We start from the raw sequence: 57,671 nt of genomic DNA on the forward strand, positions 1-57,671 counted from the left end.
CCAACTGGGCGGGTATATTCAGGGAGTTATCGCTAAAGTTTAAGTTGAAGGCCCCTGCAAATTCAAATCCCGGTGGTAGTGGTAGGGACAAGTTTTGTTGGTTGACTGGGGCAATGCTGACGGTTGCATTCTGTTTGAGAGCGCCCGGAGGTATCATGAGTGCTAGGGTTCCGTCGCTTGAGTTGATGATGCCACCGTCGGTTCCCAAGGCTGCCCGGCCGATTTTCGGTGCTTCGACTCGAACTGGAATGGTGGCGGATGCGGTGCCGTGAATGGCTGTGACGGTGGCATCGCCGATGCCGACTGCTGTAATGGTGCCGTCGGAACTTACGTTGAGGATGTTGCTGTTGTTGCTAAAGTAGCGCGTACCTGTGCTGGCTGCGGTTAGGTTGGCTTCGGTGAAGTTGGAGTTTAAGCCGAGGGACAGTTTCCGCGTTGCACCGGGTGTCAGGGAGACGGCATCTGGGTAGGGGTCTAGTCCGTACATTTCGGCTAGTATCTGATGCAATTGAGCGTCTGTTGTGGGTGCTGGCATCGTCCCAATTCGGATTGGGGTGACTGCTTGCAGGTTGTTGCGACTAGCGCTCAAAACTGAAGTACCGTTGGTTAAACCTGTCACTTTCCCCGTTGGATCAATTGGTGCTACTTCTGGATTGAATGAAGTGTAAGTTAGATAAGAATCTGGGAGCACTACACCTTTTTGGTCGGCAAAATCTCCGAGCACAATCAATTCCGTATTTTCTCCTGCATTGAGTCGCGGATTGCGCTTCACAAAATCTAGATTTAGCAGGGGAACATCGCTGACATTGACTGTCACCCGCGCGGGCGTTGAACTCCCAAAAGCGTCGCTGGCAAGGAAATCAAAGCTGGCAATACCGGAGAAACCGGATGCTGGTTTAAACGATGCTTTGTTCGTTAAGGGATTGAAAATTACTGTGCCGTTTACTGGATTGAGGACGCTAATTGTCAGAGGGTCGCCCTCTGCATCTGTGGCAAGATTGTCTAATGAAATAGTTGTCTCTAATTCTGTATAAGTCCGAGCGCTTGTCGGCGAAACAACGGGCGGATTGTTGTCAGAATTCGGGGGATTGACTGCGGCGAGCAATTGTTGTCCTAAAGCTGTATTGCGCCATTCTTTGTCAGGGTTGATGACTGTATCTAGCAGCGGTGCGTTTCCGGTTGCGCCACTAATTTTAAAGATTAGGTCATTGTAATCTCTGTCTGAGTTAGCAGCCGACATATCTTCGAGGGCGAAGGTGTTGCCGGTGCCCGTAATGTCGGCTATTTGTAGCAGATGAGCGGTATCGCTGGGATTGGCTGTGGCGATACTGAATAAGGGGCGGTTTTCGGGGAACAAATCCCACAGCCAGGAGTATTGGAGGGATGATTGTACTGTACCGCTGGGTACGAACATGACAGCAAAGGTATCTCCAGGGGTCATGTTGAAAGTTTTGATACCCTGATATTCTCCTGAACCGAAGTCGTATTCTCCCGGCATGGAACCGGTGAATTTGGATCCTTCTGTACTGTCGCGGATTACAACGTTTCCTAATGTGGAATTAGTTAGGACTCTCCTAGCAGCTTCGGCGATGAATTCTGGAGTACCAGGTGTAAATGCTTCCATTCCTGAAAGACTAAAAATGCCGACTTCGCCAGTAAAGTAGCCGCCGTCAAATACATAGTCAAATTTGACTTGTCCTTGGTCATCTACAAGGAAAGTGCCGGGATTGGGTGAGTTGGCTGCTGCTGTTATTGAGAGATTTGTTGGGGAATTGGTATTGCTTTGAAAGTTGCCAGTACGCTGTGTTGAATTAGGTTTAGTGTCTGCAATATTGTCTGAAAGTTGAGCAGATTCTTCGGTTGCTGACAGTAGCAAACCGCTTGTCATCTCTGCGGATTTGGGCGCAATTTCAGGATCGGAATACGCGGGTAGGACGGCGACAGTTTCTGTGGGATTTGAATTGCTATTATGATTTTTTGAATTTGGTTCAGGTGGGGATTTAAGAGTTGAGGGTGAAGCGCTTGTTTCGACTTCTGCTATCTGTGTCGTAACTGCTGCTGTCTCTGATGGAGTTGAGAAGAGTGCTGGGCTTTTCTCAGTTTCTAATTCCGCTGCTGTTTCAGAAACAGTAATGTCCCGTTCGATTGTATCAGCAGTGAATTCTGCTGTCGATGGCGAATCGGTTTTTGTTGGCAATTCGCTTTCAATTTCTGATGTTATTTCAGGAAAAACGCTCTCATTTTCTACCGTAGCCGAATCGTTTTTTGTGAGAATAATTGACTCGGTTTTTGTTGGCAATTGTTCGGGTGCGGTAGAAACGTTGGAGTTGCTTTGTTTGGGTGATTGTTCGCCAACGTTAGAGACAAGCGACTCTGTTTTTGCAGGAGATTTTTCCGCAATTGGAGCGAAAATTGACTCTGTTTCTGCGGGAGGTTTAGAGATGCTGGAAGTTGCATCTTTGTCGGTTTTGATTAATTCAGCATCTGCTGATTGACTGACAATAGATTCTGTTTTAACTGGCTGTTTAATTTCCGAAACTGAGTCAGTATTGCTCGGAGTTTTTTCTGGGGTGTTAACTGCTGCTGTTGCTGTCGTCACCGTTACATTTTCACTGGCTGCTGTTTTTGGTATTGCAGCAGGTTCGATTTTTAATGAGTCAACTTTTCCTGTATCATTCTGTTTGTCAGTTAAAGATTGAGTAGCGGTTTGTACTGGCTTTTGTAAATCGGTTGATTTGACTTCTGCACTGATATTAGTGTCAGGTAAAACTGGGTTAGATGTGGCTGGAACTAATTGGGCTGTTGGGGGCTGTGTAGTCGGCGGCAGTTGAGAATCTGAAGGGGGTTTTTCTGTCGGTGTTGCATCGACTTTTGGGGATTTTTTGTCTGAGTCTATTTTGTCAGAAATTTCGGCAATTGGAAGCTGTTTGTCTGAGTTTTTTGTTTCTGAAGTTGAGGCAATTGGAGCTTTTTTATCGGAGTCTATTTTGTCAGAAATTTCGGCATTACGAGATTGTTCGCCTGAGTTGGCTTTCTCCACAATTGTGGAGTTTTGAGATTGCTTGTCTGAGTCTATCTTGTCGTCAGCTTTGGCAACTGGGGACTGTTTGTCTGTAGAGATTTTATCAGTTGAGGGAATATTTGGACTAGCTGTAATAGATTCGGTTGAATTTGTTACTGCAATTTTCTCGGATTTTTCTGATGAAGTTGTACTGCGATCTGGTATTATGGTTGATGCAGTTGCAGGTGATGTTTTGTTCGGCTCAGAGCGATCGGTTGATACAGTTGCAGGTGATGTTTTGTTCGGCTCTAAGTTATCAACCGTTGATACAGTTACAGGTGATGTTTTATTGGGTTCTGAATCACTTTTGAGTGTAGCCCCTGACGATAAGGGTATTTTGTTATGTTCGGGTTTTGAACTCGTTTCAGGGGTTGCGGGTAATGGTGTTTTGTCCGAAGCTTTTTCTAAGTTTGTGGATGTAGTTACAACGGGTAATGTTTTGTTATTTTCTTTTTCTGAGTTAGCCACTCCGGTTGGGAGTAATTGTGTTTTATTTTCAGGTAATTTATCACTCGCAGTGGTTGCAGCCGATGTGCTTTTATTAACTTGTGAGTTACTGACTAACGAGCTGATTGCAGGTGGGTGAGGAACGGGTTTATTAGAGTCAAAAGGCTCGCTATTTGAAGCGGTTGGATTCGGGTTTGTCAGGGGATCTCCTAAGTCCAAGTCGAGTTTGCCAATTAGAAGGTCAATTTCAGAAGTTGTTGAATCCCTGGAGTAGCTGTTAGTTTTGGTGGCACTGGTTTTAGCAGAAGGTATGCTGTTAATATCGGAGGCTTTGTTAGTAATAAAAGCATCGGTTTCGGCTCGACTGAATTCGGATTGTGGCGGCTTGGCGGTTTCTATTAAGTTAGGTTTTTCAGAGTTTGATGAAGATCCGGGAGTTTGATATAATAAGGTTTTGTTAGTCTGAATTCCCGGCAGTTGTGGGGCCAAAGTTGGGGCTAGTCCGGGAATTAAGGATTCCACTTTTGTTAAAGGTTCTCCAATCGGGTCGGTTAAAGGCACTCTGGACACTCCTTGACAAATGGTTAATTTCTTTTAAATCATTATTCAGCGGTTACCGATCATTATCGGGTAGACTCGATTACAAAGATATTCGGGAAAATACAGAATTTCAGAGTTTTTTTTGATGTTGCTAGTCTGTTATATTTGCCGTATATTTACTGATAGTTTTTAAATTTATGTTAAATCTTTATGAAGGTAAGTTTTTTTAGGCAGGAAAATACTTAAATAACCGATCGCACATCCGGTCTCTCTCTGTTAGCATCGGCTTCAATGATTATCAATCTGAGATGTTGCACCAATATCAATAAGGGGCTTTTTTGTGGGTGGGGCGGGTTTATTTAACCTGTCTGCACCCCTTAAAGCTTTTGGTGAACCCGCCCTTACAGGTTTTTGATTGCGGGTGCAATATCTGGGATCGATACTCACCCGTCAGGAAATCGAGCTTTTGTTTAACGGCGGTTTGCCCTGGATCGCGATCGCGCCCTCTACGGTTAATTGTCAGCCCTTTCCCCGATCGCAAACTTTCCTTCCCCGAACCCTTCCCCTTGCTCTCGGCTTCCTGTAAAGTAAATAATTGTAAAGAAATATGAGTTTTCTCTTATCCTCTGGTTAAGACCGCCAGCTAACATTCACAATTAAGACCCGGATTAGAATTTCCTATGTCACAGCTTTTCCCCCGCAAATTTCTAGCCTCTGCTGTCGCCTTTTTTCTGGCTGTGTCGGTGTGGACGATCGCACCTGCGGCCCATGCTTTCAACAATCCCGATTTGTTGCCTTCGACTCAAACGCCGATCATTGATTTAGCTAAAGCCCTTACGGATATTGAAGAAGAGGGTTTGGCCAAAAATTTAAACGCCTTTGAAGCTGAAACCGGTTGGAAGCTGCGAGTGCTGACTCAGTACGATCGCACGCCCGGTTTGGCTGTGAAAAGTTATTGGGGCTTAGACAATAAAAGTGTATTGCTAGTTGCTGACCCGCGCGGTGGCAATTTACTAAATTTTAATGTGGGGGATGCGCTGTATCCACTGCTGCCGCGCACTTTTTGGGTGGAATTGCAAACCCGCTACGGCAATCAGTTTTTTGTGCGGGACAATGGCGAAGATCGATCGATCATTGAATCTTTGGAGTCGATAGAAGGCTGTTTGCGTCAGGGCGGTTGTCGCGTAGTTCCCGGTTTGCCGAGGGAACAGTGGGTGCTGACATTAATTACGTCGGTGCTGGGCGGTGTGATCTGCGGGTTTGCGGCTCAGCCTCGGAAACCGGGAGACGGTGTGTCTTGGCAGTGGGCGCTGATTTTTTCGCCGCTGTGGGGGATTCTGTTTTTGGCCTTCGGAATTGGGCCTGTGGTGACTCGGACTTCTGATTGGTTACCTTTGGCCCGAAATGTGGCCGGTTTTGCGATCGGGGCTTTGGTAGCATTCTTGACTCCAGTATTGGGCAAGTCTCCTTCAGAAGAAAGTTAGTCATCAGTCATTAGTGCGAGCGTCCCCGCTCGCGAACGTTAGTCATTAGTCATTATATAATGTGCGGTTTGTAGTGCGGACTTCAGTCCGCAGCATAAAGCGGACTGAAGTCCGCACTACAAACGGTTGCAAGCAAGTTAACTCATGAAAAACCCGGTTTCTCGGCCCCGCGCGCAAGTCAGAAGAAACCGGGTTTTGTAGCTTTTTTTGCGATATGCAACCAAGTTAACTCCTGAAAAACCCGGTTTCTGCCCAATGTGGCAGTCGTGAGATGATTTGTCGGCCGCCAAAAGTACCCAAAAATCCCCTCCTGACAAATAACTAATCAGTGATGACTAATGACTAATCGCTAAAAGCTGGTAAGCTGATACCTGACAACACACAGGCGACAGCTATCCAACAAATGGAATGGCACGTAAGCGATGCCCAGAGTCTGGGATTAATCGATAACGAAATTGGCGACCACGGTTTTTCTGCGGCGGAGTACGAAATAGTCCGCCGTGTGATATATGCGACTGCTGATTTTGAGTACAAGTCTTTAATTAGTTTTTCCGATCAGGCTTTGCAAGCTGGGGCGGCTGCTTTGGCTGCACGAACTACGATCGTAGTAGATGTGCCGATGGTGCAGGTGGGGATTACGCCGCTGATCCAAAGTACCTTTGCGAATCCGGTTTACTGTTCGATGGAGGCTTTGACGCGTCCTCAAAAGGAAAAAACGCGGGCTGCTTGGGGGATTGAAACTTTGGCCAGACGCTATCCTGAGGGGATTTTTGTGGTTGGTCAGGCTCAAACTTCTTTGTCGGCGCTGGTGGATTTGATTGAGGCTGAGGAAATTCGACCGGCTTTGGTGATTGGGACTCCTTCGGGGTTTGTCGGGGTTGACGTGGCTAAGTCGAGGCTGCACGATTCGATGGTTCCTCATATTCGGATTGAGGGGCGCAAGGGTTCGGCGGTGGTGGCTGTGGCGATTGTTAACGGTTTGGTGGATTTGGCTTGGCAAGCCTATGGCCAAGAGGGGAACAGTCGATCGGGTTTATGAGAATTTAAAGCCGACTCGCAGAGGTTCCATTTGTTAAGATACGACTCTTGGCCATTGACGCTCTAACCTTCGGTTGTTTCTAGGCCGAATACTCGATCGAACACTTTTGTCACTTTATAGCCGGAATCTATGGATTCGAGCGGGTCTTTCCGCAATCGGTGGCGCAAACACAGAGTCATCACCTTGCGAATATCGTCCACTGTTACCTCTGTGCGGCATTCTAGGGCGGTGTAAGCTTTTGCGGCCCGATTTGTGACCAAATCGCCGCGCAGCCCGTCTACGTCCAATTCCGCGCAGACTTGGGAGATTTTTACTCGCAAATCGCGATCGAGATTTACGGATTTTAATCTTTCTTGGGCTTCCACCAATTTCTGCTGCATATCGTCTTGTTGGTGCTGATATTTTGCGAGAAACTCGGGTGGATCTTGATCGAAACTCGATCGCTGTTCGACAATTTCTACTCTCAGATTTGGGTCTTTTACGGTGCGAATTTCGGCGTGCATTCCAAATCTGTCAAGCAATTGCGGCCGCAATTCTCCTTCTTCTGGATTCCCGGAACCGATTAAAATAAACTTAGCTGGGTGGCGGATCGAAATGCCTTCTCTTTCAACAGTATTCCAACCGCTGGCGGCGGAGTCGAGCAAAACATCGACTAAGTGATCGTCGAGCAAATTGACTTCATCGACGTAAAGAATGCCGCGGTTAGCTTTAGCTAAAAGGCCTGGTTCAAAAGCTTTAACTCCTTCCGACAAAGCTTTCTCAATGTCGATCGTACCGCACACTCTGTCTTCGGTAGCGCCGAGCGGCAAGTCTACCATTTGTACTTTTTTGCGGGCGATCGGCATTGTACCGTGATGCAAAGTGCGATCGCGCACTTCATCGCTCATCAAATCGGGATCGGTGGGATGGCTGTTAAAAGGATCGTCAGCCACGACTTCAATTTCTGGCAGTAAATCAGTGAGGGCGCGGATTGTGGTAGATTTGCCTGTACCGCGATCGCCCATAATCATCACTCCGCCAATTTTGGGATCGATGACATTCAAAAGCAGCGCCAGTTTCATCTCCTCCTGGCCAACAATCGCAGTGAAGGGAAAAACAGCGCGGCGGGCTGGGGTAGCGGTAACGGTTGGCAGAGCGCCCGCATTTAGGTTATTGCTGACTTCGGCAGTAGGACTCACAGGATAACTCAAAATATAATAATTGCCTGTTTATTGTAAGGGATAAGGGATTTTAGATTTTAGATTTTAGATTTTGGATTTTGGATCGTGACGGGCTTCAGCGCTGAAGGGAAACGAAAAGGGCGATCGAGCCAATTGTAAACAAATGTAACAATTTTGCGCGATTCGCATAAAAACCTCGGCTGAGTCCAGATAAGTCATTGAGATCAAAGTCAAGCAACCATTTTTTTGAAGAGTGCAAATTTCTGAAACTAACATCGGTGCATTAACTGGCAGCAAAACCTACACAAGCACAGTTGACAGTAAAAATATTTTTGACCTTTACCAATCTAACATCAAAAATCCTGGAAGTTTGCAAGTTAAAGAAGACAAAATAGATTCCGGTTGGCTGGAGAAGGTTCAGGAGATCGATCGCATCTTCCCTGAGATTAATTATCGCATTTATCGATCGCTTGAAGTTACCCAAAACAGATGCAGACGGCGGTTGAAACCGCGCCTACACAAACAAAGTCTGCCTCCGCAGACTGAAGAAAATAACGTAATTTTAACCGCTAGGTCTTCTTATCTTTTTGTGCGTTTTTTCTTCCACAATAAACCCATTCCCGCCGCCACAAACGTACCAGCCACCGTCATCGGTTCCGGCACAGGTTCATACTCATAAATTGCACTAACTGTAGTATTAGCCGACACCAAACCTCCAAAATTACCTCTAACCGGATTTCCGGTAATTTTAGTCAAACCCGTAGTCATCAAACCTGCGATAAAAGTATCACCATCGCATCCACTTAAAGCACTCAGAGACTGCTGGGAATCATAACTTTTTGACACAGTACCGGAAGCCGAACCACTAACACTTCCCGTACCACCGCTAGCAATCCTCGTTTCCGGCGGACTTGCTAACACACTCAAAGTCAAATTAGGGTCAACTTTCAACAGCGGAATATTCACAGCAATACTTGCATTAGTTGTCGCCGTCCCCGTAAAATCTCCAGTCAAAGGAGTAATGCTGACACTATTATTAACAGTAGACTTGACCGTAACATAAGCCTTCAACAGAGTACCCAACAGCGAATTAAACTTCGGCAAAATCACATTTGTGCTGCTATTTAACGGCTGCGAACCCAGATCCACAGTATAAGTTTGAGTAAGAGTAGCAGCTTGTACTGACAAAGATTGACTAACAAGTACAAAACTCAAACTTCCGCCAACAATTCCCAACTTTTGACAAACATTCATTTCGATAAACTCCTAAAATAATAAAGTGGTATTTTGTGACACGGGCGTCCCGCCTGCGATCGATCTGCGGTTAAAAACTCGGAACATTTAGCAAAGCCCAGTTTCCCAGCAAGGACATTAAATAACTCAAAGCAAAAACAGTATAAATGATACTCAAAGGCGCATAAGCTGCCAAAACCAATCTATCACTTGATTCTGCCTCAATCTCGTCTCTCCGCAACAAATCCATATAAAAATCAAACGACTTTTGACGCAGATTGTTAATCCCAGTGGCTGCAACCAAAAAATAATAACCGTCAAATCGGTTGAGGGGATTCAAATTAATTGCTACAGTCAGCAAAGCCGCCACCATCAATAAATAACTAATTTGATGACAGACAGGATTCGACTGAGAAAACAGCCAAACCCAAACAGCAACCGCCCAAATTGTTACTTGAATCAAAACTCCCGCCGCCACGACTAAAACCCGCTGTTTTCGCTTGACTAAACTGTATTGGTCGCTAGTATCTGTATAACATCCAGGAATGAAACACATAAATAACAATCCAATTTCTTTAACAATGCCGCCGTAATGTTTGAGCGTGAAAGCGTGACCGAGTTCGTGCAAAGATATTACCAGGATTGTCAGCAAGACAAATGTGATAATAGTCTCAATTTTCCCGGCTGTCCACAACTGCTGGTGCGAGACAACAACTTCGGCCGAGGAACCAAACCATGCTGCTGCGGAAGATGCGATGAAAGCGCCCAGGAAAAACCCAAATTCCCACGTCCAAATCCAGCGCAATTTGTCGATGTGCTGCGACAGCCAGACATCGGGATTGACTAGGGGAATTGTGAAAGATAGGAGATTGAATTTGGCTTTCGGGGCTTTTGTGCCTTCTAGCATTCCCGTTTGTGCTAAGCTTCTCAAGAGATTTTGCACATCTTCTAAATCGATGTTGTATTCAGCGAGAGTGTTTGTTACGGGTTGTTTGCTTAGTTGCAAGATTAGGTGTTTGTCAAAGTCGTCAACTTCCATGAAAGTCATGTCTTCGGGATTGCGAAGAATCCAATGACCGTCTGGATGAGCTATCCACTGCACCGCTGATTTGAGTTCCATAGCATATTGTTACTTTGGCTGAGAAAGTTTCGATTTAATTGAATAGAAATTACTCGTTTTTAGGCGGAGATTGCGATCCCCCCTAGCCCCCCTTAATAAGGGGGGGACAAGAGTGTTCACCAAGTTCCCCAAAACATTCGGGAGAAGAAGAGAATTCACTCAAAGTCCCCCTTCTTAAGGGGGATTTAGGGGGATCTAGACTTTCGGATCGAGCAGAGAGACAGTGGGTTTTAGGCCGAAACTCCATCGCATCGCCCCTAGCCCCCTTAAGAAGAGGGGGACAAGAGTGTTCGCTCAAAGTGGGTGTTTTTATTGAATTGTCTTGAATCGATCGCCCTATTATATTTCTATGTTTTCTCCACTGTATTTTTGAGTATTTCGAGCCGCCCTAAATCTTGCTGAAAACGTAAAGTTTCCAAGTAAACATTGCCCCTGTTTCAAAGAAGCAGGGAAATGGGGGAGTAGTTTTTGAAGAAGCTTTGGTGATATTTGCTAGGGCTTCAGACCTCATTCCAAACTTCACCTCTCGGTTCATATTATCAGAAATCATAAAAAAAGCAAGGGCAAATTCTAACTATTTTTGGAATGTAGGGCTGGCGGCCGGAAACCGGGTTTTTTATCGATTTTAAAGGCTGCGATCGCATATTTTCGTAAAAACCAGGTTTTGGAGTCAGACCTAATTAAGTTTGTCAAAAAACTTTACACAAAATTTACAATAGAAAGAGGGTTTTTGGTGTAGGATAACCGTGAAGAAGCTAAAAAAATCGAAAAATTAAGCATTGACAAAGTGTTGGGCGATCGCCAACGAGACCGTTAGCAAAGCGCGGCAGATGTGAAGCGATCGCCAATACGTAAAATTTGTCAACCTTGCGTAGTTTTTCAAACAAAGAAAAATTTTCAGATTATTACTTACAGATTTTTGTCAAGTAACGATTTTGGTTGAATGCGGGAGGCATTCGATCGAGTTCGTGCGATCGAAATTCATATTAATCAAGGTGGAAAGATTATGGGTTGGCTAAATTTTGGTGGCAAAAAACGCAAAGAGGCTCAAGGTTTTGGGAATTCACCGAAACGCAAAGGCCGCAAAAAATCCCGCAGTCATGTATTGGAAAGAATTGTAACTCCGAGTGCAGGTGTTGGGGGATGGCTGGATGATTTGAATCCGCTGCATCAGTTATTCGGTTCTTTGTCGCTTCCTGATTTAGATTTACCTAATTTCTTGGCTGATAGCGGTGTTTGCCCGATCGCCCCTGATGCACCAACTAACAATCTACCGCCGCTGATTGATTTCGACCCGCTGGGTCTCTACCATGATGGGATTGCGACTCAAACTCCTTACAATCCGGGCGGTGCGTTTGAGACTTTGCCGGTTGCTGTAATTCCTGTCGATCCCCATTCGCCGAATCCTAACAATCCGAATGCCATCCGTCAATTGCTGAATTTTCCTTTAGCTTCTCAGCCTTTGGTGGGAAGTATTGATACTGGTGTGAGTGCGGATAGTCCTTATTTGAATTACGCGAATATTAAGAAGGGCCGCGATTATGTGGGCGGGGATGATAATCCGTTGCTGAAAGCTGGGGAAGGTAGCGAGCACGGTACTTTTATGTTGGGGATTGTTGATGCAATTAATAAGACTGCGCCAAAGTGGGTGGGAAGGGCGATCGATTCTGGGAGATGGGCGGATTCTTTGGTAGAGTTTGTGGATGCTGCGAAGGCTTCGGGACAGAAAAATGCGATCGCCAATCTCAGTTTGGATTTGACTCAGAAGAATGCTGACGGGATTGTGACAACGCGCTATGAGCTGACTCCGCCAGAAAGAAGTGCGATCGAATATGCGCGGCAAAATGGGGTAATGCTGGTAGTGGCGGCGGGTAACGACGGCGGTGTGATGTCGGTTTTGGGTCAAGCTTCTCAGGAGTTTGACAATATTTTTACGGTTGGGGCTGGGGATATTAACGGGCGATCGAACTATTCTAGTTATGGCCGCGGTTTGGATATTTTGGCAGATGGCGGCACGAATGAACACCCAAGTTTATCGACTGCGGGAAATGATTTGGGGACGATGGCGGGGACTTCGGTAGCGACTGCGAAAGTTGCGGGGGCGGCTTCTTTGGTTTGGGCGGCAAATCCTGCTTTGAACTATCGTCAAGTGATGGAGATTTTGAAGTCTACGGCGAGGGATTTGGGGCCGGTTGGATGGGATGATGAGACGGGTTTTGGGTTTTTGAATACGTTGGCTGCGGTTGATTTGGCGAAGAAGACTACGCCGGAAGTCTACGAAATTCCAGCAACAGTTGTTCCTGATACTTGGAGTGGTGAAGGGAAGGTTACGCCTAGTGAAAGAGCAGTTAATTTCAATGGAAGAATCAATAATGTTGGTGATGTCAAGGTGACTGGGTGGTTGAGAATACGTTCTCAGCCTAATACTAGCTCGGCGGAAGTTGCCAAAATAACTCCAGGTACTCAACTAGAATTTTTAGATCAGCCCGTTCAAGGTGGATTGGTTGCAGATACAAGCGGACTTGGCAAGAGCAGCACTTGGTATCGTCTCGCTAATGGTAGCGGGTATATGTCGGCTTTGTACATTCAGAATGTTGGCTCAATACCGACACCAACACCAACACCAGCTCCCAAACCAACACCAACTCCCACGCCTGCACCAGCTCCCAAACCAACACCAACTCCCACACCTGCACCGGCTCCCAAACCAACACCAACTCCCACACCTGCACCAGCTCCCACACCTGCACCAACTCCCAAACCAACTCCTCAAGTTCCGATTAACTCCAATTCACCAAATTATCGGAGTGGGCCAGTCAATCCCTTTGCGTACCGCTGGCAAGGGCAATGCACCTGGTATGCTTACGGACGGATGCTGGAAACAGGATTGTTACCCGCAGCTATCAAGAAAAATGCTTTGTTCCTGGGTAATGCTGGGCTGTGGAAAAACGATGCTTTGAAGGTAAGTTTGCCGGTTACTTCTACACCAACAGTTGGGGCGCGGGGTTTAGTGGTTTGGCCGCCTAATACTAAAGGCGCTGGAAGTGTGGGTCACGTTGCCTTTTTGGAAGAGGTTTATCCCGATGGAAGGGTTCGGATTACTGAGGCAAATTGGCCGACAGGTAGTGGAATTAAGGAACGAATTCTGACGCCGGCTCAATATGCTGGAGTGTCGTTTGTCCGACTGGAAAATGCTCAGACTAATTCCTATAATGCACCTCCGGCAAAGCCTGGACAGCAGCGTCAGTACATTGTGCGTAGTGGCGATACGTTATCGGCGATCGCTCTGCGAGAATTGGGGAATGCTAACCGTTGGACGGAAATTAAGAAACCAGGTGGCGGTACGTTTACGGAAGCGGAAGCACGCAATTTGCAGGTGGGACAGTCGGTTTATCTGCCTGTGACTTATCAAACTGGGCCGGGTAAGCCAGTTACGCCAACTCCTTCACCGGGAACGTCAGCATCGACAGTTAGCGAAGCTGGCTTGAGGTTTATTGCCCAACATGAGGGAACCAGACTTAAGTTATACAACGATCCTGCTGGTCATTGCACGATCGGAGTCGGTCATCTCGTACACCTCGGCAATTGTAATGGCAGCGAACCAGCAGAATTTCGCGGCGGCATCAGCGAACAGCGTGCGTATGAATTGCTCAGAGCGGATGTGAATACAGCAGTAAAAGCAGTAAAAAGCTTAGTTAAAGTGCCACTGAACCAGCAGCAATTCGATGCACTGGTGAGCTTTACCTTCAATCTTGGTGCAGGCTCTCTTCAACAGTCAGATTTACTGAAACGACTGAATGCTGGCGAGTACAGTGCAGTGCCAACTGAGCTGAATCGATGGGTGTATGGTGGCGGTGTTCAGTTGCCCGGTTTAGTACGACGGCGTAATGAAGAAGGCATTTTATTCAGAGGCAATCCACCAAGTTCTAGTCCAAATAATACAGGTAATGGATCGCAAGGATCTGTCAATATCATTGCACAACCCATTTCTGAAGATAAAATTCGTGAAGAGCGAAAAAATACACTGTTTCAAAAATTGCAGGAATTTTTTAACCAGATGAATGACTCCGCTCAGAAGTTTGGAGGCGGTATTGGAATTGGTCCGTTTATATCTGCTGCTGAAGAATTAATCGAAAATCCCCTGAAAGAATACTTTAAGCTTGGATCTGATCCTTGGAAACACATAGCGGGTTATAGTCAAATCAACGATATAACATTACGGATTGGCAACCAAGTTAAGCTATTGATTCCTAAGTTGGCTTCCCTATTGAAAACCGCTTTTAGTAAAGGAATCAACAAGATGTCCGACTGGGTAATCTCAATTGGTGCTGAGATTTATGTTAATTTATCGCCAAAGCAACGGGATCAATTTCTTTCTGCCATTGAAAAAATCATTCAATTTAATTCGTCTAGCTTGGTTCAAGGATTCAAAAATTTTGATATCAATAAAGCCTTTTCAGGGATTATTGATGCTTTGAATCAATGGGGATCGATTATTGGTAAAGCAGCTAACAAGATTTTACCGCCTAGTAGCAAAAAGGCTTTTAATCAATTGGCGAACGCGACTAAAAAAGCACCGGGTCCAGTTAAATTAGTAGGATACTTATTTGACGGTCTTCAAATTGGATTTGGGGATGATAAGCTCGAAGAAATTTTGAAGGTTATTGGTGCCTCAGTCGGATCAGGAATACTTGGGGCTGTTGTTCAACCTCCTGCTTCAGCGGTACCTGGATTAGGGAATGTTCTGCTTGGTGCTACCGCAGCATTTGCTGGTGCATGGCTAGGCGAATGGCTTGTAGGTGAATTGTATGATTTACTGAAACCCTTAGTTGAAGACTGGATATCTAGTGTGAGTAAATTTGTCAACGAACTTGTACAAAAAGCTAAGAACGTAGGATCTAGTTTTTGGGATATTATCAAGGGTATTTTTATAGGTATTCCTGTATATGCAGAACAGGAAAATGCCTATAATGCCGCAAAGATTTGGAAAAGCCAAATTGGTGTTGGTACTGCTTATGAAGCATATCTTTCTGAGGATGCAAAGAAATACTTATATGCTGTACCTTAATTCTTTATAACGATTTAGTTTTGATGGGCTATCGCTTTTGGGGAGGGCGATCGCCCTTAATTCCTCTTTCTCAAAAAAGGGCGATCTATCTCCTCAACTCAAGGTCAGCCCGATCGCCCTTTTGGTTGCGAATGTTTTTGCAGGGAAGCGCGATCGCCCTTCATCTATACCAGATGCCAAAAGAGCGATCGCCCTTTTGGAATAAGTCAAAAAGTGCGATCGCCTTTTTGGTATGGAAAGGGCGATCGGTCTTGTCGATGGAGAGGGGCGATCGAACTGTAGAATGAAAAAACTGCCCATTCTCCCACTGCTATGCCTGAATCCATCCAGCAAGAAGCCCAAGCCATACTAAATATTCTTGCATCCACTCCCTTTCAGGATTGTATTACCCTTTCCAAAGAATTTCGCGAACTTCCAATGAGGGCTGGTATCTACGCTGTCAAACATCGCACCCTTGGAATCCTCTACATTGGCAAAACTAGAACACTCCGCGATCGCTTTCGTGGTGGCCACAAAGCTTTACTTTGGGCATTCATTGAAGGATTGAAAGCCACAGACATCCGCATCGCCTTTTACCAGCTAGATTTTACTCAATGGATTCAGCTATCATCAGAGTTAGAAAGCCTCATCATTCAAGCTGTTAACCCACCCTATAACGTGAAAATTCCAGCGAGGGACTAATTCTATGCAAACTCAGCCTATTATCACCGAACATCTGTCACCGGAATTAGCACAAATCTTCCTAGAAGGATTACCCAAAACCATTCGTGAAGCACTATCCCTGCGCGCTAAAACAATGAACTATCCAGTTTGGGCAGTAATTGAAATGGCGATCGCCGGTTATCTCGATGAAGAGGCTTTATCCTTTGTCGATTGCAAGCCCAAGATTGACTAGCGATCGTACAGTGCGATCGCCCCGATCGCATCAATCAACCCATTCAACTCTCCTCCCCTCATGTCCCCCCCTTTTTAAGGGGGGCTAGGGGGGATCTGGCCTCAACAATCACCCTCAATCAAACCCAACAACTCCCCACAAACCCCCTCAAAACTCTGCAACACCTCAACATTCGTAAACCTGACAACCTTCAATCCATACCCCTCTAAAATCCCGGTTCTTTCTGCATCATATAGTTTCCCTTGTTCCGTAAAATGACTCTCCCCATCAATCTCAATTACTAACAGTAAAGCCGCACAATAAAAATCTACGATAAAATTGTCGATCGGGCGCTGTCTCAAAACTCGCAAAGGGAAATTTCTGAGAAAATTCTGCCACAGTTTTTTTTCGGATGGAGTTGGATTTTTTCGCAGTTGTTTGGCGATGGGGATGAGTTTTGGGTTGTATGGTAGGTGGAAGTTTGAGTCTTTTAATAAATGCATTATCTCACTGGTAATCCTTATTAAAGGGGGACTGGATGTTGGTTGAAATTGTTGGTTGGGTTGCTTAGTCTTGGGCTGATCCCCCCTAGCCCCCCTTAGGAAGGGGGGGACAAGATGTGCATTTAAATTGTGGGTGGAGGGGCGATATTTTTAGGGAATAGTTTTAGAATTAGTTTATCTCACATGATGTTTACTTGACAACTAGGGCGATCGCCCTTTTGGAATTAGTCGAAAAGTACGCGCGTGCGAAGCTATCCCGTAGGGAATCGCCCTTTATATTATTCTACATTCTCAAATTCATCCATTTGCAGTGTATACTGCAAAGCCACCTGTAATCTAGATACATAATCTGCTGAAAGAGAACCGATTTTTTTGATTAATCGCTCTCTATCGATCGCTACTATTTGATAGCAAAGCACGACTGAATCCTGTGTTAAACCACCTTCACCTGTTGGCAAAATAATTGTCCCCGGTATTTGAGCATCGCCGCAGATTACTTGTTACCGGAATTACTACCACCGTCGTAGTAAAGCGGTCTAATGTATCTCGTTGTACAATAATGACTGGTCTAATTCCTGCTTGTTCTGAACCTTTAGAAGGATTCAGATCGGCTAAATAAATATCTCCTAGCATCAAATTTCATCCTGTTGCTGAAGTTGGGGCAGATAATCACTTAAGACGACTTCTGCAAAAGCTAAATCTTCGGTGGCAAACTCAGCTTTTAGTACCGCAGCTTCCTCATCAGAAATGGCATCCCATTCTTGAAATAATTGCTTTTTATTAACAGATTTTTGAGTTTGTTTTTGTTTAGTAGCTTGCTGTTTCTGGACCAGATATTTCGCTATCGCACGTTCTAGTTCCTGTAACTCGACAAATTCCAGCATTTCAAGCTGATTAACAATTTGGTTGAGGATTGCCTGTGACATAGGTTTTCACTTTTTGCGCTTGCCTAGCTTGTCTATTATACAACTATTAGCTTCCAGTTGAGTGCGATCGTCGATCGCCCTTTTGGAATAAGTCAAAATGTGCGATCGCCCTTTACAACTTTTTCTCAACCAAGGGCGATCTCTACCAATTAATTACCGTTAAACTTGTTACCTTTCCAAACTCTCGATCGGCTGTCACCAAAGTTGCTGAATTTTGGATTGCCATTGCTGCAATAACCGCATCCGGTAATTTCAAGCGATGTTGCTGGCGAATTTAAATAATTTTCTCAATCAAAATAGCATCCATCGCCCCTAAACCAAGAACCTCCACTCGTTGCAGAAACTGCTCAAAAATCTGACGATCGTCTTGAGTCAGCCCAGGAAATACCAGAAACTCTATTTTGCTAATAACTGAAACTCCGATCCAATCAGCATCTTTAAGCAATTCAACCAGTTGAATATTCCCTTGAAGCAAAGCTACGATCGCATTCGTATCCAACACATAGCGATTACCACTCATCGCGTAGATTCCTCTGCATTGTTACTGCATCTCCCTGCCAGGTTAATCGCCCCACCAAATCAGAGAAATCATAGCTGGGTTTCTGGTTCCCATCTGACGAAACCGGATTCAAAACAACTAAAATTTCCCGTTCTTTTAGCAATCGTAACGCAGCCAGAATCACTTCAGAAGCAGATGAGTACCTACCGTTTTTGATTGTTGATTGAACAAATTTCTCTAGTTCAGGAGTTAAGGATATATTCATGATGTTGAGTCACCTATTTGAGTCAACTACTCTTCCCATAATAACAAAAATTATCCAATTTTGTTATTTAACATTTTTGGCTGCGGGAAGATGGCGCGATCGCCTTGCTTGTAAACGCAGATTAGGGAGATCCCTTTTGGAATAAGTCACAAAGGGCGATCGCCTTTTTGGTATGGAAAGGTCGATCGCACAACACAATCTAGTCAAACAGCATTTTGAGCAGAGGGAAAGCTTGACAATAGAGAATTACTGCTGAATAATTTTAACAATCTTAGCGATCGCCTCGTTTAACTTCTCAGTTTTAATCTGACCGGCTTTATAAAGTATAATTTCTCGATCTGCGGTAAACAAGCGATTAGGTCTAATGTTGCTAGTTTGGTTAAGTCCACCCTCACTAAAATCACTACTTTCAAGGGTAATAGCATAGCGATCGGCAATTCTCTGGCTAGTAATTTGACAAAGAATTAGATCGTCTCCTGCCAAAGTTGCGATAACCAAAGCCGGTCGGCGCTTGGCTTGTGTTAAATCATAAAATGGGAATGGAACAACTACTACATCACCTTTTACAAATTCTGCCATGCTTCATCCTCTTCTAACTTTAACCAGTCTTTTTCCAAAGATGATTCACTGAGCAGGCTTGCTTCTAACTTATCTTGATTGTATTTTAATTTGAGGAATTGCAGAAAATTCCAAACTTCTTCTAATATAGATTCTGGAATATTTTCTACTTCCTTAAGGAGTAATTCTTTTGTGTTCATCTTATTTACCTATAAAAATATACTAATTGAGGTAATGCGTAACTCCTATCTATTATAGCATCGTTGAGATTATCAGATCATCCCGCAGATTCCTCTGGTTTCTTCGGCTCAACATCACGAACTTTAGCCAATTGCAGGAACCTCTTCCTTGTAAGCGCAGATAAGCGATCGCCCCTTTGGCATCAATCAGTCAACAAGGGCGATCGCTCAGCACGTCGATCGTTATTACTCAACCAGCAACAAGACGAATAGATTCAATGTGTCGATCGATTTCCTCATCCGTGCAACCGACTCCATTCTGCCACAGTTCATATTCACAGTTATTTTAATGGTGGCAGTTTACTAAATTCTTGGCTATTCCACATATCCAGCAGTTCTTTCTGGTACAACGTAGCCCATTCTATTACCAGCTTTTGAGCCCGATTCGGTCAATCTCCTTCAATAATATCTAGAGATTCAATGCCGATCAAAGCATTGTACTCACCGTAAACTGCGTGAAAATGAGGAGGTGGACGATCTCCAAAGAAGATTTTGATAATTATTCCGTAAAATCGTGCAACTTCTGGCATAAAGCTCTGCTAAACGACGATATGAGGATTATTGTATATGAAGCAGGAACAAGAATAACTAATGACTACCACTGCGGCCGCAAAGCCATCAAAGCAGTAGCTTCATCGCTCGGTAATGGCTTAGCAAAAAAATAACCTTGACCGTATTCGCAGCCGATCGCCCTTAACTTAGCTAGTTGCGCCGCCGTCTCTACACCCTCGGCAATCACGTCCATCCCCAAGGCGTGGGCTAGGGTGACTATGGTTCGGACGATCGCCACATTTTCCCCCTCGCCCAATTCCATCAGCCCGACAAATGACTTATCCACCTTCAAAGTATCCGTCGGAAACCGACTCAAATAACTTAGCGACGAATAACCAGTGCCAAAATCATCAATTCCCAATTTGACATTTAACGCTTTCATTTGCTTTAAAACTTCGATCGCCGATTCGACATCATCCATCACCACACTTTCAGTAATCTCTAACTTTAAACTCTGGGCATTCAAACCGGTTTCTGCCAAAATAGCTTGAATGCGATCGACCAAATCCGGCTGAGCAAACTGCTTCCCAGATAAATTTACACTCATAATCAAAGGGCGATCGAAATTAAACATTTCCTCCCACAGCCGCAACTGCCGGCAAGCTTCCTCCAGTACCCACTCACCAAGCTGCACAATTGCCCCCGTTTCCTCAGCCACCGGAATAAACTTGAGCGGCGAAATCAATCCCCGCTGGGGGTGCTGCCACCGCACCAAAGCCTCAAACCCAATAATCTTCCCGCTAGCCAAACACACAAAAGGCTGGTAGTGCAGCAAAAACTCCCGACGCTTTAGGGCCATCCGCAAATCTGTTTCCAACCGCAACCTCTCCAAGGCCAAATCGTGCATCGAAGCATTAAACACCTGATACCTTCCCGTTCCCAAAGCCTTCGCCCGGTACATCGCCGTGTGGGCGTCTCGCAGCAAGTGTTCCGGCTGTTCCCGGGTGGTAGCAGCGGGTTCGCCTCCCACTGCAATTCCGATACTCGCCGTGACAAACACCTCCTGCCCTCTTACATCAAAAGGCACAATTAAAGCTTGGTGAATGCGATCGGCCAAATCGATCGCACTTCCGAGATCGACATTCCTCGCCAAAATTGCAAAATCGTCACCGCCCACCCGGGCCACAGTATCTGCGCGAGCAACACTTGCCCTCAGCCTCCGCACCACGGCGATCAAGAGTTCGTCCCCTACCAAATGACCTAGAGAATCATTAATTACCTTAAATCTGTCTAAATCAATAAATAGCACTGCAAACACATAGCTGTGCTGGCCTTTATTGTGGGCGATCGCCCGCCCCAAACATTCCACAAACAAATCCCGGTTGGGCAAACCCGTCAGACAGTCGTGAAAAGCATCGTAAAGCTTCCTGTAAGCGCTGACGCCCACACCAGTCACCACTAAACCCAAAGCCGGCGACACCAGCGGCACCCAGCCACCCTCAATAAACATCGCAAAACTAATTCCCAACAGCCCCACCAACAGCGCACCCCCAACTAATCCCGCCCTTGCCGGGTGGACAATACGCCAAGCCACAACCCCGCCAAGCACAGCCCAAGAACCGTTCCACAAAATTTCGGCCCATTGCGGCCAGATCCAAAATAGCGATCGCCCCTCCAAAACCGCACTCAATAGTTGGCTGAGCATTTGGGCGTGCAGAATCACCCCCGGCATTTTCGGAGTTTGTTTTTGAACCGGACTGTAGGGCGTCAGAAACACGTCTCTGGTACTAGGTGCAGTAGTTCCGATCAGCACAATTTTGTCCTCGATCCAGCTTGGGTCAATTTCCCCCTTCAATACCTGGGACATACTGACTTGTCTCGCTACATTATTCCCAGAACGGTATTTGAGCAGAATTTGGTAGCCTCTGGCATCAAGATTTGCATAGCCGCCACTGTCAGATTTTAAAGGTAAAAATTTTGCTTTGCCCCAGTTGATTTGGTTGCTATTAACAGAGCTCTTTTCCTCCTGCACCCTGTCTTTGAGATACAGTCGGGCAAGTTGCACAGAAAACGAAAAAACAGTAGTCTTATCTGGTTTCCAGACTGAGATCAAGTTGCGGCGGACAACCCCGTCGGCGTCGAGCACGAAGTCGTTAAAACCGACTCGATCGCGCGGTATTCCTGGAGGCGCCGGGACTCCCGGACTTTCTGCATCGCTCATTTTGGCGATCGCGACTATATTCGGTGCTTTTAGCTTGGCGAGCAATTCTTCGTGTCCCGGTGGTTGCGGCAAATCGCGGTACAAGTCCAAACCGATGACTTTTGGATGGTACTTTTGCAATTTTGTCAAGGTTTGGGCGATCGCACCGTCGGAAACCGGAAATCTCCCCAAAGCTTGAATATCGGCCTCAGTAATTCCCACGATCAGCAGCCTCGGATCGGGGCCCGCATCGGGCTGCAAACGTACTAACGAGTCAAAACTGCCCAATTCCCAGCTTTGGAGCCATCCGAACCGTTGAACTCCCAGATTCAGCAGCGTTACAGTAGCACCCGCAAGCATTGCAGGCAAAATTCTGACCCGGCGCCCTGGAGAACTTAGGTCGATACCAGTGGCGACAGACAGTACAGAACGAATATTTCGAGAGAATTTGGGAGTCACAGAAAAAATATATGGGTGCAAATTCGCTTCGCACAAGTCTGTTCCACAGAATTGAGCTTATTATGAGATTGAGTGTAATTTTTTCAGAAATTGTGCCGAAACCGAGTTTATTTAAGTTAATTACTCGATTGTGCCAAGTATTTCTGGAGGGGAAACCGGGTTGTTGAAGATTTGCCGACAAGTCCTGTTTTTTATTCCCCTGTTTCACCAAATTCCCACAAGCGTTAAAATTTAGTCGATCGAAGTTTCAGGATATTTTTGAGATTATGGCGAATCAACTTCCGATTCCGGTGATTGTTAACGGTGCTGGTGGCAAGATGGGCCGCGAAGTAATTAAGGCGATCGCAAATGCTGGTGACATGACTTTATTTGGGGCTGTAGACCGTTCTCCTGAGTGCCTCAACGCCGATGCGGGGGAATTAGCCGGATGCGGCCCGTTAGAAGTTCCGGTAACAGACGACTTGCAAGGAATGCTGGTATTAGCATCTCAGGAAAAGCAATTAGGCGTGATGGTAGATTTTACGCACCCTTCGTCTGTTTATGAAAATGTGCGATCGGCTATAGCTTATGGTATACGGCCAGTTGTTGGGACTACAGGATTGAGCAGCAAGCAAATTGATAACTTAGGTGAATTTGCTGACAAAGCCAGCATCGGCTGTTTGATTATACCCAATTTCTCGATCGGCATGGTTTTGCTGCAACAAGCTGCTGTCACGGCATCTCAGTATTTTGAACACGTAGAAATTATCGAGCTGCACCACAATCAAAAAGCCGACGCTCCCAGCGGCACGGCGATTCAAACTGCTCAAATGCTAGCAGAATTGGGAAAAACTTTCAATGCGCCCGAAGTTGAGGAAACTGAAAAAATAGCCGGAGCTCGCGGTTCGGTGGCGGATGAAGGGATTCGGATTCACAGCATCCGTTTGCCCGGTTTAATAGCTCATCAAGAGGTAATTTTTGGTGGCCCAGGACAAGTTTATACTTTACGACACGATACGAGCGATCGGGCTTGTTATATGCCCGGTGTTTTGTTATCGGTGCGGAAAGTCCTGGAATTGCGATCGCTCGTTTACGGATTGGAAAAAATCTTGTAGCCAGTTGATAGTTGACAGTTGACAGTTGTCAGTTGACATTTATTGTAGGGTGCGTCAGGGCTGAAAGCTGTAACAACAACAGACTAATAACTTTCCCTGACGCACCTAAGGTTAATTAGCTTCTTTCCTCTTACTTTTTGTTTTTTCCCTATTGCTTTTTCCCTATTGCTTTTTCCCTCTTCCCTCTTCCCTCTTCCCTCTTCCTTCTTCCCTCTTCCCTCTTCCTTCTTCCTTCTTCTTATGCTAATTCCCTTAACTCGTGAAACCTTTCAAGAACTAATTCCCGCCGTCGCCACGGGAGCACAATATAAATATATTTGGGGTAAACCGCCTGATTTTTTAAGGCGAATGTTAATTTCTGCGGTAGCTGTAGTTTTGTTGCTAGTAGTTTATAGTTTTGTCGGTTCCGATGTCGGTTCTATAGTTTTAATTGTCGGATTGATCGCTGGTTTGTACTGGCTGTGGGGGCCGATTTTCTGGGCGAGTTTGAGGAATGCAGAATGTCGTAAATATAAATACTGCGGTTTTTGGCAAGGGCGAGTATTGGATATTTATATCACCGATGAAGTCACAAGTCAAGAAGAAACAGTCAATCAAAAAGGACAACTGGTAATTGTTGACAACTTAGAACCGCGAATTAATTTAGAAGTTGGCGATAAAACGGGATTTACCACGACACTGCGAGCTCCTTTGCAGAAAAGTCATCAGGGAATTGTCCCGGGGCAAGCTGCTTTAATGTTAATCATGTCGAATCAAGAAGATTTGGGCAGAATTGCCAAAGTTTCGGATATTTACATTCCCAGCCGCGATGTGTGGGTGAGCGATTATCCTTATTTGCGTAAGGATTTGTTTGTGGAAATGAGCCAGCAGATTAAAAAAGGCAGACAAAAAAAAGGGCGAGATACTGATAATGAAAGTACAAGGGTGAAAAGGCGATCGTCCGCTGATTATTGAACAAAAAAAAGGTTCGTAGTGCGGACTTTAGTCCGCATCAGGTTCGTAGAGAGGACTTTAGTCCGCATCAGGTTCGTAGAGAGGACTTTAGTCTGCATCCAAATCAAATGAATTGAGACTGTGGCCTTGTCAATCGTGTTGTTCACAAAGGACAGGGTGCGTCAGGAAAAACCACCAGCAATGCCAAAAAAGTAACTTCCTGACGCACCCTACAAAAACCCAAAAATTTTAGAATTGCGATCGCACAAAACGTGCTTTCACGACATTACTGCGGCTTAGTTTCCGATGATTTTTGAAGGTTTTGGGCGGCGCGAGGATAAAGATCCTTGATAATCGCCTTAACTTTTGGCTTCTGTTCAGCAGTCAGATTAATTTCTGTCAAAGCTTTACGCATTTTTTCACCAGACTTCAGCTTAGCATTCAACTCTTTGTATTGCTCAACAGTGAGTACCTTTGCGAGTTTTTTACTAACTTCCTTGCGCTTCTGTGCCCTTTCGGCATTAGAAAGCTTCGGTTGCTGGGGATTTTGGGAATTTGCAGCCACAGTGTCAGATTGAGCATCTTTAGAAGCAGCAGCATCCGCTTTTGTTTCCGACACCGCGTCAGATTTAGCATCTTTGGAAGCAGCAGCATCTTTTTTTGTTTCCGACACTGCGTCAGATTTAGCATCTTTGGAAGCAGCAGTATCTTTTTTTGTTTCCGATGAACTAACTGGACTTACCGCAGTCGAATCGGGTTTAGCAGCATCGGAGGAAACAGCATCCGCCTTTGGTTTTTCTAAACTTACGGGCTCTTCCTTTGCAGGATTAGATTCCGAGGCTTCCGGGGTGTTGGGTGGTGCACAAGCAGACAAACCGCCAATTAACATGACACCGGCGAGAATAAATGCTGGTGCGATCGTACTTTTCATGATTTACTCCCTCAAATTAACCTTGTTTCACCAATGTTATAGCTTAAAATCGATAACCGTTCGATCGTTTCGATCGCCACTTTTGCGCGTGGGCGCGATCGCGATTCCCTACCCTTCGGGAACGCTTCGCTAACGGGATAGCTTCGCACGCGCGTACTTTTCGGCATCCAGAAGTGTTGTATTTCAACAGTGCGGCTGGGTAGAAAAGTAGAAAACTTTTATTTACCGCCCTCGAATTCAGCTTAATCTTACTACCGATTGAATCCAAATAGAAAGAGGCACGTAGTTGGGATGCGAACCCTCTTGAGACTACAGACAAAGATGGTTCTAGCCCAACTACGTACCTTTAACTTTCGATGCTTGGCATTATATCATGTCCGGTCGATTGACCGCTATCAAATTGGTTTGTAGTGCGGACTGAAGTCCGCACTACAAAATTTCATTGTTATGGTAATTGATCGGACATGATATTACTTCTCGGAATCGCCGCGATCGGACTTGTCAAAAAATGCCGTTAGCGAGTTCCAAGCAGATTTGGCAGTCTCTTTCAATCGAGCACCAATCGACTCAATTTCTCCCACAACCACGTGCCAATTCTTTTCAGTTTCCTTGTGAATGTGCTCGACAGCTTGATCGATGCGATCGCGTTCGACTAATTTATTTTGTTCCACCGCTTCTCGCGCTTGTCGAACCGCCTTCAAATAAGCTTCGCGACTGACTTCGCCGGCATCTTGCACCTGGGCTTGAGCTCGCGTTTTAATGGCATCCACCACCAGCCAATTTTTCTCGGATTCCTTTTTGAGCAGGCTGACAGCCTCAGTCATTCTGTCTTTGGCGATCGACTTATTTTGTTCGATCGCGCCTGAAGCCTTCTGGAGGGCTTTCAAATAAGCTTCCCGGGTGAGATCTCCGGCTGCTTGGACTTCGGCGGCGGCGCGTTTTTTAATTGCTTCAAACAAAGCGGCTGTTTCTGCGATCGCCTCCGGCGTAGCATCCGGCATCTCTTTTTTAACAATCGCCGTCGTTTCGGCAGTAGCCTCTACAACTGTTACTTCTACTTCAGTCAAATTTGGTTCAGTCATTGCGATGTCTCCTTTTGTATTCCGCCTTCGCGGATTTTGTATGTGTGGCGCCAGAATTAATTCTGGCCTTTAAGACTTTTTACCAGAAAGAATTGGTTGAAAGCCCCAAGCCTTTGAGGGAAAAATTAAAATCAGACTATTCATGACTCGATTCCTCGGACTTCTAGGTAGAAGTCGCTCTCAAACTGTCAACTGTCAACTGTCAACGAAGAGGGCAGGCACGGGGACACTGCCCCTACAACTGTCAACTGTTGAATCAACTTTTGAACCTAGCACCAGAACTGATGCTGGCTGTTAAAACTTTCGATGTGTAGCGCCATGATTCATTCTAACACTTAATAAGAACCAGGCAATTCTTGTTCCAATTTCATCAAATTTTTAATCCGCGATTCGGTAGTTGGATGAGTCGAAAACAGACTTCTAAACCAGTCACCAGCAGACGAATTCACAATCAACAGCGGCGCAAAAGCTGGATTACCATCTAAAGGCATTTGGCGCGCCCCACTTTCCAACCGCTGCAAAGCCCTCGCCAAAGCCCTTGGATTGCCCGTTAACCGGGCAGCCCCCGCATCTGCCGAAAACTCCCGCGTGCGCGAAATGGCTAGCTGAATGACGGAAGCAGCCACCGGTGCGAGGATAATTGTCAGCAGCAACCCCACAGGATTCGGACTGTTGCGATCGTCCCTACCCCCACTAAACCACATACTGTAACTCGCCATTTGTGCCAACCACGAAATCGCCCCCGCCACCGTCGCCGCCACCGCTTGCGTCAGCGTGTCGCGGTTGTTAATGTGACTGAGCTCGTGGGCGATAACTCCTTCGAGTTCGTCTTCTGACAGGATATTCATAATCCCTTCTGTCACAGCAACCGCGGCGTGTTCGGGATCGCGCCCGGTAGCAAAAGCGTTAGCAGACTGAGTAGGAATAATGTAAACTCCCGGCATCGGTAAATTAGCGCGCTGGGCCAGTCTTTCCACCATTGTATAAAGTCCCGGCGCTTGGCTGGCAGTTACCGGCACAGCCCCGTAGGCCGCCAAAGCGATTTTATCCGAGTAAAACCACGAACCTAAGTTCATGGCGGCGGCCAAACCAATGCCGATAATTGCACCTCCCGAACCGCCGATTACCCAATAGCTAACGGTAATTAACAGCGCACTTAACAAACCTAACAAAGCAGCAGTTTTAATTTGATTCATTTCGGGACTCTCCCTGAAATCACTAAATTAAGCAATAATCTCGATCGACCTTCAATAGTTGTTTGCATGGCATTTCGCCACCGCCTACCAATAACCCGCTTTCTAGTGCAGTATCTGGTGGCATCACAGATAAATTTTGGTTTTGAGTATTTCGATCTGTTCTCCTACATTCTATCTACCCAAGTTGAGCTCGCGTGTAGAATACCGCCAATTTGCAGGTACGGTTTAGCGTACTTTAGTTTTTAGTTGAGTGCATCTGGGTTTTGCACGTATGTGTGTAGGGGCTTTCGCATGACCTCCGTCAATATGAGATTATAACTAATAATTTATATGCGGTCATGCTATAGCCCTATTCAAAAACCAGATGCACTCCTTTAATTTCTGATAAATCGCTCCACCTCAAAATACAGACTACCAAGAAATCCGCTTGCTAAATCTAGAAATTTGAGATTTGGGCTTTTCAATTTTCCAGCGGCCACTGTCCGGCACCGCCAGCATATAACAAGTGGTGAGATTTTTGAGCATCCAGCCAAGATTTAGGAAATTGATATTGAGATAGGAGGATATCTTGAAGCGCGACTTGCATCTGATGCGCGCAGATATCGGGTGGCACTTTACCTGTACCCGTACCCATACCGGGAATCGCGATCGTTTCAATGATATGTTTGACCGGCGTTCCGTCTGGAACCGTGCCAAATTTTACGAGAGTTAAAATAGCCCTAGTTGCTAGATAAACATTGACTGTGTCTGTTAAAATTGTCGGTACGCGCATGGTTGGGGCAGCGATTAAATAGGGAATTTCGTCATGATCGGTATCGACAACTTCGGCTAATCCTACCAATAGTTCGCCGTGATGGCGACTCTGAATTAGTTTTTGTAAGCGTTCTTGAACGTGACCACCAAAATATTCCAAAATAGCTAAATCTAAACCGCCGTCCATGAAGCCAAAACTATTCGCTGGACTCACAATCGCATCGCATTTCACACTAAAGATTGAGCCGTGATGTATTTTGACATTCTCGATATTGCCGCAAGTGCTTTCCCACGCTCTAACTAAGTCATCATCTACGGCAGCCAGCACAATTTGCATACATACTCTCTATAATTTTTAAAATGGCGATTGCTCTGGCGATCGCCATTTTAATCATACAATATTTTAGATGAGTCCGCTCAATCTAAAATCTAAAATCCTTTGATGCTGCAAGACCCCAATCTCCGCCACCCGATCGCAATTAGTTTCGGTGCCATTGCCGGCGCATTGAGTCGGTATTATATCACCTTGTGGTTTGCCAACCGTTTCGGTACCGCATTTCCCTACGGAACTTTTTTTATCAACATCACCGGTTGCTTGGCTATGGGATTTTTTATCACCCTGATTTTTGAACGGGTGCCGGCGGTTCCATCGGAGGTGCGGTTAATGGTAGCAACGGGATTTTTGGGGGCTTATACTACTTTTTCGACTTACGGTTTAGAGACAAATGTCTTGTTGCGCGATCGGTTTTACAGCTTGGCCACTTTTTACTGGGCTGGCAGTGCCATACTCGGAGTAATTGCCGTTCAGTTAGGCAGCATTTTAGCACGAATTGGCAAATAGATAAAATATCGTTTACCTCTTTCATTAGATATAATCGAGCACCCGTAGGGACAGGGCATTACCAGAAAGAATTGGTTGAAAGCCTCTCCCGGAGCGGGAGAAATTAAAATCAGACTATTCATTACTCCAATCCTCTTCCTTCTAGGTAGAGGTCGCTCTCCCATGGTCAACTGTCAACTGTCAACTGTCAACTGTTGAACGTATCCGGCTTGCGGCTCGTCTAATGAAAAATAATTTATATGAAATAAGTAATTGTAGCAAGAAATTTGAAAATTAATCTAAAAATTAAGTTTTTTCAGCTCGACCAGGTTTTGGCGATCGCTCCTGATTTCAGCTTTAATTGATATCTTGCAGATTTTACCAGAAAGCATTGGTTTAAAGCCCCAAGCCCGATCGCGATAAATTAAAAGAAGAGGATTCATTACTCCAATCCTCGGACTTCCTTTGTCAAGTGCTGTCAACTGTCAACTGTCAACTGTCAACTGTCAACTGAATGAAGCATTCCCGCCAGCAGGTCTTGCTAAAAATGAGTTTATGAGGTATACGTATGGAAACCCAAAAATCAATTTTAAGACCAACGGACGCAAACTCGTGTCTGCCGACAAATATCAGTTGTGAGTTTGTGAAAATTTTTGGGTAATGACTAATGTTCGCGAGTTCTTAAGCTCGCACTTCTGATGACTGATGATTACTGTTCGCGATCGGGGACAGCACTGATGAATGATGACTTATGACTGCTGACTGCTGACTAATGACTAATAACTAATAACTAAAGTTAAATAACAAGCGAGGGAGTTTAGTTGTGGTAGTTAAAATAGCAACAGAGTGCCTCATTACCTTAAAAGGTGTCAGCAAGGCTTACCAGCAGCCCAACGGTCAAAAAATATCTATTTTAGAGCCAATAAATTTAGAACTGCGATCGGGCGAAATAGTAGCTTTGCTCGGCCCTTCAGGTTCGGGAAAATCTACATTAATGCGGATGATTGCCGGATTAATTCCCCCCAGCGACGGTCAAGTTTTTTACCACAATCGTCCCTTAGTCGGCTTAAATCCTGGGATAGCAATTGTATTTCAAAACTTTGCCCTTTATCCTTGGCTGACGGTACTAGAAAATGTAGAATTAGGCTTAAAAGCTAAAGGAGAATTGCCAGAACCGCGCCGCCAAAAAGCCTTGCGAATGATTGATATTATCGGTTTGGATGGATTTGAAAATGCTTATCCGAAAGAACTGTCCGGCGGAATGCGGCAGCGAGTGGGATTTGCTAGGGCTTTGGCGGTAGAACCGGAATTGCTGTGCATGGATGAACCGTTTTCAGCCTTAGATGTGTTGACCGCAGAAAACTTGCGGTTTGAGTTATTAGATTTGTGGCTAGAAAAAAAGATTCCGACTCAAGCTGTATTAATCGTAACTCACGGGATTGAGGAAGCGGTAATTTTAGCCGATCGCATTGTAGTCCTCGGCCGCAATCCCGGACGAATTCGCGCTGAACTAACCGTGACTTTGCCGCATTACCGCGATCGCAAAACAGCAGCATTCCAAGCCCTCGTAGACCAAGTGTACAAAATTCTGACGAATCCAGAGTTAAGCTGCGAAACAGTGGCTGCACCAACTCAAAGTACCGCTACTGCTGTATCTCAGGCTCAACCCGCCCCCAGCCCTAAATATCAATCTCTGCCGCAAGTCCGCACAGGTGCGATCGCAGGTTTGTTAGAACTCCTCGAAGATCGCAAAGAGAAAGACCTCTACCGCCTCGGTCAAGAATTAATGTTAGAGGTAGACGACATTTTGCCGATCGTCGAAGCCGCCAAATTAATGGAATTCCTAGTAATTCAAGAAGGCGATTTGCTATTAACACCTGTTGGAATTCAATTTATTGCCGGCGGAATTGACCAGCGCAAACAAATTGTTCGCACCCAAATTCTCAGCAACATTCGTGCAGTACAGCAAATTTCTCGAATGCTTCAGTCAAAGCGAAATCACCGCATTTCTGAAGAGTTGATTTTGGATATTCTCGAAGCCCACTTTAGCCCCCAAGAAGCAATGAGGCAATTGAAAACTGCTATTGACTGGGGTCGCTATGCAGAATTATACAGCTACGACGAACCGGGCGGCGAAATCTTCTTAGAATCTGAAGAAAAAGATGAGTAGTTATTGGTTATTTGAGAGTTAACTGTTAACTGTTAACTGTTAACTGTTAACTGTTGACTGTTGACTGTTAACTGTTGACTGTTGACTGTTGACTGTTACCCATGCCCAATTCCCCATTCCCAATGCCCAATGCCCAATGCCCAATGCCCAATGCCCAATTCCCAATGCCCAATTCCCAATTCCCAATTCCCCATGCCCAATAACTAATTATTATGACAAGACCCCTAACACCAGCCAATAAAACATTAGAAAGATCGACTTGGACTTGGCAAGACGGCTTGCTGATTCTAGCAATCTTCTCTCTAATTTTAGTAATAGTCCAAACAGCTTCTCAATTCAACAGTGACTACAACCCAAACTTTAAAATAGAGACTACGCTAAATGTCTTGCCAGCCTATACAGCCCAGACTCTTTTACGCATGACAGCGGCTTATCTTTTATCCTTGCTATTTACCTTAGTTTATGCTTATTCAGCTTACCGCTTTCCTCTCGCAGAAAAAATCTTAATTCCCTTACTAGATATTTTGCAATCAATTCCGGCTTTATCCTTCTTGCCCGGAGTAGTTTTAGCGCTAGTTACGTTATTTCCCGGTCAAATAATCGGCGTAGAACTCGCATCGATTATCTTAATTTTTACTGGAATGACTTGGAATATGACCTTTAGTTTCTATCAGTCGCTTTCCGGCATTCCGCAAGAACTGAAAGAAGCTGCTGAAGTTTATCGGCTGAATGCTTGGCAGCAATTTTGGACGTTAGAATTGCCAGCTGGTGCGATCGGGCTGGTGTGGAACAGCGTCATGTCAGTGGCTGGTGGATGGTTCTTTTTGATTGCGATCGAATCTTTTACCTTGGGTGCTAAAAACTTTCATCTGCCCGGACTCGGTTCCTATTTGGGGAAGGCAGCCAATGAAGGCAATTTTGGGGCGATCGGCTGGGGTTTAGCAGTATTAATTGGTGTGATTGTAGCCATAGATTTTTTCATTTGGCTGCCTTTGATTGCTTGGGTGGAAAAGTTTAAATATCAAGCCGTAGAAGCGACCAATGTACCGCAGTCCAAGGTGTTGGATTTTTTAAGGCGATCGGCGACGCTGCGGGTGTTGAAGTCGCGCATATCGCCCGTAGGTGACAGTTTCGATCGCGCTTTGGCAAGAGGTTTTGCACCTGCTCATTTACCAACAAGCCCTCGCCGCCAAAGCCGCCTCGGCAATTGGATCAATTGGCTGTTTGTCAGCGGGTTTGCTGCGATCGTCCTTTGGGGAACCTGGGAAGCCGTGCTGCTGCTGAGGTTCCTGAGTGTATCTGATTGGCAAAAAGTCGTAGGAGGTGCATTTTTTACGGCTTTGCGAGTCATTTGCGCGCTATTTTTATCGCTGTTGTGGACTGTACCTGTCGGAGTGGCGATCGGTCGAAATCCGCGTTTAGCTCAGATTTTGCAGCCCTTAGTGCAAATAGCCGCTTCTGTACCAGCAACGGCTTTATTTCCCGTATTGCTACTAGCTCTAATTCACGCTGGAGGCGGGTTGCAAATTGGTTCTGTAGCGCTGATGATGTTGGGTACAATGTGGTATTTGCTGTTTAACGTAATTGCGGGCGCTCAAGCCATACCTTCGGAGTTGTTTGAAGCCGCGCAAGTTTACAAACTTTCCCTAATTGGGCGCTGGAAAACTTTAATTTTGCCGGGAATATTCCCTTATTTAATCACAGGAATTATTATGGCGGTTGGCGGAGCTTGGAATGCAAGTATTGTCAGCGAATACGTGCAGTTTAAAGGTGAAATAATTAGAACGAGCGGTTTGGGAGAGACGATTTCTGAAGCAACGGCATCGGGTAATTTTCCTTTACTGTTAGCGGCTACTTCTGTGATGTCGCTGTTGGTTGTATTGACTAACCGTTTGGTGTGGCGCCCGCTTTACCGTTTGGCACAAGAAAAATACCAGTTATTGGTTTGAGTTGACAGTTGACAGTTGACAGTTGACAGTTGACAGTTTTCAGTTGACAGTTGACAGCTTGCTGTGAGCGAAGCCGAAGGGTTGAGAGTATACCCATTCTCAAAGGTAATTAGTAATTGGGAATTAGTAATTAGTAATTGGTAATCGGTAATTGGTAAGCTGTTGTGCATTTAAATTGTATATTTCGAGTCCCGATCAAAAATTCTCTCCCCCGATCCCCATCGGCCCCTCTCCTCTTCTCCCTCTCTAATACCATAGGCAATCTAGATGCAACACAGCTTAATTGGTAATTGGTAATCGGTAATCGATCGCACTTTCCCGAACTCACACTGGCGTTGCACTAGAGCGAAAACATCATACCAAGAAACTCGGTTTCCAGAATACAGCTTGGTTTTGGTGGTGCCGCACCTGCAAAAAAATCGGTTGCTGGCGCTGCCCGTGTAAATCGTAATAACTGCAACCAGTGGTGTCAATAGGCTATAAACTGGATTCAGGAAGGCGTGCAGCACAGGTTGATACCAGTTACCACAAAAATGCAACTGTAGGTCAAGTTCAAATTTGCTGACTTAGTAAGTCATTCCCAATCCTTTAATTCCAAATCCCAAATCTAAAATCTAAAATCTAAAATTGCATGAGGAGGGTCATCAGTGACAGAAAACAATTATCAATCGTCTTCTCTACCCACCTACGCGCGAAAAGAACTCCGGGAATTAGTTCGATCGCAGTTAAAGGCTTTGTTGGAACAAGGAGACTTTCAAGGAGCAAAAGCGATTTTGCAGCCGGTGCAGGAAGCAGACATCGCTGAAGCTATCGAAGGCCTGCCGGAAACCATGCAAGTAATAGCTTTCCGGTTGCTTTCTAAAGACGAGGCGATCGCAGTTTACGAATATCTCGACTCCAGCGTTCAGCAGTCCCTCTGCGAAAAATTCAAACGCCAAGAAGTCATCGATATTGTAGATAAAATGTCCCCGGACGATCGAGCTAAACTATTTGACGAACTGCCGGCCATCTTAGTCCGCCGCCTCTTAGGTGAATTGAGCCCAACGGAACGCGAAGCGACGGCCCAACTCTTGGGTTACGAAGCCAGTAGCGCCGGCCGGATTATGACCCCAGAATACATTTCTCTCAAAGAAAGCTTTACCGTTGCTCAAGCTTTAGACAGAATTCGCTCTTTAGCTAAAACTACCGAAACCATTTATTCTCTTTACGTCACTGATGCGGCACGACGGTTGAGTGGCATTTTATCCTTGCGGGATTTAGTCACTTCTCCCCTCGACAAAACTGTCGGCGAAATTATGACCCGCGAGGTAGTTTCTGTGCAAACGGGAACGGATCGAGAAGAAGTAGCTAGGCTGATCCAGCGTTACGATTTTTTAGCTGTGCCCGTTGTAGACCGCGAACAGCGTTTGGTGGGGATCATTACAGTTGACGACGCGATCGACATTTTAGAACAAGAAGCAGCCAAAGATATTTATACCTTGGGTGGCGTCCAGTCCGGCGGCGACAATTATTTTCAGACCGATTTAATCACCGTCGCCCGCAAAAGGGTCGTCTGGCTGTTTGTTCTGCTGTTGACCAATACTGTCACCGGAGCAATTATTAGAGCTCAAGAAGATATTTTGCAGCAAGTGGTCGCCCTAGCAGCCTTTATTCCGCTGCTGACTGGCACTGGAGGCAATGTCGGAGCTCAGTCCTCAACTGTAGTAATTCGCGGTTTGAATACTGATGAAATTACAGCAATGGGCCCCTTTCAAGTAATTGTGCGTGAGGGGATGGCGGGAGCGCTCCTAGGCGCTATATTGGGGACGGTAGCGACGGGCTGGGCTTACACTCTGCAAGGGAATTTAGCCGTGGCAATCGCGGTGGGGGTGAGTTTGCTGGCGATCGCAATTTTAGCTTCTATTGCCGGTTCAGCTCTGCCATTTCTCTTTCGTTCTTTGGGTTTAGACCCCGCTTTAATGTCTGCTCCTTTTATTACCACCGCAGTTGATGTCCTCGGAGTCTTAATTTATTTCACTTTAGCTCGACTAATTTTGCAATTATAATATATTTAATTAGATTCGCATAAATTAAAAACCCATAGTAATTTTAAATTCCGTGATGTACAGCCTCCCAACTACCAATGCCCAATGCCCTGTTTGCCCAATGCCCTGTTTGCCCAATTCCTAATTACTAATTACTAATTCCTAATTAACTTATGTCATCATCTAATTCATCAACCAAAATTCAAAATCCCAAATCGAGCAATTTGTTAGAAACTGCTGAATTAATCTTTCTTGCTGCCTCGGCTGTAGGATTGGCTGCTAGTTTGGTTTTGCAGCAGAGCATTTATGTAGAAGTTCCTGTAGTAATTTCGCTGGTGTTGAATTTTGTGAACCGCCAGAAGTTTCGCGGGCAAGTTAAAACAAGTACCGCGGCAGTCTTCGATCGCGTAAACCAACAAGCAGCTACGAGCGATCGGGCGATCGAGCAATTACAACTTGCTGTAAGTTCTTTAGATACAGCTCTTGCCCAAACATCTCGCGAAAATCTCAATGTTGGGCAGGCAGAAAATTCCCACTCTATAATTTCAGCAATTGAGAACCTGCGCCAGCGGATCATAATTTTAGAAAAAACTATTAAAATGATTCAAAGCGAGATCGAAATCACCAGCCGCCAATTCAAACAACGGCCTGAGTTGCAACAAGTCGAAACTTTGACAACAATCATTCTGGACTTGCAGGAGTTTATCAACGAACTGCCGCAATGGGGAAATTTGCAGCAGCGACAGCTAACAGAACTTCAGCAACAAGTAGATAATGCTTTGGCTCAGCTTGCTCAAGAAATTGCTGTGATTCCCACCCGGGTGCAGGAAGCTGTAACTAGCCGCGCCGGGGAAATCAACCAAAACTTGGGTTCTGGTTTGAATGCCGATCCCAAAAATGCCGATCGATCTAAAACCCAGAATGAGAAAATTCGCCAGAAATATCCCAGGGCTTACGTAAAGTGGAGTCGGGAGGAAGACGAGAATTTGCAGAAAGAATATGCAAACTGCCAAGAAGTTAGTGAATTAGCTCAGAAATTTCAGCGACAACCTGTTGCCATTCGTTCGCGCTTGCAAAAATTAGGATTGATTGAATAATTTCGAGGGAATTGGGAATTGGGAATTGGGAATTGGGCATAGGGCATAGGGCATAGGGCATTGTTGGCTGACAACTGACAACTAATAACTGACAACTGACAACTGGGCATTAAGAGGGCGGACACTCTTGGCACCGCCCCTACTAACTGACCAATTACTAATAACGTTCGATCGCGGGGAATCTCGCACTAATAACCAATAACTAATAACCAATAACTAATAACTAATGACTAATAACCAATAATATCGTGTCCGGTCGATTGACCGCGATAAGATCCGTTCGTAGTGCGGACTGAAGTCCGCAGCATATTGCGGACTGAAGTCCGCACTACGAACAGTTTTTTGTTATAGTAATCGACCGAACATGATATAACCAATCACCAATAACTAATAACCAATCACCAATAACTAATAACTAATAACCAATCACCAATAACAAAGCGATCGCCCTTTTTTTCAAAAGAGCGATCGCTTTGTTTATTTATTCAGTACCTGCTGCCAACAGCGGGCCACTAACATCACATCTCAAGGCTTTTTAGCCTTGCTCTACCTCATTCTAGAAATCTTGCGGTAACAAAGAACTTAAACGCTCCAATAAAGGATCGGACTCCCGACGAGGAGCAACCTCAGCATCAGAAACTAAATCGTTCGCTACAGACTCAGACTCGATCGGATCGGGCTCTACTACTTTTGAAACTTGGGCAAAAGAAACTTGAGCAAACTTACTGTCAACACTCCCCTGCAACTGATCCAACTGCGCGCCCAATTGACTCAGGTGATGTTCCAGTCCTTCCAAACGGCTTAATTCCTCAGCAGAAACATTGCGCTCAAACTCAGCAAATCTGACCGCAAGTTCAGCAATACGCTGTTCCAACCGCTCAGAGCTATCTGTAGAGCTAGCAGACTCAGATACAGACAAAAACTGCCACAAAGCTTGCTTGCAGAGATTGCTGAAAGTCTGATACTTCGTAAAAGCCAACTCTTTTTCAATAGCCGCCAGCAAAGTTTGATCGGCAGCATCTTCCGTAAACGCCACCGAGAAATTCGCCTTATTTTTTGCCCACAGTGCCATAGGGTTCAAGCCTTAATGCGTTACTTTATCGTGGCTAGCTGAGCCTCAGCATAAATAAACTGTCCCAAAGCATTAGCTTTCCGAGAAGGCTGAGCCAAGTGAGCCTTAAGATTGGCGTCTTTCAGCAAAGGTTGGAGTACCTCCCAGAAAAATTCGCCACCACCGCCAGTCAGAACTACGTCCGTCACCCGTTCCGGCAACCACTGTACCAAACGTTCGGACAGTTCGTTAGCGAAAGCCTCCCGTAAATCCTTAATAATCGGATCTAAATTAGTCGGCTTAGTCGCTCCTCTAGGACGGTAGAAACGCTGCCCTTCGGGTTTATTTACCCCTTCCAATAAAGACAGGGATTGAGGGTCTGCCCCCGGAATTTTTGAGGCAACTTGTTCGTAGAATTTGTTCATGGCGAAGGAATCGCTCTTAGAAGCGGCTCGGGCGAACCGGAAACGATCGACCATTAACAAATCCGTAGTTTGGTGTCCGATATCGACCACAGCTACCGACAGTTCCGGCAACTCCGGCGTAAACTCCTTGTTGTCTTGAGCTTCGCACCAAATCAGGCTGCCGAATCCTTCCGGCATCACCCAAACGTGGCGAATGTCAATTTCCAAACGCTCGCCGCGGTATACGACAACGTGGGGAGAGCGCAGTTGGCTGATAATCTCTTCCTTTTCTTTCTCAAACTGATCCTGCGAATAAAAAGGCAAACCCAGCACTACTGCCATTTCGCCCTTCATCTGGAAATATCCAGCACAGGAAAAGACCTTAACCAAAGCATCTACTACTTTCGACTGGTCAGCCCCACCGAGATTAGCGCCAAAGTCAGCGGCCAGTTGGCCGATGGCGTACCCCTTGCCCTGGTGCTCCAGCCACATATCCAACAGAGGGTCTGTTGCTTTTGACTCAAAGCTGCCGCCCCGCACCTTTTCCACGGGCATAGTAGCCACGTTGGCAGGGATGAAAACAACACCATTTGGGTTGCGACTCACGCAAGCTTTAGTTGCTGTACGACCCAAATCAGCACTAATAATCGATTTGTGAGAAGCGATCTTAGTCTGCTGCGTCAGCATAGCCGAATTAGGAACAAGCTGTCTAGTTGTCATTGAAATGTGTTACCTCACTGAGCCTCACCATTATCATGCCTTATCCCTGGACACTGCCGCGCTTAAAGACAGTGGGTTTTGAGGCGCTTCTTCTAACTCTACCTAGATTGGTATTGAAATCAGCACCAAACATTATATTCGGGACGATCGCCGTTACCGTAACTAACCTAACTTTTTCTCGATCGCCACGATCGCCGACATCTTGCCCGATCGTGCATTGTTAAGTTAAATTTAGTTAAGATTCTGAGTGTAAACTTTTGTCACACTAATCCGAGACCGCCAGCTTCCCCGATCTATCCCCAATTCAAGGCACCCGCATTTATGAAAATTTCTTGGCAAACTATACTACTTTGGACTTTACCCGCCCTAGTCATCGGCTTTTTCCTGTGGCAGGGAGCCTTCGCCGCGTCCCCGGCAGAAATGAGCAAGAACACCGCCAGCACCCGCCTGAGCTACGGTAGATTCTTAGATTACTTAAACGCCGATCGAGTCACCAGTGTTGATTTATACGACGGAGGCCGCACTGCGATCATCCTAGCCGTCGATCCCGAACTGGACAATCACGAGCAGCGGTGGCGGGTAGACTTGCCGTCAAATGCTCCGGAACTCGTTTCTAGACTCAGAGATTCCAAAATTAGCTTCGACACTCACCCCCTCCGCAACGACGGCGCCATCTGGGGAGTGTTAGGCAATCTAGTATTTCCTCTCTTATTAGTAGGAGGGCTGTTCTTCCTGTTCCGCCGCGGCGGCAACGTGCCGGGGGGCCCAGGCCAAGCCATGAATTTTGGCAAATCCAAAGCACGCTTTCAAATGGAAGCTAAAACAGGCGTACTGTTCGACGACGTAGCAGGCGTAGAAGAAGCGAAAGAAGAACTCGCCGAAGTCGTGACTTTCCTCAAAAAACCCGAACGCTTTACCGCAGTCGGCGCCAAGATTCCCAAAGGCGTGCTGCTAGTAGGCCCTCCCGGAACAGGCAAAACCATGCTGGCAAAAGCGATCGCAGGTGAAGCCGCCGTCCCTTTCTTCAGCATCTCCGGTTCAGAATTTGTCGAAATGTTTGTCGGTGTTGGCGCATCCCGCGTCCGCGACTTGTTCAAGAAAGCTAAAGAAAATGCTCCTTGTATAATTTTTATCGATGAAATCGATGCAGTGGGCCGCCAGCGCGGCGCCGGTATCGGTGGCGGTAACGATGAACGGGAACAAACCCTGAACCAGTTGCTGACCGAAATGGACGGTTTTGAGGGCAATACTGGCATCATCATCATTGCTGCTACGAACCGCCCTGACGTGCTCGACTCGGCGTTGCTACGTCCGGGACGTTTTGACCGCCAAGTTAGCGTTGATACACCGGATATCAAAGGCAGGTTGGAAATTTTAGAAGTTCACGCGCGCAACAAGAAGCTGTCTGAGGAGATTTCTTTGGATGCGATCGCCCGCCGCACTCCTGGCTTTACCGGTGCTGATTTGGCTAACTTGCTCAACGAAGCTGCTATTTTGACAGCAAGACGCCGCAAAGATGCGATTACGATGCTGGAAATTGACGATGCAGTCGATCGCGTCGTCGCAGGTATGGAAGGTACACCGCTGGTAGACAGCAAGAGCAAACGCTTGATTGCTTACCACGAAATCGGCCACGCGATCGTCGGTACAGTCATTCAAGCCCACGATCCCGTACAAAAAGTTACCTTAGTTCCTCGCGGACAAGCCCGCGGTTTAACTTGGTTTATGCCCAGCGAAGACCAAGGTTTGATTTCTAGATCGCAAATCCTAGCCCGGATTAGCGGTGCTTTGGGTGGCCGCGCAGCCGAAGAAGTAGTTTTCGGCGACGCTGAAGTTACCACCGGTGCCGGCAACGACTTGCAGCAAGTCAGCGGTATGGCCCGCCAAATGGTGACTCGCTACGGGATGTCTACCTTGGGCCCGATCGCCCTAGAAGCTCAACAAAGCGAGATTTTCCTCGGCCGGGACTACACGGCGCGATCGGAATATTCCGAAGAAATTGCCTCTCGGATTGACGGACAAGTTCGCGAAATTGTCGATCGTTGTTACGAAGATGCGCGCCGCATTATTCGCGACAATCGTACCGTAGTCGATCGGCTAGTCGATTTGCTCATCGAAAAAGAAACGATCGACGGCGAAGAGTTGCGCCTAATCGTCTCTGAATACACTTTTGTTCCTGAAAAAGAACAATACGTTCCTCAGCTTTAAAAACTCAGGGCGAATAGAATTCGCTTCTACACAGACAAAACCCGCCTGGTGCGGGTTGAATTTCTTCAGTCCGCGCAGGCGGACTTTGTTTTTTTAGAAGCGGTTTCAACCGCCGAGTAGATTTTTGAAAGGCGAATAGAATTCGCTTCTACACAGACAAAACCCGCCTGGTGCGGGTTGAATTTCTTCAGTCCGCGCAGGCGGACTTTGTTTTTGTAGAAGCGGTTTCAACCGCCGAGTAGATTTATCACCGCAGATGAACGCAAATTAACGCAGATGAAAAATAGATTTTGCAATCATACAACCAAGAAATTGTCAATAGTTTTAATAGCTAGTTTAAGTTTTATTTCTCTCAATACTTTGAGCGCCCGCGCAGCCAAATTAAGATGTTTTGTAGATATTTGCATTGACCCCAGCAGCGTAAAATTAAGTAAATCCAATTTTCCAGGTGCTCCCTCTTATGCCGTCAGAATTGTTTTAGGAACTCAGCAGTTTACTAACGAGAAAATGCAGGCGCAGATGGAAGTTGATTGTCGGCTGCGACAGTTTAGAACTGTCAGAGTTAGCCAAGATGGCGAAAATTGGTAAAATTTCGATCCGAGGTGGACTTTGGTCGATCGCAACTCATCTTTGTCACGGATGGTTGACTATAGTTGTAAATTGGCGATCGAATAAGTCTAATATCATGTCCGGTCGATTACTATAACAAAAAAACTGTTCGTAGTGCGGACTTCAGTCCGCAATATGCTGCGGACTGAAGTCCGCACTACGAACGAACGGATATTATCGCGGTCAACCGACCGGACACGATATAAAATGTCGATCGAGATAGAAGACTCAGTTTTGCAAAAAGCATTTGTTGTTGTAAGTAGGTAGGCACAATCAAACCAAACTACGTAAACTTATGTAAAGTAGCAGCAGAAACGCTTTAAATATAAGCCTTTGAGCGATTTACATTTCTTAATCTAGTTGTGTTTTTTAGCGCTCACCTACTTAGTGCTGTCCCCGCTCGCGAGCGGGGACAGCACTATAAATGCTTGCACGCTTTGCTCCCTCTCGATACTTAGGCCGCAATCCAAGATCCCAAATCTAAAATCTAAAATCGAATGACCAACCCCAGCGAATACCGGCAAAGACGCGAACAGTTAATGGCAAAAATTGGCAGCGGGACAGCAATATTTCGCAGCGCGCCCGCAGCCGTCATGCACAACGATGTTGAATACGCCTACCGACAAGATAGCGATTTTTTCTATTTAACTGGTTTCAACGAAGCTGCGGCGGTAGCAGTTTTGGCCCCGCACCACGAAGAACACAAATTTGTTTTGTTTGTCCAGCCAAAAGACTTGGAAAAAGAAACTTGGCACGGTTATCGCGCTGGAGTTGAAGGCGCTAAGGAGTTGTACGGCGCCGATGAAGCATTTCCCATGGCCGAACTTGCCGAAAAACTACCAAAATATTTAGAAAAAGCCGATCGCATATATTATCACTTCGGGCGCGATCGCAATTTCGACCAAACAGTCCTCAAGCACTGGCAAAGCTTGATGGCAACCTACCCCAAACGCGGTACAGGCCCCACTGCGATCGAAGATTCCAACATCATATTACACCCGATGCGGCTGGTAAAAAGCGAAACAGAATTAGCCTTAATGCGAAAAGCCGCTAATATCTCCGTTACCGCCCACAACCGCGCCCGAGAATTTGCCAAACCAGGCAGGTACGAATACGAAATTCAAGCAGAAATCGAACATATTTTCGGCAGGAACGGCGCCACTCCCGCCTACCCTTCAATTGTTGCATCCGGTTACAATTCCTGCGTCCTCCACTACATCGAAAACAACCGCCAAATGCAGGAAAACGATTTGCTGTTAATAGATGCCGGTTGTGCTTGCGGCTACTACAATGCCGACATTACTCGCACCTTTCCCGTCAGCGGCAAATTCACCACCGAACAACAGACTATTTACGACTTAGTTTTGCAAGCACAAACCCAGGCAATTAGTCAAGTATATCCCGGAAATCCTTACAGCAAAATTCACGAAACCGCAGTGCGCGTTTTGGTGGAAGGTTTAATGGATTTAAAACTTTTGGTCGGCGACATTGAAGAGATAATTAAAGAAGAGAAATACAAGCCGTTTTATATGCACCGCACTGGTCACTGGCTGGGATTGGACGTGCACGATGTCGGTGTTTATCAGTACGGCGAAAATCCGCAACTTTTGCAAGCAGGACAAGTTCTGACGGTCGAACCGGGGATTTATATTTCTCCTTATATTAAACCCGTTGAAGGACAGCCGGAGGTTCCTGAAAAATGGCGCGGTATAGGTGTGAGAATTGAAGATGATGTTTTGGTGACAATTGACAGTCATGAAGTTTTGACCGCCGGAGCTCCTAAATGAAGGCAGCTATGTTTCAGTTGACAGTTGACAGTTGACAGTTGACAGTTGACAGCTTGACGGCAACCTCTACCTGGAATTCCGAGGATGGGAGTAATGAATCGTCTTCTTTTAATTTCTACGCCAAACAAGCGAGGCTTTCAACCAATTATTTCTGGTAACAAGGCAGAAGTTAATAAATCTTTTGTCTGGCGGCAGTCAATTTTACAAACAGTTTGTAGTGCGGACTTGAGTCCGCTCTTAAGCTGCGGACTCAAGTCCGCACTACGAACCGTTTTGCTTGTGGTAATCGACCGGACATGATATTTTTTAAATAAAATAGCCTTTTCTGGGTAAAACTTAATATATTTGTAAATTTTGTGTGAAATCGTGCTAGTTTGCAGTCAAGACTGGAGCCTTCTAATGTTAGGCTAGACACAACTCTAGTCCGCAACTGCCAATTAATAACTTACTATGTGTAGTGAGCCCACAGAGATCGATCGCGCCCTCACAACCTGCGAAGCGCTAGTAGCAGAGCAAAAAGCAAAAATTCGGCAACTCGAAGAAAATTTGCAGGAAGAAATAGAATTGCGGCGCAAATTAGAAGCACAACTGAAAAGAGATATCGTTGAGTTAACTCAAACAGAAGATTCTTTGCGACAAAATCAAGAATTTATGCAAAGGGTAGCTGATACTACCCCCGGTGTTTTATACATTTACGACCTCATAGAAAACCGCAATCTCTATGGAAATCGCTACATCGGCGAGTTTTATGGTCGCACGGCGGCACAAGTTCAGGAAATGGGAAACGATGCCTTTTCTTTGCTAGTTTATGCTGAAGATATAGAGAAACTTATAGTTCACGTCGAAACAGAAATAGCCCTAGCTAAAGATGGAGAAATTCTGGAAACAGAGTACCGAATTGTCCAACCTAGCGGCGAATTGCGGTGGTTTCACGATCGGCACGCAATTTTTTCTCGCACTCCTGACGGCAGGCCAAAACAAATAGTCGGAGTTGCCCAAGATATCACCGAGCGAATTGAGGCAGATGCCGCTCTCCGAGAAAATCAAAAGTTTATTCACAGTATAACCGAAGCACTTCCAGGTCTTGCTTACATTTACGATCTTACTGAAAATCGAAATATTTATACCAACAACCAAGTTAACCAAATTCTCGGCTATTCCTCCGAACAAGTTCAACAGTTAGGAGACGCACTTTTTGCCACAATTATGCACCCCGATGATTTGCTGAAAATCCCGGAAATCCAAGCAAAAATATCAACACTTAAGGACGGCGAAATATTTGAGTGCGAGTACAGGCTGAGAAATGCTCGGGGTGAATGGCGCTGGTTTATGGGCAGAGATATTGTTTTCTTGAGAAACTCTGACGGTTCGCCGAAACAAACTCTCGGTATTGTTATAGATATTACTGAACACAAGCGAGTCGCCCTAGATCGAATTGAGTTAATCGCATCTCTTGAAAAAAGCCAGGAAATGTACCGAACTCTCATCAAGCATTATCCGAATGGATCGGTATTTTTGTTCGATCCCGATCTGCGCTATATTTTGGTTGACGGTCAAGGTTTGGCAGTAGTTGGTTTGTCCAAAGAACTGGTGGAAGGCAAAACCTTGTCGGAAATATCGCCGCCAGAAGATTTGGAATTTTTTGAGACCAAATATCGCGCAGCTTTAGCAGGAGAAGAGAATAATTTTGAATATAAATATCGCGATCGATTTTATTCAACAACAGTTTCTCCAGTCAAAAACGACCAGGCAGAAATTTTTGCAGGCATGGTAGTTACTCAAGATATTACAGAAAACAAACAGTCAGAATTCGTGCTGCAACGCCTGAAAAATGAGCTAGAAATAAAATATCACAAGCGTACTGAAGATTTAAGAATAGCTAACCAACACTTGCGGGAAGAAATTATCAATCGCTGGCGTACCGAAGAATTTTTGCGGGAAAGCCAGCAACAGCTAGAATTGTTTTTTTCGCAATCTTTAGATGGTTTTTTCTTTGTGATGCTGGACGAACCCGTGTACTGGCGCGATACCTCTGACAAAGAAAAAGTTTTGGATTACGTATTTTCTAACGGGCGGGTAACGAAGGCAAATGATGCTTTGATCGCTCAATACGGAGCTACTAGGGAAGAGTTTATTGGCGTGACGCTTAACTCTTTCTTGTTCCACAACTTGGCTAGTGACAGAGAAATTATCAGGCAATTTTTTGATGCTGGCAGAATTCACATCGAAACTGACAATCGCAAGTTTGATGGTGAGCTAATGTGGGTCGAAGGCGATTATATTTGCATTGACGATTCCCAGGGCAGAATTGTCGGGTATTTTGGCGTGCAGCGCGATATTAGCGATCGCAAAAAAGCAGAAGCTGCCCTTAGAGATAGCGAAGAACGTTTTCGCGCAACCGTCGAACAAGCAGCAGTCGGCATTACTCACTGCGATAAAAATGGCCGCTATTTGCGAGTCAACCAAAAGTTCTGTAATATTTTGGGATATACTGCGGAAGAGTTGCTGTGCGGAACTTGGATGGATGTCAGTTACTGTGAAGATCTAGATCCAGACTTAGCAAAAAATCACAGATTGTTTGCCAGGGAAATTGACTGTTTCAACATGGAAAAACGCTTGGTGCGTCGAGACGCTTCTTTAATTTGGGTAAATATCACTGTTTCGCTCGTGCAAGAACCGTTGAGCGGAGCAATTTATAATGTAGCAGTCATAGAAGATATTAGCGATCGCAAACAAGCTGAAGCAGCACTGAAGGAAAGCGAAGAAAGGTTCCGACAGCTAGCAGAAAATATTGAAAGCGTGTTTTGGATGGTAGGCGTTCAGCCCCAGGAATTTATTTATGTCAGTCCGGGTTACGAAAAAATTTGGGGGAGAAGCAGTGCTGATTTGTATGCTTGCGGGCGCTTTTTTGCAGAGTCACTCCATCCAGAAGATCGCGCTAGGGTGATTGCTGCATTCACTAAACAAGTTCTAGCTGAAGACGAGATTGAGTATCGCATTGTCAGGCCGGACGGCGAAATTCGCTGGATTCGCGATCGGGCTTTTCCGATTAGAAATCAAGGTGGTGAAATTTACCGCATTGTTGGGATTGCAGAAGATATTAGCGATCGCAAACAGGCAGAAAAAGCGATCCGTGAAAGTGAAGAACGCTTCCGCCAGCTTGCCGAAAATATCCAAGATTCCTTCTGGCTAGTTGCTGCTGACTTTACCGATTTATTGTATCTGAGCCCAGCTTACGAGCAAATCTGGGGGCACAGCCGCGAAGAATTGTATGCCGAGCCGATAAAATGGATGGAGTGGGTGCATCCAGAGGATATACATTTGCTACAAGAGGGAATTCCGCGAGTGTTACAGGGCGAGTCCACCAGTATCGAATATCGGATTTTGCTGCCAGACGGCACAATTCGCTGGGTGTGCGATCGAGCTTTTCCCATTTATGACGAAGCGGGCAAAATTTATCGGCTGGCGGGTATTTGCGAAGATATTAGCGATCGCAAATTGACCGAGGCCCGCATCCAAGCGGCACTCCGCGAAAAAGAAGTATTGCTCAAAGAAATTCACCACCGAGTCAAAAATAATATGCAGGTAGTTTCCAGCCTGCTGCAACTTCAAGCTCAATACATTGAAGACGAACCGACGCTTGCTTTATTTGAAGAAAGCCAAACCCGCATCCATTCAATGGCTCTGATTCACGAGCAACTTTATCAATCGGAAAATATCGATCGAATCCACCTCCCCCCTTACGTTGAAAACTTGATTGCTAATTTGTATCAATCTTTTGGTTGTGGTAAAAATTCTATCAAATTCAATCTCAATGTCGATCCCATACATTTAAATATAGAAACAGCAATTCCTTGCGGTTTAATTATCAATGAACTGGTTTCAAACTCCTTAAAGTATGCTTTCAATCAAAGTTTATCGGGAGAAATTACTATTAATTTTAATGGAAGTAAATTTCCTGAATTTCATTTAAGTATTCAAGACAACGGCAGCGGATTTCCGGCGGACTTTGATGTGGAAAGTAGCGAAACATTAGGATTGCGATTAGTGCGGATGTTAACTCAGCAATTAGAAGGAAATCTGGTTATTGACACTGAGTGCGGAACTTGTTACCATATTACTTTCCTTGAGTTAAATTATCGGCGTCGCATTTAAGAAAAAAATATGAATCCTATAAAAATATTGGTAGTAGAAGATGAAATAATTGTAGCTCAGGACATAGCAGGCAGATTAAAAAAGCTGGGTTATGCAGTAACAGCTATTGTTGCTTCAGGAGAAGAAGCTCTAGAAAAAGTAGACGAAAGTCCGCCAGATTTAGTGCTGATGGATATCGTGCTTAAAGGTGAGATGGACGGCGTGACAGCCGCCGAAAAAATTAGAAATAAGATAGATATACCGACAGTATTTTTAACAGCTTATGCCGACGATAAAACGATGCAAAGAGCGAAAATTACAGACCCATTCGGTTACATTATCAAACCATTTCAACAAAATGATTTGCGGGTGGCGATCGAGATTGCGCTCCACAGGCACGAAATCGAAACCAAAATGCGAGCAGCTCTCAAAGCTTCGGAAGCAGCCAGAGAGTCGGTGGAAGAAAAAGCGCACCGCCAAAACCAGTATATATCAATGGCTGCCCACGAATTGCGCAACCCGCTGAACACGATTTTAATCTCTGCCGAGCTCCTAGAGCTCGATCGCACTCGCAGCAGTGACGAATCTCAAGTCAAAACCCTGCGCCTAGTGCACTCAGCTACCCAAAAGATGAACCAGCTAATCGAGGATATGCTGTTCATGGGCCGAGCAGAAGCAGGGAGACTCAAATGCAATCCATTACCGATAAATTTACTCGAATTTTGTCAAGATTTGCTGGATCAATTGCAGTTAGGAAATGAAGCCAAACACAAACTAAGATTCAGCCCGTCTGCCGTTACCAGCGCGATGTTAGATCAACAATTGCTGCACGGCATTATTTCTAACTTAATCGTCAACGCCATAAAATATTCTCCCGACGGCGGGCAAATAACCTTAGAATTGGAATGCCGTCAACCAGGCGAGGGAGACAAAGAAGCTATTTTCTGCTTGTCTACTCAGTCTTTGTTTGCCAATTCCCCATTTAAAAATATTAACTCTCCTTTACTAATTATTCGCATCCGAGACGAAGGTATGGGCATCCCAGAAACCGAAGTAGGGAAAATATTTGAAATGTTTTACCGTTGCAAGAATAGTGGAAAGATTAAAGGTAACGGTTTGGGATTGACGATTGTTAAAAAAGCTGTGGATTTGCAAGGAGGTGCGATCGCCTGCGAAAGCAAAATCGGGGTTGGTACTACCTTTACAGTCGCCCTTCCTTACGTAGCTCTTTCCTGCAAAATGCCCTAGACTTATAGCCTTTCTCAAAAAGATGAGGTAAATAAGGCATAGGGCATAGGACATAGGGCATAGGGCATAGGGCATAGGGCATAGGGCATAGGGCATAGGGCATACCTCACTTTTTCGATAACCGCTATATTTCATGAATCTTAGATTGAATTCATACAAATTATAGAGTGCGTTAGAGGGCTGAAGGTTTTGGCAGCGGGTTGCTCATTCCATCCCCGCTGACGCACCTGACGCTTAGCTTTCTACTGTCAACTGTCTACTGTCAACTGTCAATCGTAATCCACCGGAGATGATATTAATCATCATATTAATCATCAAAATTTTGCAAAATCCACTCAACCCCCGCAGCTAAATTTGCAGCAATAAAATCAGGTTTAGTATGGTGCTGATACTCCCCACTCAACACACTTTCCCCGTAACCAGTCTGCACCAAAATACCCGTACAACCGGCATTGTGAGCCATATCAACATCCGTCGCTTTATCCCCCACCATAAAACTATTCGCCAAATCCAAATCGTGTTCCCAAGCCGCCGCTACCAACATCCCCGTATTCGGTTTTCGCCAAGTCGTATACCGGGTAAATTCTGGATTTGTTCCGCCTTCCGCTGCGCTCAAATAAGGACAATAATAAAGAGCATCTAACCGGGCTCCCGCTGCGGTTTCTAATAACAAACACAGGCGTTTGTGCAAAGCTTCAACGTGGGCCACAGGATAATAACCCCTCGCCGGCCCCGATTGATTGGAAACCAAACAGCAAAATATTTGTCGGTCATTTAAACGACGTACAGCTTCAGCTATGCCGGGAATTAAATGCAAATCTTCTAGTTTGTGAATGTAGCCAGCTTCGATATTGAGAACGCCATCGCGGTCGAGAAATACTGCTCGTTTCATAGAATTGCGATCGGATTGTAGATACTGTCTGGAACTGTCAAGGAGTAGCGCTCAAATAATTGGGGATGAAGGCTTTTGGAATTTCTAAAATCCCCAAAGCCCTGCGACCAAAATTATACTCTAGCTACCCTGAAAAATCAAGACTGTATCTACAGATATTGCCATTAATTTATCCGCACCATCACTACTTTTTGTACCAAGCTTGGCGCCACTGTTTCATTTCCTCAATCTCTTGCTTTTGCGAAGTCAGAATCTCTTGAGATAATTTCTTCATTTCCGGCCGTTTCGACTTCTGCAACGCATCTTCAGCCATCACTAAAGCTCCTTCGTGATGGGGAATCATCGCATTCAGAAATCGGAGGTCAAATTCAGCATCAGCCGCTCCTAAATCCATGCTCATCATCATGGCTTGCATTTGTTCGGGAGTCATTGGCATCATGTGATTCATTTGAGCGTGATAAGCCATTGGCGTACTGTCGGCTTTAGCATACCAAGTTTTTCGCCACTCTTTCATTTGATTGATTTCGCGGTTTTGAGCGGCAATAATGTTATTAGCTAGTTTTTTCATTTCCGGGCGCTTCGACTTGTTGAGCACCTCTTTCGCCATGTTTACAGCACCTTGATGGTGTACTGTCATGCCATCAATAAATCGCAAATCGTAGTCGGCATCAGCCGGGCCTAAATCCATTGACATATTGTGATTCATGCCATGATTCATACCACCCATGCCGCCACTTTGTGCCGCGTCTTGCTTGTTGTTCGCTTGGGTTGTTGCGGTAACATTTGGGGCTTGAGTTGGGCTGGTAGGAGATTTTGAACAAGCTGCTAGAATTCCGCTGGTTGCGGTGGCTGTGGCGGTCAAGATTAGCACTGCCAAGCCTGTTTTTAATGAAATTGGTTTCATAGATTTTATATCCTTAAAACTGCCACGTTTATTCAGTCTCTCACATATAAATGAAATTAGCATGAAATTCTTGAGTCTAAGTTGTAAAAAAATCTTGCCGTGCCATCAATTAGATAAAGCATGAGTTTTAGTAAAACTTAATAATTAATTTGGGATTTTCCATTGACTCTCCTGCTAGCTGGAGACTTTATAATGGAGTTAATTCATCTATGAAGCAGAGTAGTTTCTGCTGAGGTTGCAATTATGACTTTAGAGCTAAAAGTCCCCAAAATGGCTTGTTCGGCTTGTGTGAATACAATCACAAAAGCAGTCCAAGCTATTGACTCAGCCGCTGCTGTTGAGGCGGATCTCAAGACAAAAATGGTCGCGATTCAAACGGCTAAGCCGGAAAGTGATGTTAGAAAAGCGATCGCATCTGCTGGCTATCCAGCAAGTTGATTTTAGATTTTAGATTTTAGATTTATATCATGTCCGCAGAGAACGACCATGATAAGATTTGTTTGTAGTGAGGACTTCAGTCCTCTGAATTATGAGGACTGAAGTCCTCACTACAAACCGTTTTTATTATGGTAATTTACAGGACATAATATTACTCCACAGATGAATCTAGGAGACTGAACAAGAGTCAAATTCTTTTGACTGTCCACGACAGAATTCCTGGGCTTATATCCATTTTTTTCTAGTCATTTGAAGCCGGGAAGTAATTTTCTAATCTAGGAGGGCATTTATGGACAATCTCACACTTAAATTGCGGGGCATGAGTTGTGCTGCTTGTGCTTCCTCTATCGAACAAGCAATTAAATCTGTCCCCGGCGTAATTGGGTGCAGCGTCAATTTTGGCATGGAACAAGCAACCATCCAATATGACTCGAAGGAAACCAACTTAGCAATCATTCAAGAAGCTGTTGGTGCGGCGGGATATGAAGCTTTACCGCTGCAAGAAATGGCAGAGGATGATGCAGAAAAAGCCGATCGCAAATCCGCATCTCAAAACTTGCAGCGAAAACTCTGGATCGCAGGCAGCATCAGCATTATACTGGTTTTGGGCGGCATTCCAACTATGACAGGCTGGCACCTGCCATTCATTCCCGGATGGCTGCACAATTTTTGGCTGCAATTAGTGCTGACATCACCAGTACAGTTTTGGTGCGGTAAATCGTTTTATGTGGGGGCTTGGAAATCGTTAAAACGGCGCGTCGCCACAATGGATACCCTGATTGCTTTGGGGACAAGTGCTGCTTACTTTTATTCGGTATTTGTGACATTTTTGCCCGGTTTATTTACCGCCCAAGGTTTGACTCCTAGCGTTTACTACGAAGTTGCGGCCAGCGTGATCGCGTTAATTTTGTTGGGGAAAAACCTCGAAAATAGAGCGAAGGGAGAGACTTCGGAAGCGATTCGCAAACTCATGGGTTTGCAAGCAAAAACTGCTCGAATTATTCGCAAGGGGGAAGAGTTAGAAGTACCCATCGCCGAAGTGGCAATTGGCGACATTGTGCAGGTGCGTCCGGGCGAGCAAATCCCCGTAGATGGAGAGGTAATTGAAGGTGCTTCGACGGTAGACGAAGCAATGGTTACGGGGGAAAGTTTGCCTGTCAAAAAGCAACTTGGCGATGAAGTTATTGGAGCGACAATTAACAAAACAGGCAGCTTTCGGTTTCGCGCTACCAGAGTTGGCAAAGATACATTTTTAGCTCAAATTGTTAAGATGGTGCAGGATGCCCAAGCTTCAAAAGCACCGATTCAAAAGTTAGCAGACCAAGTAACTGGTTGGTTTGTTCCCGCAGTCATTGCCATCGCTTTAGCTACTTTTATTATTTGGTTTAACGCGATGGGTAATTTCACTTTGGCGACGGTGACAATGGTGGAAGTGTTGATTATTGCCTGTCCCTGTGCTTTGGGTTTGGCGACTCCTACTGCTGTGATGGTTGGCACGGGTAAAGGTGCAGAAAATGGGATTTTAATTAAAGGAGCCGATAGTTTAGAATTGGCTCACAAAATTCAAATTATTGTATTAGATAAAACGGGAACGCTTACGGAAGGCAAGCCGACTGTTACTGATTTTGTGACAATTAAAGGAACCGCCCAGAGCAATGAGTTAAAGTTGCTGCAATTGGCGGCGTCTGTAGAGCGAAATTCGGAGCATCCTGTAGGGGAAGCTGTGGTGAGATACGCTCAATCTCAAGAGGTGAAGTTGACAGATATTCAGGATTTTGAGGCTGTGGCGGGGAGCGGCGTGCGAGGGGTTTCGGGGGGAAAGTCGATCGCCCTGGGAAGCTTCAGGTGGATGCAGGAGCTAGGCTGCGATACTGAATATCTGGAGCTGCGCGCGCGAGCTTTTGAAGCTGCGAGCAAAACGGTGGTTTGGATGGCTGTAGAGGGCAAAATTGAGGCGATTATGGCCATTGCCGATGCTCTGAAACCTTCGTCAGCGCGGGCGGTAAAAGCGCTGCAAAAACTCGGTTTAGAGGTGGCGATGCTGACTGGGGATAACCGCGCGACTGCGGAGTCGATCGCCCAATCGGTAGGAATTACTCGGATTTTTGCCGAAGTTAGACCCCACCAAAAAGCCGCTCAAATCCAAGCGCTGCAAGGAGAAGGCAAAATTGTAGCGATGGTGGGAGACGGGATTAACGATGCTCCTGCTTTGGCCGCTTCGGATGTCGGAATTGCGATCGGTACCGGCACTGATGTGGCGATCGCAGCCAGCGACATTACCTTAATTTCCGGCGATTTGCAAGGCATAGTTACAGCAATTCAACTTTCCCGCGCCACCATGCGGAACATCCGCGAAAATCTGTTTTTTGCCTTTATTTACAACATCGCAGGCATCCCGATCGCAGCGGGCATTTTATACCCGATTTTTGGCTGGTTGCTCAATCCGATTATCGCTGGTGCAGCAATGGCTTTTAGTTCGCTTTCGGTAGTGACTAATGCTTTGCGGTTGCGGAATTTTAAAGTCAAAGTTATTGCATAATTTAGGAGGAATTTGATAAATGTTTAGCCAGCGTCAAGTTTTAGGAAGTCTCGCAGGTTTAGGAATTGTGCTCGGACTTGCATCGGGAGTTCGAGCCAATCAAATATCAAATCATCCGGCAAAATCAACTGCTAAATTTTTGAAAATAGAACAACCGCTAAGTTTAAAAATTGGCATAACAGCAGGCGGATTGAGCTTAATTGGTTTAGAATTGTGGTGGTTTTTGTTGAGTAAAAATCAAGCTAAAACGCAATCTGCTTCAGTTAAGGCAGATCCCCCCTAGCCCCCCTTAAAAAAGGGGGGGACAAGAGAATTGTCAAAGTCCCCCTTCTTAAGGAGGATTTAGGGGATCTCCGGGGGGAATAAGAGAATTGTCAAAGTCCCCCTTCTTAAGGGGGATTTAGGGGATCTCCGGGGCATAAACAGTTTTAACCCAAGCGTATCGAGCCTAAAATCAAGTAAATTTTCCCGTCGCGGTTTTTTCCACCAAGATCTCGGTAAAATTAAAAAAGCTTAAAAAATTTGGAGTGAGCTAAATGCAACTACTACACACGATGCTCCGAGTCGGAAACCTGGAAGAGTCCCTCACATTTTACACTGAGGTTCTGGGGATGAGATTGCTGCGACAAAAGGACTATCCAGACGGTAAATTTACTCTGGCTTTTGTGGGCTACGGCGACGAATCCGACACTACAGTTTTGGAATTAACCTACAATTGGGGCGTCGCAGAGTACAATTTGGGTGATGCTTACGGTCATATTGCGATCGGCGTTGACGACATTTACGGTACTTGCGAAGCAATTAAAGCCCGCGGCGGCAAAGTTGTTCGCGAACCCGGCCCGATGAAGCACGGTTCAACAGTCATTGCTTTTGTCCAAGATCCAGATGGATATAAAATTGAATTAATTCAACTGAAAAATCAAGGTAGTAGCAGTCAGAAACTAACTGCGGAAGCAGCATCTTAGTCGTAGTAGGACGATGCTAAGAGCAACGTCCCGGCAAAGGTATGTTGTTGCGCTTCAGCGCTCTTTATAAGACAATACGGTTTACTTAAGATGTCCGAAGAGAGGAACGAAGCAATCTCCGTATCTATTTTTCATAGCGGTTTACCCCCAGGGCGGTCTTAAGTAAACGGTATTGCTTTATAAGATTAGGGAAGAGCGAAGACAGCGCAACTACGTACATAATTTGTCGTTGCACAAATAGTGCTCTTTATCATATCCTATTAGGGAAGAGCGCTGAAGCGCAACTACGTACCCAAGAGCGCTGAAGCGCAACTACGTACCCAAGAGCGCTGAAGCGCAACTACGTACCTCTTTTGTCTGACGACAATAAAACTGCTCTGCTACTGACAGAATGCTAAGGGGTTTTCCACACTTTTAATTCGATCGCACTGACGGTACAAATTGCTGCAAGTAACTCTTTTGCCACAAAATAGAAAAACTGTTCCCTATTTGGCTTAAACTATCAAATTTAGGAATTAATTTAGATTCTCGGCGCTTGTCTAAGGCAGCGAGCGTCGCAAAGAATATAGCTAATACTAACAAAAATACCACCATCACAATAAAAAACATAGTCCAATAGACTAGAAATTCACTTTGGTAGTAGTTGACGGTCAATATCGAGTTAATCACTGCATCGGATAAATACAAAACTAGCCCTATTGAAAACCACACTCCTAACAATAGCCACGTCCACTTAAACATCTGTGTTGCAGTCTTGTTATTTTTGGACGCCGAAAGTTCTAAATCTCTAATTTTGCTGTTAATTTTTGATGTGACTTCATACAAAGTAGACTGCAAAGAATCTCTGATTAAATTCAAATCGTTGTCGAGGTTTATGCACTGCTCGGATGTGCTTTTGTCAACACTCACGTTTTGGAGTTTGTTGCGGTGCCCAGCCAGTTTATTGCCAAGGGTCTGATCCCATTCTTGCAGCCGCTCTACTGTCAAATACAAAAGTTCCCTATTCGCATCTAACAAGCTCTGACAATCTAGAATCGACTTAACTAACTTGCTCAAATTGTTAATATGCTCGTCTACAGTATTTTGGTATTCCCTCTGTTTCTCTGACAAGAAATTTGCCATTGCGACATCATCGCCGCACAGCGACACAGCATCAGAATACACGCCGTCAATTTCCTTTTTACCTAGATATAGTGAGGCTTTGCACTCCTCAATTTCGGGAATGGTCAGAGATTCTAAAGACTGATGTTCTACATGAAATTTATATAGCAGCGCTGTCATAATTTGCGCCGATTTTCGGTCTAGCCGATCTTGGTAAGGTTCTAAAATAATTGCCGCTCGATTTTTGATCGCCGCCTCTGGGTGGTGCAGGAACTCAAAAACTTTGGCAACTATTTGGGAAAATTCCCATTCCTTAAAATTATTTTTCGCCAGATCCAAAAAGTTTGTGATGGCTGCATCCTTTTCGGCATGAAATTTGTACCCATTATCCGTAATTGCGATCGCAGGAAATACGCGATCGACCCAAAACAGATATTCCTCGCAATCCATTAACACACCCAGCAGCAGCCAGCTAGGGCCGTATACCCAAAAATCGAGACAATTCTCGTATTCCTTACCGCTGTCCATTCTGCTGTTGTCGTTCAAAGCAAATTTATTGCTGGCTAACAGTTTAATTTGTTCTTCTACAATCCGCTGCTGAATTTCTGCTGCATTAATTGTGACATGGCCAGCAGATTCCTTACCTTGTGCTTGCCATTCATCCAACAAAATTGACTGAATGCTAACAGCAGCACACCACCGAATTAAAGGAGTCGCTCCCCCTAGCGCTTCCTGTTCCAACACCGCTAGCTTATTTTCGCTAAAATCACTTGATACAGGTTCCTCACTTGATATAATACCCTCTCGCACCTTGCCCAATGCTTGAATTGCCAAAGCCCGAAACAGCAAATTTGGATGCGGTTTTCTAGCGGATTCTGGTATATCTTGCCCTAATATTCCGCTTTTGGGTACGTCCAGAACTTCAGCAAAAGGAGCGATTCCGCATTGTTGCAAGATGCCTTCAACGGTGTTTATTCTTTCCCAAGGTTGAGTATATTTGGTGAGACTGAAGATGAGCGCTGTGTCGCTGCACTCCATTGACTCAGGGATGCTAGTGCGATCGAGTTTCCAGAGATTGCTTGTCATAATTTGTCGCCATGACAATTGCTAGATCTTAACGTCGTTGTCCGATGCTGAATGCAACTCTACATCTACTGCTGCTTTTTGTCAATATTAGTCCCGAACGGTATGGTTAGTTAATATAGCAATCCTAAATGATTCAGATAAATTTGTAGGGGTAGCGCCCCCGTGCCTACCCCCTATCTATCCGGTTCTTCACGAGGGGTAAGAGCCCCTACAATAATTACACAAATGATTTAGGATCGCTATAAAACCGATATTTTCTATAGCAACCGAGTTGAGCAACGCAAATATCTGTCGGCGACTAGGTATATAATTTTACACAAATCCGATAAAATGTCTAATTTGCAGGCTATTTTTTTTGACTCGAATCAACCTAGGATGCTGCTTTCTTTTTCGGGAGTTTTAAAATTTTGTCTTTCGCCATTTTGTCAACGATTACATCGCTGATAATTTGAGCTCCGTGGGAGGTAAAGTGCAGACCATCATTAACTTTTACATAACCTCGCTTGCCGGATTTGTCAGCAACTACGGGGACAAAATTCCCTGCTTCAGCAAAAACATCCCAAGTAGAAATAAATTCTATTTTTGATGAAGACTTGCTAGCATTTTTATAAATGTTGTTCATAATGGGAAAAGCTTTGAGATACGAAGATTTGTTAGATATCGATTGACCTACCCAATACACTTTTTTTACGGTGGAAGAGCCAAGTAATTTGGCATATTTATCTACTCTTGCTTGATAAGCTTTTTGCCATTCTGGGGTTAGAATAGCCCGATATTTTCCTTGGTTATCGGTGATATCTTGAGTGTCATTGCCTCCGAACAAAATTATTACTACGTCTGGCCCGTAATCCTGGATGATTTGACTGGTTCTAGCGTACCAGTCATAATAATCTATCCGATTTAATCCGCTCGATACTTTGTAGTCGATTTTGGTATTTGAGATATTGTATTTTTCTTTAAGAGTGTACTGGAGTTGAGTTCCTAAATCGAACATTACGGAATCTCCAATAAATAAAAATTTGCGATAAGCTACGGTTAGTTTTGGTTTGGATGGAGTGGGTTTCTTGGCAGGCTTTGGGAGGATGACTGCCGATTTTGTTGCGGTTTTGACCGGAGTTTTGTCGGGCTTCTTGGAAATGCTATCGAAGTTAATATCTTTGATTTTGCTCCAAAAATCTTGTTCGGATTTCCTGAAACCGTCTATTTCGATCTGGCGCGCTGCTTGTTTGATTTCGGTACTGGCTAAAGGAGTTGAAGAAAAGCTTTTCAGAAATAAGGATAAGTTGGAAAATATTAAGGTGAGAATTACAGAGGTAACTATCAACAAAATTTCTCGGTCTTTCATAAGAAGTTATTTGTTATTTGTTAT

At 45.2% G+C, this 57,671-nt stretch carries 57 protein-coding genes and 1 pseudogene; 28 read left to right on the top strand and 30 right to left on the bottom strand.

The window, feature by feature from the left end; all coding sequences use genetic code 11:
* Window positions 1-4,069, bottom strand: a 4,069-nt coding sequence (locus tag QZ918_RS02730) for a DUF4114 domain-containing protein (protein WP_527250381.1), incomplete at its 3' end; no start/stop codon positions are given.
* Window positions 4,070-4,469: 400 nt separating this feature from the next.
* Between QZ918_RS02730 and QZ918_RS02745 the strand changes: the two genes are divergently transcribed.
* The 3 genes from QZ918_RS02745 to QZ918_RS02755 all read left to right on the top strand — a co-directional run bounded on the left by QZ918_RS02745 (window position 4,470) and on the right by QZ918_RS02755 (window position 6,571).
* Window positions 4,470-4,634: a hypothetical protein gene (locus tag QZ918_RS02745; protein WP_293330762.1), complete on the top strand. Its 165-nt coding sequence runs from the start codon at window positions 4,470-4,472 to the stop codon at window positions 4,632-4,634.
* Between the two features lie 94 nt (window positions 4,635-4,728).
* Entirely contained in the window at window positions 4,729-5,532 is an 804-nt protein-coding gene (locus QZ918_RS02750) for a TPM domain-containing protein (protein WP_293150070.1), read from the top strand.
* A gap of 403 nt (window positions 5,533-5,935) precedes the next feature.
* Entirely contained in the window at window positions 5,936-6,571 is a 636-nt protein-coding gene (locus QZ918_RS02755) for a precorrin-8X methylmutase (protein ID WP_293150068.1), read from the top strand.
* A 62-nt stretch (window positions 6,572-6,633) separates the two neighbouring features.
* Here QZ918_RS02755 and bchI read toward each other — a convergent pair whose 3' ends face one another.
* Entirely contained in the window at window positions 6,634-7,749 is a 1,116-nt protein-coding gene (gene bchI / locus QZ918_RS02760; RefSeq protein WP_524538454.1) for a magnesium chelatase ATPase subunit I, read from the bottom strand.
* A 358-nt stretch (window positions 7,750-8,107) separates the two neighbouring features.
* Between bchI and QZ918_RS02765 the strand changes: the two are divergent.
* A pseudogene (locus QZ918_RS02765) lies at window positions 8,108-8,203 on the top strand (1,4-alpha-glucan branching protein domain-containing protein); the annotation flags it as partial.
* Window positions 8,204-8,310: 107 nt separating this feature from the next.
* Here the strand turns inward: QZ918_RS02765 and QZ918_RS02770 are convergent.
* Entirely contained in the window at window positions 8,311-8,985 is a 675-nt protein-coding gene (locus QZ918_RS02770) for a PEP-CTERM sorting domain-containing protein (RefSeq protein WP_293150066.1), read from the bottom strand.
* Window positions 8,986-9,055: 70 nt separating this feature from the next.
* Window positions 9,056-10,084: a site-2 protease family protein gene (locus QZ918_RS02775; RefSeq protein ID WP_293330764.1), complete on the bottom strand. Its 1,029-nt coding sequence runs from the start codon at window positions 10,082-10,084 to the stop codon at window positions 9,056-9,058.
* Window positions 10,085-11,027: 943 nt separating this feature from the next.
* Between QZ918_RS02775 and QZ918_RS02780 the strand changes: the two genes are divergently transcribed.
* From QZ918_RS02780 to QZ918_RS02795, 4 genes are read left to right on the top strand one after another with little or no spacing between them, the layout of a single operon-like run.
* Entirely contained in the window at window positions 11,028-15,152 is a 4,125-nt protein-coding gene (locus QZ918_RS02780) for a glycoside hydrolase family protein (protein ID WP_293330766.1), read from the top strand.
* Window positions 15,153-15,172: 20 nt separating this feature from the next.
* The gene (locus tag QZ918_RS02785; protein WP_293330768.1) at window positions 15,173-15,439 is read left to right on the top strand and encodes a hypothetical protein; all 267 of its coding nucleotides are present in this window, start codon (window positions 15,173-15,175) and stop codon (window positions 15,437-15,439) included.
* Window positions 15,440-15,464: 25 nt separating this feature from the next.
* The gene (locus tag QZ918_RS02790) at window positions 15,465-15,833 is read left to right on the top strand and encodes a GIY-YIG nuclease family protein (protein WP_293330770.1); all 369 of its coding nucleotides are present in this window, start codon (window positions 15,465-15,467) and stop codon (window positions 15,831-15,833) included.
* A gap of 4 nt (window positions 15,834-15,837) precedes the next feature.
* Window positions 15,838-16,047, top strand: coding sequence for a hypothetical protein (locus QZ918_RS02795; RefSeq protein ID WP_293330773.1), 210 nt, complete (start codon window positions 15,838-15,840; stop codon window positions 16,045-16,047).
* Window positions 16,048-16,148: 101 nt separating this feature from the next.
* Here the strand turns inward: QZ918_RS02795 and QZ918_RS02800 are convergent, their stop codons facing one another.
* The 12 genes from QZ918_RS02800 to QZ918_RS02855 form a co-directional block, all read right to left on the bottom strand.
* The gene (locus tag QZ918_RS02800) at window positions 16,149-16,529 is read right to left on the bottom strand and encodes an endonuclease domain-containing protein (protein ID WP_293330776.1); all 381 of its coding nucleotides are present in this window, start codon (window positions 16,527-16,529) and stop codon (window positions 16,149-16,151) included.
* A 278-nt stretch (window positions 16,530-16,807) separates the two neighbouring features.
* Window positions 16,808-16,987, bottom strand: coding sequence for a type II toxin-antitoxin system PemK/MazF family toxin (locus QZ918_RS02805; RefSeq protein ID WP_293330779.1), 180 nt, complete (start codon window positions 16,985-16,987; stop codon window positions 16,808-16,810).
* On the bottom strand, window positions 16,974-17,162 hold the full coding sequence (locus QZ918_RS02810; protein ID WP_293330782.1) for a type II toxin-antitoxin system PemK/MazF family toxin: 189 nt from the start codon (window positions 17,160-17,162) through the stop codon (window positions 16,974-16,976). The genes QZ918_RS02805 and QZ918_RS02810 overlap by 14 nt, the downstream gene beginning before the upstream one ends.
* The gene (locus tag QZ918_RS02815) at window positions 17,162-17,455 is read right to left on the bottom strand and encodes a hypothetical protein (protein ID WP_293330785.1); all 294 of its coding nucleotides are present in this window, start codon (window positions 17,453-17,455) and stop codon (window positions 17,162-17,164) included. The genes QZ918_RS02810 and QZ918_RS02815 overlap by 1 nt, the downstream gene beginning before the upstream one ends.
* A 142-nt stretch (window positions 17,456-17,597) precedes the next feature.
* Window positions 17,598-17,729: a PIN domain-containing protein gene (locus tag QZ918_RS02820; RefSeq protein ID WP_293331081.1), complete on the bottom strand. Its 132-nt coding sequence runs from the start codon at window positions 17,727-17,729 to the stop codon at window positions 17,598-17,600.
* Window positions 17,730-17,975, bottom strand: a complete 246-nt coding sequence (locus tag QZ918_RS02825) for a PIN domain-containing protein (protein ID WP_293330787.1) — start codon at window positions 17,973-17,975, stop codon at window positions 17,730-17,732.
* Complete coding sequence (locus QZ918_RS02830) at window positions 17,965-18,219, bottom strand: type II toxin-antitoxin system ParD family antitoxin (RefSeq protein ID WP_293155222.1); 255 nt, start codon at window positions 18,217-18,219, stop codon at window positions 17,965-17,967. Before QZ918_RS02830 ends, QZ918_RS02825 begins: the two co-directional genes overlap by 11 nt.
* A gap of 63 nt (window positions 18,220-18,282) precedes the next feature.
* The gene (locus QZ918_RS02835) at window positions 18,283-18,426 is read right to left on the bottom strand and encodes a hypothetical protein (protein ID WP_293330790.1); all 144 of its coding nucleotides are present in this window, start codon (window positions 18,424-18,426) and stop codon (window positions 18,283-18,285) included.
* Between the two features lie 39 nt (window positions 18,427-18,465).
* On the bottom strand, window positions 18,466-18,798 hold the full coding sequence (locus QZ918_RS02840; protein WP_293330793.1) for a type II toxin-antitoxin system PemK/MazF family toxin: 333 nt from the start codon (window positions 18,796-18,798) through the stop codon (window positions 18,466-18,468).
* A complete protein-coding gene (locus QZ918_RS02845) occupies window positions 18,783-18,977 on the bottom strand; it encodes a hypothetical protein (RefSeq protein ID WP_293330796.1) in 195 nt (64 codons plus the stop codon). Before QZ918_RS02845 ends, QZ918_RS02840 begins: the two co-directional genes overlap by 16 nt.
* 428 nt (window positions 18,978-19,405) lie before the next feature.
* A complete protein-coding gene (locus tag QZ918_RS02850) occupies window positions 19,406-19,546 on the bottom strand; it encodes a DUF4160 domain-containing protein (protein WP_293330799.1) in 141 nt (46 codons plus the stop codon).
* Between the two features lie 65 nt (window positions 19,547-19,611).
* The gene (locus QZ918_RS02855; protein ID WP_293330802.1) at window positions 19,612-22,167 is read right to left on the bottom strand and encodes an EAL domain-containing protein; all 2,556 of its coding nucleotides are present in this window, start codon (window positions 22,165-22,167) and stop codon (window positions 19,612-19,614) included.
* A 266-nt stretch (window positions 22,168-22,433) separates the two neighbouring features.
* On the opposite strand from QZ918_RS02855, the gene dapB reads away from it, so the two are divergent.
* Together dapB and QZ918_RS02865 are read left to right on the top strand one after the other, a co-directional pair.
* Window positions 22,434-23,261: a 4-hydroxy-tetrahydrodipicolinate reductase gene (dapB, locus tag QZ918_RS02860; RefSeq protein ID WP_293330805.1), complete on the top strand. Its 828-nt coding sequence runs from the start codon at window positions 22,434-22,436 to the stop codon at window positions 23,259-23,261.
* 240 nt (window positions 23,262-23,501) lie between these two features.
* Window positions 23,502-24,215: a DUF8619 family protein gene (locus QZ918_RS02865; protein WP_293330808.1), complete on the top strand. Its 714-nt coding sequence runs from the start codon at window positions 23,502-23,504 to the stop codon at window positions 24,213-24,215.
* 265 nt (window positions 24,216-24,480) lie between these two features.
* Here the strand turns inward: QZ918_RS02865 and QZ918_RS02870 are convergent, their stop codons facing one another.
* Window positions 24,481-25,125 (bottom strand): hypothetical protein, encoded by a 645-nt coding sequence (locus tag QZ918_RS02870; RefSeq protein ID WP_293330811.1) that lies wholly within the window; start codon window positions 25,123-25,125, stop codon window positions 24,481-24,483.
* On the opposite strand from QZ918_RS02870, the gene QZ918_RS02875 reads away from it, so the two are divergent.
* Window positions 25,124-25,258, top strand: a complete 135-nt coding sequence (locus QZ918_RS02875) for a hypothetical protein (RefSeq protein ID WP_293330814.1) — start codon at window positions 25,124-25,126, stop codon at window positions 25,256-25,258. The genes QZ918_RS02870 and QZ918_RS02875 overlap by 2 nt on opposite strands.
* Window positions 25,259-25,595: 337 nt before the next feature.
* Here QZ918_RS02875 and QZ918_RS02880 read toward each other — a convergent pair whose 3' ends face one another.
* Window positions 25,596-26,207 (bottom strand): hypothetical protein, encoded by a 612-nt coding sequence (locus QZ918_RS02880; protein WP_293330817.1) that lies wholly within the window; start codon window positions 26,205-26,207, stop codon window positions 25,596-25,598.
* 142 nt (window positions 26,208-26,349) lie between these two features.
* Here QZ918_RS02880 and QZ918_RS02885 point away from each other — a divergent pair, with 142 nt between their 5' ends.
* Entirely contained in the window at window positions 26,350-26,505 is a 156-nt protein-coding gene (locus QZ918_RS02885) for a hypothetical protein (RefSeq protein ID WP_293330821.1), read from the top strand.
* A gap of 37 nt (window positions 26,506-26,542) precedes the next feature.
* On the opposite strand, the gene QZ918_RS02890 is transcribed toward QZ918_RS02885, so the two are convergent.
* Both QZ918_RS02890 and QZ918_RS02895 read right to left on the bottom strand, forming a co-directional pair.
* Window positions 26,543-27,403, bottom strand: coding sequence for a M48 family metalloprotease (locus QZ918_RS02890; protein ID WP_293330824.1), 861 nt, complete (start codon window positions 27,401-27,403; stop codon window positions 26,543-26,545).
* Window positions 27,404-27,863: 460 nt separating this feature from the next.
* Window positions 27,864-28,493: a macro domain-containing protein gene (locus QZ918_RS02895; protein WP_293330827.1), complete on the bottom strand. Its 630-nt coding sequence runs from the start codon at window positions 28,491-28,493 to the stop codon at window positions 27,864-27,866.
* Between the two features lie 105 nt (window positions 28,494-28,598).
* Between QZ918_RS02895 and crcB the strand changes: the two genes are divergently transcribed.
* Complete coding sequence (gene crcB / locus QZ918_RS02900) at window positions 28,599-28,997, top strand: fluoride efflux transporter CrcB (RefSeq protein ID WP_293331084.1); 399 nt, start codon at window positions 28,599-28,601, stop codon at window positions 28,995-28,997.
* 75 nt (window positions 28,998-29,072) lie between these two features.
* Entirely contained in the window at window positions 29,073-29,195 is a 123-nt protein-coding gene (locus tag QZ918_RS02905; protein WP_293330830.1) for a hypothetical protein, read from the top strand.
* An 80-nt stretch (window positions 29,196-29,275) separates the two neighbouring features.
* Here QZ918_RS02905 and QZ918_RS02910 read toward each other — a convergent pair whose 3' ends face one another.
* Complete coding sequence (locus QZ918_RS02910) at window positions 29,276-29,419, bottom strand: hypothetical protein (RefSeq protein ID WP_293330833.1); 144 nt, start codon at window positions 29,417-29,419, stop codon at window positions 29,276-29,278.
* 22 nt (window positions 29,420-29,441) lie between these two features.
* On the opposite strand from QZ918_RS02910, the gene QZ918_RS02915 reads away from it, so the two are divergent.
* The 3 genes from QZ918_RS02915 (at window position 29,442) to QZ918_RS02925 (ending at window position 33,095) form a co-directional block, all read left to right on the top strand.
* A complete protein-coding gene (locus QZ918_RS02915) occupies window positions 29,442-29,615 on the top strand; it encodes a hypothetical protein (protein ID WP_293330836.1) in 174 nt (57 codons plus the stop codon).
* A gap of 184 nt (window positions 29,616-29,799) precedes the next feature.
* The gene (locus tag QZ918_RS02920) at window positions 29,800-31,146 is read left to right on the top strand and encodes an ABC transporter ATP-binding protein (protein ID WP_293330839.1); all 1,347 of its coding nucleotides are present in this window, start codon (window positions 29,800-29,802) and stop codon (window positions 31,144-31,146) included.
* Window positions 31,147-31,358: 212 nt separating this feature from the next.
* On the top strand, window positions 31,359-33,095 hold the full coding sequence (locus QZ918_RS02925) for an ABC transporter permease (RefSeq protein ID WP_293330842.1): 1,737 nt from the start codon (window positions 31,359-31,361) through the stop codon (window positions 33,093-33,095).
* Here QZ918_RS02925 and QZ918_RS02930 read toward each other — a convergent pair.
* Together QZ918_RS02930 and QZ918_RS02935 are read right to left on the bottom strand one after the other, a co-directional pair.
* Complete coding sequence (locus tag QZ918_RS02930) at window positions 33,056-33,265, bottom strand: hypothetical protein (protein ID WP_293330845.1); 210 nt, start codon at window positions 33,263-33,265, stop codon at window positions 33,056-33,058. The genes QZ918_RS02925 and QZ918_RS02930 overlap by 40 nt on opposite strands.
* 93 nt (window positions 33,266-33,358) lie before the next feature.
* On the bottom strand, window positions 33,359-33,568 hold the full coding sequence (locus QZ918_RS02935) for a hypothetical protein (RefSeq protein ID WP_293330848.1): 210 nt from the start codon (window positions 33,566-33,568) through the stop codon (window positions 33,359-33,361).
* 174 nt (window positions 33,569-33,742) lie between these two features.
* Here QZ918_RS02935 and mgtE point away from each other — a divergent pair, with 174 nt between their 5' ends.
* A complete protein-coding gene (gene mgtE, locus QZ918_RS02940; RefSeq protein ID WP_293330851.1) occupies window positions 33,743-35,140 on the top strand; it encodes a magnesium transporter in 1,398 nt (465 codons plus the stop codon).
* A 152-nt stretch (window positions 35,141-35,292) separates the two neighbouring features.
* Window positions 35,293-36,216, top strand: coding sequence for a hypothetical protein (locus QZ918_RS02945; RefSeq protein ID WP_293155289.1), 924 nt, complete (start codon window positions 35,293-35,295; stop codon window positions 36,214-36,216).
* Between the two features lie 556 nt (window positions 36,217-36,772).
* On the opposite strand, the gene fcmC is transcribed toward QZ918_RS02945, so the two are convergent.
* Together fcmC and fcmB are read right to left on the bottom strand one after the other, a co-directional pair.
* On the bottom strand, window positions 36,773-37,288 hold the full coding sequence (fcmC, locus tag QZ918_RS02950; RefSeq protein WP_293155292.1) for a filament morphology membrane protein FcmC: 516 nt from the start codon (window positions 37,286-37,288) through the stop codon (window positions 36,773-36,775).
* Between the two features lie 20 nt (window positions 37,289-37,308).
* On the bottom strand, window positions 37,309-38,391 hold the full coding sequence (gene fcmB, locus QZ918_RS02955) for a filament morphology actin-like protein FcmB (RefSeq protein ID WP_293155295.1): 1,083 nt from the start codon (window positions 38,389-38,391) through the stop codon (window positions 37,309-37,311).
* Between the two features lie 321 nt (window positions 38,392-38,712).
* Between fcmB and ftsH2 the strand changes: the two genes are divergently transcribed.
* The 3 genes from ftsH2 (at window position 38,713) to QZ918_RS02970 (ending at window position 42,995) form a co-directional block, all read left to right on the top strand.
* The gene (gene ftsH2, locus QZ918_RS02960) at window positions 38,713-40,599 is read left to right on the top strand and encodes an ATP-dependent zinc metalloprotease FtsH2 (RefSeq protein ID WP_293330854.1); all 1,887 of its coding nucleotides are present in this window, start codon (window positions 38,713-38,715) and stop codon (window positions 40,597-40,599) included.
* A 276-nt stretch (window positions 40,600-40,875) separates the two neighbouring features.
* Complete coding sequence (locus tag QZ918_RS02965; protein ID WP_293330857.1) at window positions 40,876-41,187, top strand: hypothetical protein; 312 nt, start codon at window positions 40,876-40,878, stop codon at window positions 41,185-41,187.
* Window positions 41,188-41,705: 518 nt separating this feature from the next.
* A complete protein-coding gene (locus QZ918_RS02970; RefSeq protein WP_293330860.1) occupies window positions 41,706-42,995 on the top strand; it encodes an aminopeptidase P N-terminal domain-containing protein in 1,290 nt (429 codons plus the stop codon).
* On the opposite strand, the gene QZ918_RS02975 is transcribed toward QZ918_RS02970, so the two are convergent.
* The gene (locus tag QZ918_RS02975) at window positions 42,962-43,123 is read right to left on the bottom strand and encodes a hypothetical protein (RefSeq protein ID WP_293330863.1); all 162 of its coding nucleotides are present in this window, start codon (window positions 43,121-43,123) and stop codon (window positions 42,962-42,964) included. The genes QZ918_RS02970 and QZ918_RS02975 overlap by 34 nt on opposite strands.
* Window positions 43,124-43,445: 322 nt before the next feature.
* Between QZ918_RS02975 and QZ918_RS02980 the strand changes: the two genes are divergently transcribed.
* Window positions 43,446-47,150 carry a PAS domain S-box protein gene (locus tag QZ918_RS02980; protein WP_293330866.1) on the top strand — a complete coding sequence of 1,235 codons (3,705 nt, stop codon included), beginning with the start codon at window positions 43,446-43,448 and terminating at the stop codon, window positions 47,148-47,150.
* Window positions 47,151-47,159: 9 nt separating this feature from the next.
* Complete coding sequence (locus QZ918_RS02985) at window positions 47,160-48,377, top strand: hybrid sensor histidine kinase/response regulator (RefSeq protein ID WP_293155316.1); 1,218 nt, start codon at window positions 47,160-47,162, stop codon at window positions 48,375-48,377.
* A 307-nt stretch (window positions 48,378-48,684) separates the two neighbouring features.
* On the opposite strand, the gene QZ918_RS02990 is transcribed toward QZ918_RS02985, so the two are convergent.
* Complete coding sequence (locus tag QZ918_RS02990; protein ID WP_293330869.1) at window positions 48,685-49,269, bottom strand: D-glycero-alpha-D-manno-heptose-1,7-bisphosphate 7-phosphatase; 585 nt, start codon at window positions 49,267-49,269, stop codon at window positions 48,685-48,687.
* Between the two features lie 184 nt (window positions 49,270-49,453).
* Window positions 49,454-50,173 carry a DUF305 domain-containing protein gene (locus QZ918_RS02995; protein WP_293330872.1) on the bottom strand — a complete coding sequence of 240 codons (720 nt, stop codon included), beginning with the start codon at window positions 50,171-50,173 and terminating at the stop codon, window positions 49,454-49,456.
* Window positions 50,174-50,416: 243 nt separating this feature from the next.
* On the opposite strand from QZ918_RS02995, the gene QZ918_RS03000 reads away from it, so the two are divergent.
* The 4 genes from QZ918_RS03000 to gloA all read left to right on the top strand — a co-directional run bounded on the left by QZ918_RS03000 (window position 50,417) and on the right by gloA (window position 54,115).
* Window positions 50,417-50,611 (top strand): heavy-metal-associated domain-containing protein, encoded by a 195-nt coding sequence (locus QZ918_RS03000; protein WP_293155325.1) that lies wholly within the window; start codon window positions 50,417-50,419, stop codon window positions 50,609-50,611.
* A 289-nt stretch (window positions 50,612-50,900) separates the two neighbouring features.
* Window positions 50,901-53,150 (top strand): heavy metal translocating P-type ATPase, encoded by a 2,250-nt coding sequence (locus tag QZ918_RS03005; protein ID WP_293330875.1) that lies wholly within the window; start codon window positions 50,901-50,903, stop codon window positions 53,148-53,150.
* A gap of 19 nt (window positions 53,151-53,169) precedes the next feature.
* Window positions 53,170-53,433: a hypothetical protein gene (locus tag QZ918_RS03010; protein WP_293155331.1), complete on the top strand. Its 264-nt coding sequence runs from the start codon at window positions 53,170-53,172 to the stop codon at window positions 53,431-53,433.
* 253 nt (window positions 53,434-53,686) lie between these two features.
* A complete protein-coding gene (gene gloA / locus QZ918_RS03015; RefSeq protein WP_293330878.1) occupies window positions 53,687-54,115 on the top strand; it encodes a lactoylglutathione lyase in 429 nt (142 codons plus the stop codon).
* Between the two features lie 414 nt (window positions 54,116-54,529).
* Here gloA and QZ918_RS03020 read toward each other — a convergent pair whose 3' ends face one another.
* Both QZ918_RS03020 and QZ918_RS03025 read right to left on the bottom strand, forming a co-directional pair.
* Window positions 54,530-56,302, bottom strand: a complete 1,773-nt coding sequence (locus tag QZ918_RS03020; protein WP_293330881.1) for a hypothetical protein — start codon at window positions 56,300-56,302, stop codon at window positions 54,530-54,532.
* A 370-nt stretch (window positions 56,303-56,672) separates the two neighbouring features.
* Window positions 56,673-57,647 (bottom strand): SGNH/GDSL hydrolase family protein, encoded by a 975-nt coding sequence (locus QZ918_RS03025; protein ID WP_293330884.1) that lies wholly within the window; start codon window positions 57,645-57,647, stop codon window positions 56,673-56,675.
* Window positions 57,648-57,671: the final 24 nt, after the last annotated feature.

This window comes from Microcoleus sp. CAWBG58 (assembly GCF_020883045.1).
Taxonomy (GTDB): Bacteria; Cyanobacteriota; Cyanobacteriia; order Cyanobacteriales; family Microcoleaceae; genus Microcoleus.

Bases quoted from the DNA above. Each gene is read 5' to 3' on its own strand.
- QZ918_RS03025 (WP_293330884.1), bottom strand. From the start codon at position 57,647: ATGAAAGACCGAGAAATTTTGTTGATAGTTACCTCTGTAATTCTCACC.
- QZ918_RS02775 (WP_293330764.1), bottom strand. From the start codon at position 10,084: ATGGAACTCAAATCAGCGGTGCAGTGGATAGCTCATCCAGACGGTCAT.
- QZ918_RS02870 (WP_293330811.1), bottom strand. From the start codon at position 25,125: ATGAAAAGTACGATCGCACCAGCATTTATTCTCGCCGGTGTCATGTTA.
- QZ918_RS03005 (WP_293330875.1), top strand. From the start codon at position 50,901: ATGGACAATCTCACACTTAAATTGCGGGGCATGAGTTGTGCTGCTTGT.
- QZ918_RS03010 (WP_293155331.1), top strand. From the start codon at position 53,170: ATGTTTAGCCAGCGTCAAGTTTTAGGAAGTCTCGCAGGTTTAGGAATT.
- QZ918_RS02995 (WP_293330872.1), bottom strand. From the start codon at position 50,173: ATGAAACCAATTTCATTAAAAACAGGCTTGGCAGTGCTAATCTTGACC.
- QZ918_RS02750 (WP_293150070.1), top strand. From the start codon at position 4,729: ATGTCACAGCTTTTCCCCCGCAAATTTCTAGCCTCTGCTGTCGCCTTT.
- QZ918_RS02830 (WP_293155222.1), bottom strand. From the start codon at position 18,219: ATGAATATATCCTTAACTCCTGAACTAGAGAAATTTGTTCAATCAACA.
- QZ918_RS02850 (WP_293330799.1), bottom strand. From the start codon at position 19,546: ATGCCAGAAGTTGCACGATTTTACGGAATAATTATCAAAATCTTCTTT.
- QZ918_RS03020 (WP_293330881.1), bottom strand. From the start codon at position 56,302: ATGACAAGCAATCTCTGGAAACTCGATCGCACTAGCATCCCTGAGTCA.
- QZ918_RS02795 (WP_293330773.1), top strand. From the start codon at position 15,838: ATGCAAACTCAGCCTATTATCACCGAACATCTGTCACCGGAATTAGCA.
- QZ918_RS02755 (WP_293150068.1), top strand. From the start codon at position 5,936: ATGGAATGGCACGTAAGCGATGCCCAGAGTCTGGGATTAATCGATAAC.
- QZ918_RS02810 (WP_293330782.1), bottom strand. From the start codon at position 17,162: ATGCTAGGAGATATTTATTTAGCCGATCTGAATCCTTCTAAAGGTTCA.
- QZ918_RS02925 (WP_293330842.1), top strand. From the start codon at position 31,359: ATGACAAGACCCCTAACACCAGCCAATAAAACATTAGAAAGATCGACT.
- dapB (WP_293330805.1), top strand. From the start codon at position 22,434: ATGGCGAATCAACTTCCGATTCCGGTGATTGTTAACGGTGCTGGTGGC.
- QZ918_RS02990 (WP_293330869.1), bottom strand. From the start codon at position 49,269: ATGAAACGAGCAGTATTTCTCGACCGCGATGGCGTTCTCAATATCGAA.
- QZ918_RS02800 (WP_293330776.1), bottom strand. From the start codon at position 16,529: ATGCATTTATTAAAAGACTCAAACTTCCACCTACCATACAACCCAAAA.
- QZ918_RS02790 (WP_293330770.1), top strand. From the start codon at position 15,465: ATGCCTGAATCCATCCAGCAAGAAGCCCAAGCCATACTAAATATTCTT.
- crcB (WP_293331084.1), top strand. From the start codon at position 28,599: ATGCTGCAAGACCCCAATCTCCGCCACCCGATCGCAATTAGTTTCGGT.
- QZ918_RS02890 (WP_293330824.1), bottom strand. From the start codon at position 27,403: ATGAATCAAATTAAAACTGCTGCTTTGTTAGGTTTGTTAAGTGCGCTG.
- QZ918_RS02840 (WP_293330793.1), bottom strand. From the start codon at position 18,798: ATGGCAGAATTTGTAAAAGGTGATGTAGTAGTTGTTCCATTCCCATTT.
- QZ918_RS02885 (WP_293330821.1), top strand. From the start codon at position 26,350: ATGACTCGATTCCTCGGACTTCTAGGTAGAAGTCGCTCTCAAACTGTC.
- QZ918_RS02865 (WP_293330808.1), top strand. From the start codon at position 23,502: ATGCTAATTCCCTTAACTCGTGAAACCTTTCAAGAACTAATTCCCGCC.
- fcmC (WP_293155292.1), bottom strand. From the start codon at position 37,288: ATGGCACTGTGGGCAAAAAATAAGGCGAATTTCTCGGTGGCGTTTACG.
- QZ918_RS02970 (WP_293330860.1), top strand. From the start codon at position 41,706: ATGACCAACCCCAGCGAATACCGGCAAAGACGCGAACAGTTAATGGCA.
- QZ918_RS02815 (WP_293330785.1), bottom strand. From the start codon at position 17,455: ATGTCACAGGCAATCCTCAACCAAATTGTTAATCAGCTTGAAATGCTG.
- QZ918_RS02985 (WP_293155316.1), top strand. From the start codon at position 47,160: ATGAATCCTATAAAAATATTGGTAGTAGAAGATGAAATAATTGTAGCT.
- QZ918_RS02770 (WP_293150066.1), bottom strand. From the start codon at position 8,985: ATGAATGTTTGTCAAAAGTTGGGAATTGTTGGCGGAAGTTTGAGTTTT.
- QZ918_RS02965 (WP_293330857.1), top strand. From the start codon at position 40,876: ATGAAAAATAGATTTTGCAATCATACAACCAAGAAATTGTCAATAGTT.
- fcmB (WP_293155295.1), bottom strand. From the start codon at position 38,391: ATGACAACTAGACAGCTTGTTCCTAATTCGGCTATGCTGACGCAGCAG.
- QZ918_RS03000 (WP_293155325.1), top strand. From the start codon at position 50,417: ATGACTTTAGAGCTAAAAGTCCCCAAAATGGCTTGTTCGGCTTGTGTG.
- QZ918_RS02880 (WP_293330817.1), bottom strand. From the start codon at position 26,207: ATGACTGAACCAAATTTGACTGAAGTAGAAGTAACAGTTGTAGAGGCT.
- QZ918_RS02875 (WP_293330814.1), top strand. From the start codon at position 25,124: ATGATTTACTCCCTCAAATTAACCTTGTTTCACCAATGTTATAGCTTA.
- gloA (WP_293330878.1), top strand. From the start codon at position 53,687: ATGCAACTACTACACACGATGCTCCGAGTCGGAAACCTGGAAGAGTCC.
- QZ918_RS02825 (WP_293330787.1), bottom strand. From the start codon at position 17,975: ATGAGTGGTAATCGCTATGTGTTGGATACGAATGCGATCGTAGCTTTG.
- QZ918_RS02930 (WP_293330845.1), bottom strand. From the start codon at position 33,265: ATGCACAACAGCTTACCAATTACCGATTACCAATTACTAATTACTAAT.
- QZ918_RS02945 (WP_293155289.1), top strand. From the start codon at position 35,293: ATGTCATCATCTAATTCATCAACCAAAATTCAAAATCCCAAATCGAGC.
- QZ918_RS02895 (WP_293330827.1), bottom strand. From the start codon at position 28,493: ATGCAAATTGTGCTGGCTGCCGTAGATGATGACTTAGTTAGAGCGTGG.
- QZ918_RS02910 (WP_293330833.1), bottom strand. From the start codon at position 29,419: ATGAATCCTCTTCTTTTAATTTATCGCGATCGGGCTTGGGGCTTTAAA.
- QZ918_RS02845 (WP_293330796.1), bottom strand. From the start codon at position 18,977: ATGAACACAAAAGAATTACTCCTTAAGGAAGTAGAAAATATTCCAGAA.
- ftsH2 (WP_293330854.1), top strand. From the start codon at position 38,713: ATGAAAATTTCTTGGCAAACTATACTACTTTGGACTTTACCCGCCCTA.
- QZ918_RS02980 (WP_293330866.1), top strand. From the start codon at position 43,446: ATGTGTAGTGAGCCCACAGAGATCGATCGCGCCCTCACAACCTGCGAA.
- QZ918_RS02780 (WP_293330766.1), top strand. From the start codon at position 11,028: ATGCGGGAGGCATTCGATCGAGTTCGTGCGATCGAAATTCATATTAAT.